The following is a 56329-nucleotide window of genomic DNA, read 5'->3' on the forward strand; positions in this document are numbered from 1 at the left end:
GGTGCCGGAGAAGGCGGAGAGGAAGTCCGCCACCCGCTGCACCGGGGTGACCTGCTCGTCCACCGCCTGGTTCGGGGTGACGTTGGGGCGCTGGCGCAGGTGCCGGTCCGCCTCGCGCAGCCGGCGCCCCATCACCGTGAGCACGTCCATGGCGCTGCCCGGGTGGCGCTGGAAGAGCAGCTGGAGGTCCTGGCGGTCCACGCGCAGGGCGCGGGTCTCCTTCACCGCGAGCGCGTCCGCGCTGCGCGGGTCCCCGTCCAGGAGGCTGAGCTCGCCGAAGAAGTCCCCCCGGCACGCCGTCTCGAACACGATACGCTGGCCGGTGGTGTCCTCCACCGAGATCTCCACCTCCCCCTCCGCCACGATGTAGATGGCGCCGCCCGGGTCTCCCCGGCTGAACACCCGGGCGCCGGCCGCCACCCGCACCTCGTCCAGCTGGGCGGCGAGCACGGCGCGCTCGGCCTCGTCGAGCTCGGCGAAGAGGGGCACCTCGGTGAGCAGGGTGGCGTCCGCGGGCATGGGGGGCTCCGACTGCAGGGCTGGAGAAAAGGGGGATGCGCGGCAGACGATTCGGACAAAAGGAAAGGGCGCGCCGTTCCCTCGCGCGCAACCCTCGCCCGACTCCCGCTGGGAAGGCAACCCCGGCGCCTGCTCGGCAAGCGGCTTGCTACGCACGGCGCTCGCCAGGATGGCGGGAGGTCGTCGTGTCGCTGAGCAGCACCGAGTCGCAGGTCCTCATTTCCCAGGCCGTGTCCCTCTTTCCCCGAGACACCGTGCTCACCGCCCTGCGCGTGATGCAGCGCTACGGGCTCACCCGCCTGCCCGTGGTGGACGAGCAGCACGGGGAGCTGCTGGGGCACGTGAGCGAGGAAGAACTTTACCGCGTGTGGGCAGGGGCCCCACTCGCCCGGATGAGCGAGCTTCTCAACGTGCGCGCGAGCGCCTTCGAGCCGGACGCCTTCCGCCCGCCGCGCGGGCGCACCTGGCTGCACTAGCCCCTAGTTCAGGGCGTCGGCGGCCGGCTCCAGCGCCTCCGCACCGGCCTCCTGGCCGGGCCCTGCTGCGGGCCTGCGGGGCAGGGTCACCGTGAAGGTGGCGCCCTCGCCCGGGGTGCTCCGGACCGCCACCTGGCCGGCGTGCGCCTCGATGATCTCGCGCACGATGTAGAGCCCCAGCCCGAGGCCCCCGAAGTGGCGCGCGGACACCGCGCGCTCGAAGCGCTCGAAGATGCGCGCCTGCGCCGCCGCGTCGATGCCGATGCCCCGGTCCTCCACGGCGAGCTGCACCGCGCCCGCCTCCTCGCGCACCCGCACGCGCACCGGCTTGCCCGCCCCGTACTTGAGCGCGTTGGAGAGCAGGTTCGTCAGCACCTGTTCGAGCCGCAGCCGGTCCCACGACCCCACCAGCGCCCCGGGCGCCTCCACGCTCACCCGGCCACCCTGGCGCTCCGCCTCCTCGGCGAAGCGCGCCGCCACCTCGCGCGCGAGCGCCGCCAGGTCCACCCACTCGAGATTCAGGTCCAGCCGCCCCAGCCGGATGCGCGAGAGGTCCAGCAGCTGGTCGGTGAGGGCCGCGAGCCGCCGGCTCTGGCGCTGCAGCGCCTCCACCTTCGCCCCCAGGCGCTCGGGGGCGGCCGCCCCCTGCCGCAGCGACTGCAGGTGCAGCTGCAGGCTGGTGAGGGGCGTCTTCAGCTCGTGGCTCGCGATGGAGAGGAACTCGTCGCGCGCGCGGATGGCCTCCTGCGCCTCGCGGTAGAGCCGCGCGTTGTCCAGCGCGAGCGCGCAGCGCCAGGCCAGGTCCTCCGCGAGCCGCAGCTGCGCCTGCCCGTACTGCAGCTCCGCGCGCGTGGCGGCGAACACCAGCACCCCGAAGGTGTGCTCGTGCGCGCGCAGGGGCACCACCATCGCGCAGCGCGCCCCCAGCCCTCGCAGCACCTCGAGCTGGGCCGCATCCGCCGCGAGCTCCCGCAGCAGCAGGTCGCAGTCCGCCTCGATCCGCGCGCGCCCTCCCTCCATCACGCGGCTCACCCCGTCGCCCGGCCGCAGCGCGTGGGCGCCGAGCAGCGGCTCGCACGCGCCGCCCTGCGCGCGCACGAGCGCCACCCGCTCCAGCGTCCCCGGCTCGCGCGCGAGCTCCACCGCGCACCAGTCCGCGAGCTGCGGCACCGCGAGCTGCGCCACGGGCGTGAAGAGGTCCGGGAGCTCCAGGCTCTGAGAGAGCACGGCGCTCGCGTCCGAGAGCAGCCGCAGCGCGGCGAGCGCCTCCTGCAGCTCGGCCGCCGCGCGCTGCTCTCGCGCCAGCAGCCGCCGCGCGCGCCGCAGCGCCCGCGCGTGGAGCAGCGTGCACGCGGCCGCCGGAGCGCCGACCAGGAGTGCGGCGCTCGAGAGCAGCAGGCGGTGCGGGGACTTGAGGCCGGCCATCTGCCCTCGCTTCGTGGGCCCCGGAAGAGGTCCCGGTCCAGAGAGAGTGCAGACCTTGGACACCGCGCGCGCATTGGTCTGGCGAGCAGGGTCGCGCAGGACAGCGATGGCTGCCTGGGCGGCAGGGGATCGCGGTGGGCGCTGCGCGGGACGTGAAGAGCCGCCTCTCGCGCAGAGCTTCGACGCTCCATGCGAGGGCGGCTTCTGATTCACGGTGACGCGGGCGCGCTAGTAGCGCTTGAGCGGGTCGTCGTCCGGGGCGCGGAAGCCCGAGCGGGTGCGGTCCGCGTCCTCCACGTCGCCCTCGGTGCGCACGTCCACCTGCTCGCGCCGCACCGTCTCCGCCACGCGCCGCTCCTCCTCCACCGCGTCCTTGTGGACGACCACTTCGCCCTCGGAGACCACGCGCTTGCGCACGTCCACTTCCTCCTCGCGCAGCGGCACCACGATGGTCTCGTCCTTGAACGAGGCGCTCATCGCCGGGCGGCCCGGCTCCACGTTGCGCCGCTCCACGCGCACGCGCTCCTTGCGCACCGGGACGCTCACCTCCTGCTCCTCGCTCACCACCTCCTTCGTGATGCGCACCTGGCCCGCCTCGCGCTCGCGCTTCACCACGTCCAGCTCCTCGCGCGCCACGGGCACTGCGATTTCGCGGTCGTTGTCGAGCCGCTGCGTGCCCTGGCCGCTGAAGCCCTCGCGCGCGTAGGCCGCGTCGCTGCGGCCCAGGCCGTCGTTCAGCGTGGCGCCCTCGGTGGGACCCAGCGCCCGCGCGCCGGTGCGCGTCGCGTCGTTGGTGAAGGACTCACCCGTCATCGACTGGCTCGCGTTCATCGACGCAGAGCTGCCCAGGCCGGCCGTGCCGGTGGTCGAGGCGTACGAGGCATCGTCCGCGCTGCGCAGGCTGTCGCGTCCGTGCGAGAGGATGATCTCACCGTCGCGGATGTCCTGGATGTCGCCGAAGCGCGCGACGTAGTCCTTGGGGAAGAACAGCCCCTTCTCGATGTGGAAGGCGTCGTCGCCGACCGCGAACACCTTGCCCAGCTTCTCGCCGTCCGCGCTGCGCACCACCATGCCTTCTCGAATGCCAGAACGCTCGAACATGATCTCATCCCCTTTGGTCGTGTGAACCTTCGCCCGGGCCGGGAAGCGAGCGAGGAGGCCCACCCGCACCGCGCGGAGGCACCTCCTCGGCTCATTTCTCGTCCTCAGGGACAAAAGCTGGACACGCGCTGCGGGGTCGGCTCGCTCGCGCAAGTGTTCCCACCTGCCAGCCCGGAGCGGGCCAGCCGCGGCGGGGGCACGGTGGGAACGTCAGCAGGGCAGCCGGGCACCCTCACGCAGGCCCTCTTCCAGAAGGAGACGGAGGACGGGGGCGCAGGGCTTCGGGCGGAACTCTTTGACGGCGGCGCACGCGGTGGACGAGCAGGGCGATGACCGCGAGCATGAGCGGCGGGAAGAGCCAGCGTCCGTGGTCCTGCGCGTAGCCGGCGGCGCGGATGGCCGCCTGTAGCCGCGGCGAGGCGAAGAGCAGGCGGGGGGCGCTCACCTGGGGCAGGTAGAGCGCGGCGCCCAGGTCGCGCGCGAGCACCACCTCCGCCTGCCCGCGCACCTCGCTGCGGCTGGGCAGTGGGCGGAAGAAGTCCGGCGCGGAAGCGGCCGTGAGCCCGCGCAGGTCCACGAACGCGCTGCGGCCTCCCGTCACCCGCGCGAGCAGCGCCTCCGCGCTTCCCTCCCCTGCCGGCGCGAGCGCGCGCTCGGCAAAGGGAGGCACCGCGCGACCCTCCACCTCCAGCCCCCGCCCCTCGCCCACGAAGAGCCCCACCGTGTAGAGCTGCCCGGGCGCCGCGCGCTGCAGCAGCGCGCCGAAGGTGGGCGCGCCGTGCGCCTGCGCCGCCGGCAGCGCCTGCGCCTGGTGCGTCCACAGGAGCACCCGCCCTCCCGGAGCGAGCGCGCGCAGGGCGAGCGCGTGCCGGGCCGCGAGCGCATCGCGCGCGGCGAGGTAGGTGGTCCACTCGCGCCGCTCCCCCGAGGCGAGGTCGCGCGAGCACAGCTCCACCCGCGCGCGCAGCGCCTCCGGCACCCGCGCGAGCGCGGCGGCATGCAGCGCGGGCCGGGCGGCGCGCAGCGAGGGCTGCGCGGCGGCGATCCACCGCTCCACGCCTGCAATCGCCTCCAGCGCCTCGCGCTCGCTCGCCGCCGTGTCCGGAAAGCCCTTCGCGCGGCAGGCCACCAGGTCCTCCAGCGCCACGCGCCAGCGCACCGCCTCCGGAGGCCGCGGCGCGTAGCGCGCGAGCGCGGCGAAGAGGGCGTCGAACACCGGCCACCCCGCCAGGTACGCGCGCGCCACGCCCGGCTGTACGTCGAAGCTGGTGAGGTAGAGCGGGTGCGCCGTGCCCTGCGTCCCCTGCACGTACGCGAGCAGCGCGCGCATGCCCGGCGTCTGGTACGGCGCGAACCACGCGAGGTCCTGCGCGCGCGCGAGCCGCGCCTCCGCGCTGCCGCCCGGGTCGTAGAGCAGCTCCATCGCGAGCCACGCGTCCAGCGGGCTGCCCTCCAGCGCGAGCAGGTCGAAGCCCAGCGCCTCGTGCAGGTAGCGCACCAGCGGCAGCCGCGCGCGCGCCCCCTCCTCGCTCACCCGCAGCGGGTCCGCGAGCTGCACCAGCGTCCGCGCGCCCACCGCCTCGCGCAGGAAGGCGTAGTGCGCCTCCACATAGGGCTCGGTGAAGGGCAGCGGGTGCACCGCGGGCTGCGCGTGGGCGGCGGCGCCCAGCAGGAGCAGTGAGACGAGCACGGACCTCGTCGCGGCCGTGCGCAGCGCTCCGCGTCCTCGGGCGACCTTGCCGTCCACGGCCATTCCCTCACCCTGACCCTCTCCCAGAGGAAGAGGGGACTTAGCCCGCCGGCGGCGTGCGCCCGGCCGCCTCGCGCGGCAGCCGCACGGTGAAGGTGGTGCCCGCCTCCTGCGTGCTCGCCACGTCCACCTGGCCGCCGTGGGCGAGCACGAGCTCGCGCACGATGTAGAGCCCCAGCCCGATGCTGCGGTCGCTGAAGCCCACGTGGCCGCCGCCGCGCTGCAGCGGCTCGAAGAGGCGCGGCAGCAGCTCGGGCGAGATGGGCTCGCCCGCGTTCTGCACGCGCAGCCACATGCCCTCCGCCTCGCCGCGGCTCTCCACGCGCACGGGTGTGTCCGCGGGGCTGTACTTGAGCGCGTTGGTCACCAGGTTGGTGAGCACCTGCGCCACGCGGTCCGCATCCCAGCGCCCGTGGCCGCTGCCGCTGTGCACGAGCTCCAGGGTGCGCTCGGGGAAGGCGGCGCGCGCCTCCTCCACCACCTGCTCGGCGAGCTCGTGCAGGTCCAGCGCCTCGGGGCGGATGGGGATGCCACCGCCCATGCGCGCCTGGGTGTAGTCCAGCAGGTCGCGGATCATCCGGCTCGCGCGGTCCGCGCTGGACACGATGCGCGCCGCGCTGCGCGCCACCCATGGGTCGATGCTCTCGCGCCGCAGCATGAGGGAGGCCGAGGTGAGGATGGCGGCGAGCGGGTTTCTCAGGTCGTGGCTCACGATGCCCACCACCTGCTGCTCGAACTCCACGCGCGCCTGCGCCTCCTCCAGCAGCCGCTGCCGCTCGCGCTCCGCGCTCACCCGTGCCGAGTCGTCGCGGATGGCGCCCACCACCCGCACGGCCTTGCCATCCGCGTCGCGCACGATGAGCCCGTGGTCGATGACGTGGGCCCAGCTGCCGTCCGCGCGGCGGAAGCGGTACGCGTGCTCCCAGCGCTGCCGGGCGGGCGCTGCGAGGGCCACCTGCGAGTCCGCCAGCACCAGCGGGAGGTCCTCCGGGTGCACGCGCGAGCCCCACCACTCCGCGTCCGTGCCGTTCGCGGGGACCGGGTATCCGAACACGCGCTCGAGCGCGCCGGCCCACTGGGTGCGGTTCAGCTGCGGGTCGAAGTCCCAGATGGCATCGCTGGTGGCGAGGCTCGCCAGCTGGTAGCGCTCCTCGCTCTCGCGCAGCGCCTGCTCGGCGCTGCGGCGCTGGCGCGCCCCTTCCGCCTCGCGCAGGGCGCGCTCGATGCTGGGCACCAGGCGCTCCAGGTTGTCCTTGAGCACGTATTCCGTGGCGCCGCGCTTGAGCAGCTCGATGGCCCGCTCCTCGCCCAGCGCACCCGAGACGAAGAGGAAGGGCACGTCCGGCAGGCGCTCGCGCGCAAGCGAGAGTGCCTCGGTGCCGTCGAAGCCGGGCACGTTGTAGTCCGAGAGCACCAGGTCGTAGCCGCCCTGCACCAGCGCCTCGAGGAAGCCCGCGCGCCCGTCCACGCGGTGCACCTGCGCCGCGCGCCCCGCCGCCTCGAGCGCACCCACCATCAGCTGCGCGTCCAGGGGGCTGTCCTCGAGCAGCAGTACCCGCAGCGGCGCCGCGGCCGGCTCGAGCGCGGGCGGTGGGGTGGCGAGCAGCGCGGTCATCGTACGCCACCCCGGGGCAGCGAGCCGGGAGGCGGCTGGTTCACCACGGCCCAGAACAGCCCCAGCTCCTTGAGCGCGGCGACGAAGTCCCCGAAGGCCACCGGCTTCACCACGTAGGCATTCACCCCGAGGCCGTAGCTGCGCGCGAGGTCCTGCTCCTCGCGGCTCGAGGTGAGCATCACCACCGGCACCGTCTTGAGCCCGGGGTGGCGCTTGATGTGCGCGAGCACCTCGAGGCCGTCCACCTTGGGCAGCTTCAGGTCCAGGAGCACCACGGCGGGGTTGCCCTCGGGGCGCTCGGCGTGGGTGCCCTCGCGCTGCAGGTAGTCCAGCGCCTGCTGCCCGTCGCGCACCACGTCCACCTCGTTGGCGAGGTTCGTCTCCTCGAGCGCGGCGAGCGTGAGGGCCACGTCGTTGGCGCTGTCTTCGACGAGGAGGATTCGCTTGAGGTCGTTCACGGGTGGGTTCCTCGGGAGGCGCCGGGCGCGGGGGTGTGGGGGAGGGTGAAGTGGAAGGTGGCGCCCTGGTCCGGGGCGCCCTCGGCCCAGGCGCGCCCGCCGTGGCGGCTGACCACGCGCTTCACGTTCGCGAGCCCGATGCCGGTGCCCTCGAACTGGTCGGCGGTGTGCAGGCGCTGGAAGACGCCGAAGAGCTTGTCCACGTACTGCATCTCGAAGCCCACGCCGTTGTCCTTCACCCAGACGTGGGTCTCGAGATTTCCGGCGCCCAGCGGCTCGGCGCCCACCTCGATGACGGCGCGCTCGCGGGGGCGCGTGTACTTGAGCGCGTTGGCGAGCAGGTTGCGCAGCACCTGGCGCAGCATGGCGGGGTCCGCGTGCACCTCGGGCAGCGCGCCCACGCGCCACTCCACCTGGCGGCCGCGCGCATCCGGAGCGAGCTCGCGCACGACCTCGTCCACCAGCGCGCGCAGCTCCACGCGGGCCGGGCGCAAGGCCGCGCGCCCCATGCGGCTGAAGGCGAGCAGGTCGTCCACCAGGGTGCCGCCCTGCTGGGCCGCGTCGAAGATGGTCTTGAGGTAGCCGCGGCTGGTCTCGTCCAGCTGCGACCCGGCGCGCTTCTGCAGCAGCTGGGCGAAGCCGGTCACGTGGCGAAGGGGCGCGCGCAGGTCGTGGCTGACGGAGTAGCTGAAGCTCTCCAGCTCGCGGTTCACCTCCTGCAGCTGGTGGGTGCGCTCGGCCACGCGCTGCTCGAGCCCCGCGTTGAGCCGACGCACCTCCGCCTGGGCGGCCTCCAGCTCGCGCAGGGTGCGCACCTGCTCCTCGATGTCCGTGCTGGTGCCGAGCCAGCGGGTGATGTGGCCCTCGGCGTCGCGCGCGGGCAGCGCGCGCCCGAGCAGCCAGCGCCACTGGCCGTCCGAGCGCAGGCGGCGGTACTCCACCTCGAAGGGCTCGCCCGTCTCCACGCTGCGCCGCCAGCGCTCGAGCGCGCGGGGCCGGTCCTCCGGGTGCATGCTCTGCTGCCAGGTGGCGGTGTCCGCGCGGTCGGGCGGGGCGCCCGTGTACTCGCGGAAGCGCTGGTTGAAGTAGTCGTGCTCGCCCCCGGCGTCTGCGCTCCAGGCGAGCTGGGGCATGGCCTCGGCGAGGACGCGGAAGCGCCCCTCGCTCTGCTGCAGCGCGGCGGCGAGCGCCTCCACGCGCTCGCGCGCCTGCACCTGGGCGGTCACGTCCATGCTGTAGGAGACCACGCCGTCGATGCGCCCCGCGGCGTCGCGCAGCGGCTGGTAGCTGATGTCGAAGATGCCCTCCTCGAGCGCGCCCTCCTCCGTGCGCCGCCAGCGCGCGCGCATCTCGCGCGCCTCCACTGTCTCGCCGGTGCGGTACACGCGCTCCAGCAGCTCGTAGAAGCCCTGCCCCTCGAGCTCGGGGAGCAGCTCGCGGATGGGCACGCCGGACGGCAGCGCGCGCCCGCGCAGGCGCTCGGCGGCGGGGTTGGACATCTCGTGCAGGAGGGTGGGCCCGCGCAGCACGGTGGCCGAGACGGGCATCTGCATCAGCAGGGACTGGAGGTTCTGCCGCTCGGCGCTCACCGCCTGCAGCAGGCGCGCGTTCTCGGCGGCCGCCTGGGCGCGCTCCTCGTCGATGCGCTTGCGCCTGCTGATGTCCAGCACGGTGCCGGTGAAGCGCGCGAGCGTGCCGCCCTCGAAGCGGGCGCGCCCCGTGGCGCGCACCCAGCGCAGCTGGCCGTCCTGCAGCCCCACGGTGCGGTACTCCACGTCGAAGTGGCCGGGGCCGCCGGGCCGCAGCGCCTCCTGGATGGCCGCGTGGGTGGCCGCGCGGTCCTCGGGGTGCAGGCCGGAGAGGAAGACGTCGTAGTCCACGTGCGCGTCCGGCGGCAGGCCGAACAGCTGCTTGCAGCGCGCGTCCCAGCGCAGCTCGTGCAGCGTGTCCATGTCCATGTCCCAGGTGCCCAGGGCGGTGGACTCGAGCGCGAGCTGCAGCCGCTCCTCGCTCGCGCGCAGCGCCTGCGCCTGCTGGCGCAGGTCCTCGGCGAGCGACTCGGTCTGGCGGCGCGCGCGCACCTGGTCGGTCACGTCCACGGCGAAGGCGATGAGCCCCTCCACCTCGCCCGAGGGGCCGCGCATCGCCTGGTAGATGAAGTTGAAGTACACCTGCTCGGGCGGCGCGCCCGGGCCGCCGCGCGCCAGCTGCACGGGGAAGTCGCTCGCGCGGAAGGGCTCGCCGGTGCGCAGCACGCCCTCGAGCGCCTGCAGCACGGCGCGCTGCCCCGCGAGCTCGGGCAGGGCCTGCAGCAGGGGGCGGCCCACCAGCCCCGTGCGCCCCACCACCTGCTCGTAGACGGGGTTGGCGAACTCGAAGACGAGCTCGGGCCCGCGCAGGATGGCGATGGCGGCGGGCGCCTGCAGCAGCAGGTTGCCGAGCAGCGCGCGGTGGCGGCTCTCCGTCGCCTCGCGCTCGCTCGCGCGCAGCGCCTCGCGAGCCACGTGGAGCTCGAGGAAGACGGAGACCTTGGCCTGCAGCACCGCGGGCACCAGCGGCTTGCGCAGGAAGTCCACCGCGCCGTGCGCGTAGCCGCGCAGGAGCTCCTCCTCGCCCACGTCCCCCGCGGTGAGCAGCAGCACGGGGGTGCGCTGGTTCAGGCCCTGCTCGCGCAGGCGCACCGTGACCTCCAGGCCGCTCAGGTCCGGCAGCCGCAGGTCCAGCAGGATGGCGGCGAAGTCCTCCTCGGCCGCGCGCTGCAGGGCCTCGCGGCCGGTGGCGGCGCGCACCGTGCGCGCGCCCAGCGGCTCGAGCAGCGCCTCGAGCGCGAGCAGGTTCGCGGGGCGGTCGTCCACCAGCAGCACGCTGGCGCGCGAGGGGCGAGCGCCCGGACGGGCCGGGGCGGTGGACTGGGACGCTGCGTGGGAGGACACGCTCCTGTCTTAGACCGCCGGGGGCATCGCGCCCGCAGAGACCCGTCCGACGGGGGTGACCGCCTGCCGGGAAGAAAACAGTGCGGGCAGGCAGCCCGCATCCGGGTGCCTGCAAACTTCACCCGCAGTGAGGGAGCGGGGGCCCGCGCAGCGATCAGGCGCTGAAGTCCACGCGCTGCAGCTCGGGGTCCTCGCGCGCGGCGAGGTACACACTCCAGGCGGCGGCGAGGTCCGTGAAGGGCAGCCCCACGCTGCTGAAGACGGTGAGCTCGTCCGGGCGGGTGCGGCCCTGCTTCAGGCCGGCGAGCACCTCGCCGAGCTCCGCGTGGATACTTTCCTCGCCCAGCCCCACGTTGCCCACCGCGCCCATGGAGAGCGCGAGGCCGCGGTGGTCCACGACGACGCGCGCGCGCTCGAGCAGCGCGCGGCTGAGCTCCACCTTGCCGGGCTCGTCCGCGCCGAGGCTCGTCACGTGCGCGCCGGGCGGCAGCATGTGCGGCTCGAGGAAGGCCTGCCGGCTCCAGGTGGCGCACACGACGATGTCCGCGTCCGCCACCGCCTCCGCCACGCTGTCCGCCTGGCGCACCGGCAGCTGCAGCTGCTGGTACATGCGCTGGGCGAAGGCGAAGGCGCGCGGCATGTCCGTGTCGTAGACGCTCGCGCGCTCCAGCGTGCGCACCAGGCGCAGCGTCTTCAGCCCGATGGCCGCCTGCGCGCCCGCGCCGATGAAGGCCACGCGCCGGGCGTCGGGCCGCGCGAGCACGTCTGCCGCGAGCGCCGCGGTGGCGGCGGTGCGCACCGCCGTGAGGTGGCCCGAGTCCATCACCGCGAGCAGCTCGCCGCTGCCCAGGTCGTGCAGCTGCAGCGTGCCCTGGATGGCGGGCTGCTGCGCGGGGAACTTCGCGTGCACCTTCACCGAGTACGCCGGCACTCCGGGCAGGCAGCCGGGGAAGAGGACCGTCGCACTGCCCCCGGCGTGCACCGGGGTGCCCGCGCGCTGCGGCACCACGCTGCGCCCCAGCGCGTCCGCGCGGAAGGCCTCGCGCAGGTCGTTGAGCATCAGGAGCCCATCGAGGTAGCGGGCCACGTCGGAGCGGCGGAGGAGGAGCGTGCTCATGGAGGAAGGGTGCTCACTTCGGGGGCGCGGTGAAAGCGAAGGCCCCCATGGCCCCGGCGAGCAGACGGGTCAGCTGGTCCAGGCGCTCGAGCGAGACGAACTCGTCCGGGGCGTGGCCGGTGTAGAGGTCGCCGGGGAAGTCCGGGCCGAAGTCCACCGCGCGCGGGAAGAGGCGGGCGTAGGTGCCGCCGCGCACGCTGCGCGGCGCGGCCTGCGGGTCGCTCATCTGCTGGCGGTAGATGCCGAGCAGCGTGGTGACGAGCGGGCCGGAGGGGTCCGCCACGTGCGGGTCTCCCACGTAGCGGCCCTTGCCCTCGTGCACGCGCCCGCCGGTGGCCTCGGCCACGCGCCGGGCGGCGGCGTCCAGCGAGGCGTTGAAGGCGGCCGCGTCCTTGCCCTGCGGCCGGCGCATGTTGATGCCCAGCGTCACCTTGCCCTTCTCCAGGCGCAGCAGGTCCGCCGTCACCAGCAGCCGGCCCATGAGCGGGTCCTCGTAGGCGAGCCCCAGCTTCTGGCCCCACACGTCGCCGTCGAAGTGGCTCGCGAGCAGCCCGAGCATGGCCTTCGCGCCCCCGTCCTCGAGCGGCAGGCGCGAGGCGACCGCGGCGAGGTCCCAGAGCGCGTTGCGCCCCTCCTCTGCGACGCTGGAGTGCACCGCCACGCCGCGCGCGACGAGGCGCACGCTGCCCCCTGCGCGCTTCACCTCCACCTTCATCAGCGGGCGCTCGGCGGCGAGCGCGGCCACGTTCGCCTGCACCTGCGCGAGCGCCTGCGCGGCGCTCATCCCCACCGGCAGCAGCGTCAGCTCCGCCTGGCCCGGCACCTGGGTGAGGAACTCGCCGCCGCTCAGGGCCGTGACGCGCAGGCGCGCGGCGGGCGCCGGCGTACCGGCGTCCGCGGCGCCTGCGGAGTCAGGGGCTGCGGCCGGAGCGGCGTCCGCCTCCAGCGCCCAGCCGACGAAGCCGGACTGCGCGGCGACGAGGGGGAAGTTCGCGTCCACCGAGATGACGTGGGGCGGGTGCGGCTCCTTCTCCGCGTAGGCCTGCATCCCCGTCCAGTCGCTCTCCTCGCCGTTGCCCACGATGACGAGCACGCGGCCCGCGGGCTTGAGGCCCAGCTCGTTGGAGAGCTGGATGAGGGTGAGCACCGCGGCGAGCGGCGCCTTGTCGTCCATGGCGCCGCGGCCGTAGAGCTTGCCGTCCTTCACCACCGGCTCGAAGGGCTTCGTCTTCCACTCGTGCGCCGGGGCGGGCACCACGTCGCCGTGGAAGACGAAGCCCACCTGCAGCGGTCCCTCGCCCCAGGCGAGCTCGAAGACGTCGTTCTGGCCCACGGTGCGGAAGGCGAGCCCGTTCCTCTTCGCCCAGCCCTGGAGGAAGGCGCCCATGCGGGCAATCTCCGGGCTCTTCGCCGCCGGCACCTCGCTGCTCACCGTGCGGAAGCGGATGAGCTGCGAGGTGAGCTGGACGACGCTGTCCTGCGCGCAGGCGGCCGCGTAGGCCGTGAGCTGCGCGGGGGCCGCGGGCTGGCCGGGCGTGAGGAAGCGCGCGGCGCGCGCGGGGCCGGCGCCGCGGCAGCGGGGGTCTTTCGCAGCGGGGGCCGCGGAGGCCTGGAGGGCACCGAGCAGCGACAGCAGCAGGGCGAGAGAGCGCATGGTCGCGCCAGTCATGCACAAAGCGGCGCCTAGTGCGAGGAGTCGTGCGCGTGGCGGTGGGCGCGGTGCGCGGCCTCGGTGCGGTCCACGCCGCTCTTGCGCAGCCGCTGGAACTCGCGCTCGAAGGCCGCGAGCTCCTCGTCGCTCGCGTGCTCCAGGTCCGCGAAGACGTTGCGCGCGCGGCGCTGGGCGCGGATGAGCTCGTCCAGCTTCAGGTGCAGCGCGCGCGCGTCCCGGTTCTGGGTGGCCTGGATGAGGAACACCATCAGGAAGGTGATGACGGTGGTGCCGGTGTTGATGACCAGCTGCCAGGTGTCGCTGAAGTGGAAGAGCGGCCCGGTGACCGCCCACACGAGCACCACCGCGAGCGCGAGGAGGAAGGCGCCCGGGCGCCCCATGCGCTCGGAGATGCCGAAGGCGAAGCGGTGGAAGCGCTCGGAGCTCATCGCCTCAAAGGTGCGCACGCGCGCGCCTGTTGGACAGGCGGCCAGCCCCGGGCGCCCGGCTGCCGGGCCGCCGGCCTAGAGCCGCAGGGTCTGCAGCGCCGCGTCCACCTGGGCGCTCACATCCTGCAGCAGCTGCACGGCGGCGCGCGTGGCCTCGAGGCTGGCCATGGTGACGGTGGTGCCGCTGGCGAGGTCGCCCACCGCGCCCGAGAGCATGCCGATGCCCGCGTCCTGCTCGCCCACGGCGCCGGCCACCTGGCGGATGCCGAGGCTCGCCTCCTGCAGGAGCGCCCCGAGCTCGCGCAGCCGCGCGCTGCTCTGGCCCACCTGCGCGAGGCTGCCCTTCATCTGCGCCTGGCCCTGCTCGGTGAGCTGCACGGCGGAGCGCACCGCGTCCGCGGTGGACAGGAGCACGCGGCGCACCTCGCTCGTCGCCTTCACCGAGCGCTCGGCGAGGCTGCGCATCTCCTGGGCGACGACGGCGAACCCGCGGCCCACCTCGCCTGCGCGCGCAGCCTCGATGGAGGCGGAGAGCGCGAGCACGTGGCTCTGCTCGGCCACGTCCTTCACCGCCTGGGTGATGGTGCCCACCTCCGCGGTGCGCTCGCCCAGCTCCACCACCTGGCGGGCGATGGCCTCGATGTGCGTGCCGATGTGCTGGATGCCGCCGAGGCTCTCGTCGAGCGCGCGGGTGCCGGCGAGCCCGACCTCCTCTGCGCGCACGGCGCTGCCCAGCAGCTGGGTCGCGCGCGCGGCCGCCATGCCGCTGCTCTCGCGCAGCACCTGGGCGCTCACCAGCGTCTCCTGCAGGCTGGTGGCCTGGATGGTCACCTGGCGCTCCTGCTCGCTGCTGGCGGCCGCCATGTGCTCCACCGCGATGCCCAGCTGGGCCACGGTGGTGCGCAGGGTGAGGTGCAGCTCGCGCAGGCGCCCGAGCATCTGACCCAGGCCCGCGGCGAGCTGGCCCAGCTCGTCCTCCGCCGTCTCGGGCAGCTGCACGCTGAGGTCGCCCTGGCCCACCTGCTGCGCGGCGCTCACGAGCGCGCGCAGGGGCACGGTGAAGGAGCGCGCGATGCGGAAGAGGACGAAGAGCCAGAAGGCGGCGAGCGCGAGCACGGCGAGCAGGGTGATGGCGAGCTCGTGGCGCAGGGCGCGCTCGGACTGCGCCTGCACCTCGTCGTACTGCAGGTACATCGCGTTGCTCGCGCTCTCGATCTGCTCCACCAGCCGCGCGTAGCGGCGGCTCTCCGCGTCCGAGAGCAGCGTGGCGGCGCCGGGGGTGGTCAGGTGCACGCGCAGCGCGTTGCGCAGCTGGCGCCAGGTGGTGCGCGCGTCCACGATGAGCGGGCGCGAGTCGCCCAGCGTGCCGTCCTCCAGCGCGCGCTCGAAGCGCAGGTCGATGGCATCGGCCTGCTCGGTGAGCTGGCGGCGCAGGAGCGCAGCGCGCTCGTGGCTGCCGGACTGCTGCAGCCGCGCGACGAGGGCGTAGCTGCCGTTGAGGTCCACCAGCAGCAGCGTGAGCCGCTCGCGCGCCTCGCGCTGGGCCTTGAGCAGCGCGTGGGTGGGCCCGCCGATGCGGTAGCGCTGCAGCACGTGCAGCTGCAGGAGCGAGCCGGCGAGGAGCGCCGCGGTCATCACGGCCACGGCGAGCAGCAGGCGCTGCCGGATGCTGAGGCGCCGGATGCTGATCCGGCTGGGGCGGGAGGGGCTCAAGCGGGGCGTCACTGGTTGGAGGCGCGGGGCACGAAGTGGCGGGCCACCTGCGCCTGGCCCGCGCCCGAGAGCGCGTAGTCGAAGAAGGTGCGCAGCTTGCCGGTGGGCGCCGCGCGGGTGACGAGCAGCAGCGGCCGGCCGAGCGGGTACGCGCCCGAGCGCACCGAGCCCGCGTCCGGCGCGACGCCGTCCACCGCGAGCGCGCGCGTGCCCTCGCCGGCGAAGGCGAGCGAGGCGGGGGTGACGGCGTGCGGGTGGCTCGCCACGTACTGCACGCACTCGCGCGCCGTGGTGAAGAGGCGCACCGGGCCCAGCGCCGCGCCCTCCATCACCTGCTCCTGGAAGAGCGAGAGCGTGCCGTGCGCCGCGCCGCCGGACTGCACCACCAGCTCCACCGGCGCGTCCTCGCCGCCCAGCTCGCTCCAGCGCGCCACCTGCCCCGTGAACAGCGCCTTGAGCTGCGCCTCGCTCAGTGCGCGCACCGGGTTCTGCGCGTGCACGAAGACCGCGAGCGCGTCGTAGCCGAGGATGGTCCAGTAGGGCAGCTGCGCCTTCTCGCTGCTGTGCAGCGAGCGCGACATGCCCGCCACGCTCGCGCGCCCCTCCATCACCGCCGCGAAGCCCTCGCTCGAGCCCGGCAGCTCCACGCTGCCGAAGCGCTCGCCGCTCAGGGCCTCGTAGCCCGCGACGAGCTGGGGCAGCACGCTGTCGCCCACCGTGGAGGAGCCGCTGTAGCGCAGCGGCTCGGCGTCCGAGCCCGCGCCGGAGCCCGCGCCCGCGCGGCCACAGCCGGCGAGCGGAAGGAGGGCGAGCAGCGGCAGCAGCAGGAGCGAGCGCAGAGACAAGACGCGTTCAACTTTCCACACTTCCCCCCGGCGCGCGAGTCGGCCTCCCCGCCCCTCCGCGCGCAGGCCGGGCGGCCAGGCGCGCGGAGCCCCACCCACGCCTACATCACTGCACCCCGGCGAGCCCGCGCAGCACCTGGGCCCGCACGAAGGTGGCCGGCACCGGGCCCTGGCGCATGAGCGCGAGGTGGAAGCGCTGCAGGTCGAAGGGGCGCCCCGCGAGCTCCGCCTGGCGCCGCGCCTCCGCGCGAAGCGAGCGGATGGCGTCGCGGCCGAGCCGGTAGGTGACGGCCTGGGTGGGCCACTTGGAGTAGCGGTAGATGGCCTCCTCCGCCCCCTTGCAGCTCGCGCGCTTCACGGCGCTGAGGCGGGGCGCCGTGCAGGAGCCGGGCAGGAAGTCCGGCACCTGGCTGAAGAGGTCCACCGCCTGCGCGTAGGTGAGGCGCCCGGTGTGCAGGCCCGTGTCCACGCGCACCCGCAGCTCGCGGTAGAGCTGGCCCGCGAGCATGTAGAGCCGCTCCTCGGGGGTGTAGAAGCCCGCGGGTGCGCCCGGCGCCGGCTCGGCCATCAGCGCCTCGGCGTACAGGCCCCAGCCCTCGGAGGCCATGGAGTCCGCCCACATGCTGCTCGAGTCCTCCACCGCGCCCGGCATCAGCCAGCGCAGCGGGCCGAAGGCGTCGCGCTCGCGGGTGAGGGTCTTGTAGTGCCAGTCGTGGCCGGGGAAGCCCTCGTGCGCGCTGAGGTCCGCCATGGCGTGCACGTTGTTCGCCTTGAGCCCCTCCACGTCGTTGCCGGTGGGGGTGACGTAGAAGCGGCCCACGCCGGTGCGCTTGAAGGGGGGCGCAGGGTAGTAGGAGGCGCCGGACACGGAGGCGCGCAGGGGCTCGGGCGTCTCCACCACCTCGAGCTGGTAGTCCTGCGGCACCTCGAAGAGGCCCGTCTTGCGCGCGTAGTCCACGAGCCGGAAGGCGGCGGCGCGGTAGCCCTCCACCATCTCGCGGTCGCTCTTCGGGTAGTCCTGGCCCAGCCGGTCGAAGACGGCGCGCACCGCGGCGAAGCCGTCCGCGGGCAGGCGCCACTGGTGGCTGCGGCCGATGTCGCGCGCGAGCTGCACCATCTCCTGCTGGCGCGCCTCGATGAGGCCCTGCGCGCCCTCGAAGAGCTGCGCGCTCGTCTCGCTCACGCCCAGGTCGTGCTTCAGCGCCCAGTCGTACTCGGGCTCGCCCAGGGCGTAGTGGTCCTGCGCGAAGGCGGGCTTCACGCCGGCCTCGCGCCTGTCCGGCGCGTCGAAGAAGGTCTTCGCCACGAAGGCGCGGAAGGTGCGGAAGGCCTCGCCCGCCTGCGCGCCGGCTTGTTGCACCTCCTGCACCAGCGCCTCCTTCTCCGGGCCGCTCGCGCGCGCCTCGGCGAGCGCGGGCACCGTCTTGCTCAGGTACTCGGCGCTGGCGAGCGGGGTGTCCAGCCCGTCGCGCACCAGCATGCGCTTGTCCGGGGTGTTGCCGCGGGTGACGCCCGTCTGCAGCTGGTCCTGCGCCACCTGCAGGTAGGCGGGCACGGCGCGCAGCCGGCGGGCGAGCGCGCGCCACTCGGCGGCGGTGCCCAGCGTGCCCTCGCCCGTGCGGGTCATGCCCTGCAGGCTCGCGTCCGTGCCGCGGAAGGGCTCGTCCACGTAGCTGTCCAGCGCGCGCTCCTGGTAGCGGCGCTCGGCGTACAGGTGGTGCAGGTAGCGCAGCTGCGCGAGCGCCACCTCGCGGTCGATGCGCAGGCTCGTGCTCTGCAGGGCGCGCGCGTCCGTGAAGGCGCGCTGCAGGCGCTCCACCCACTGCAGCTCCTCGGCGAGCGCGCCCGGCGAGAGGTCGCGCAGCCGGCCGTCCGCCTCGGCGAGCGCGGGGTCGAAGCCGCTGCCGCCCAGGTACGTGCTCTCGGTGGGGTTGCGCTGCAGGAACTCCACCACGTAGCGGTGCTCGAGCGCGCGGAAGTCCGCGTCCGCATCGCGCGCGGGTGCAGGCGCAGGCGGCGCGGCGGGCGCAGGTGCGGGAGGGGGAGCGGCGGCGGGCCGGTGGGAGCAGGCCAGGGCGAGCAGGAGCAGGGGCAGGAGGCGTCTCATGGCGGGGAGCCACCCTAGCGCGCGCGGGGCGCCCCGGCGCTCAGACGTTTCCGAGCGGCAGCGACAGCTCGAAGCGCGCGCCCTTGCCCGGCACGCTCTCCACCTGGAGGCTGCCGCCGTGGGCCGCCGCGATGCGGTGCGCGAGGTAGAGCCCGAGCCCCAGCCCGGTGGACTGCGGCCCCGCGGCGAAGCGCTCGAAGAGGTGCGGCAGCAGCTCGGGCGCGATGCCCGGCCCCTGGTCCTGCACGCACACCAGCGCCCAGGGGCCGCCCTCGCGCTGCTGGCTGAGCACCTGCACCTGCACGGGCACCTGGGCCGGCGAGTGCTTCAGCGCGTTGCCCACCAGGTTCTCGAGCGCCTGGCGCACGCGGCGCGGGTCCACCAGCGCCACCAGCTCCTCCTCGCCGCGCACCACCACGGGGTGCTCGGGCTCGGCGGCGAGGCTCGCCACCTCGCGCACCATCACCATCAGGTCCGTGGCGCGCCGCTCGAGCGTGAAGATGCCCTGCTCGAGCCGGCCCACGTCCAGCAGGTCCGCGATGAGGCGGCGCAGCCGCTCGAGCGCGAGCCGCGCCTGCGACGCGTCGCGCATGTTGGCGAGGTGCTGCTCGCGCCCGGCGCGGTGGTCCAGCAGGTCGATGCGCCCGCTGAGCGCACCGATGAGCGCGTTCATGTCGTGCGCGAGCGTGGTGATGAGCTCCTCGGCCGCGGTGCGCCGGCCGCGCTCGGCGGCCTCGCGCGTGAGCTGCTCCACCAGCTCCGCCTGGCGCGCCACCATGCCCACCCAGCGCGAGGCCGCCTGCACGAAGGCGAGGTCCTCGGGGCCGAAGGCCTCGGGCTTCGTGGTGGTGACGGAGAGCACGCCGCGCACGCGCCCCTCCACCTCGAGCGGCGCGGCCACGTGCGAGCGCACGCCCAGCTTCTCCTTGATGCCGGGCACCTCCTCCGGGTCGCGCTCCACGTGCCCGTCCAGCAGCGGCTTTCCCGAGCGGAAGACGCGCACCGCCTGCCCGCCGTTGCTCGAGGGCAGGCGGTGCAGCCCCAGCGCCACCTGCTTGCGCGCGAGCGGCGTGTCGCTGGTGCCCACCGCCTCGAGCGTGTCCTCCTCGGTCCGGTAGAGGAAGGCGTCCACCTTCTCCGCCCCCATCATCTGCGCCACGTGCTGCGCCGCATGGCTCAGGGCCCCCTGCAGGCTGGAGGCGGGGGTGGCGAGCAGGCTCTCGAGCGCGGTGAGCATCCGCAGCGCGTAGGGAGGGGAGGAGGGAGGCTCGGAGGCGGACGCCATGAGGTGCAAGCTCCTTCGCCCCGCGGCCTTTGAAAGCCCACGTCCGCCGACCAGGGATGCCTGCCCGCCTGCACGCCGGCCAGGTGCGCGAGGCATCCCGCGCGCAGATGCACCTTTGCCTCGACGGCGGGAGGAGCCAGCGATGAACGGTGCGCTGCAGCGCGCAGGACACGGAGCATTGGCGGGGGCGGTGGGGGCCGCGTGCATGACGGCGCTGCGGATGGGGGCGCACCGCGCCGGCCTCATCCAGAAGCAGGTGCCCCAGGTGGTGGAGGAGTGGATGGTGCACCGCAGCGGCCGCGCGCCGCGCGGAGGCCCCGCCGGGCACCAGGCCGCGAGCCAGCTGGTGCACCTGGGCTACGGGGCCGCGTGGGCCGCCGCCTTCGCGCTGGGGCAGCGCGGGGGCCGCAGCCGCGCGCCGCTGCTGCGCGGGGCGCTGTTCGGCGCCGCGCAGTGGGCCTTCGGGTTCTTCGTGCTGATGCCGGCACTGGGCGTCACCCGCCCGGCGTGGCGGCAGCGCCCGCGCGAGCTCGGGGTGAATCTCTCCGCGCACCTGCTCTACGGCGCGGTGACGGCGCTGGTGAGCGAGGAGATGCAGCAGCAGCGCCAGCGCACGCCGCGCTCGGAGCTCGCGCGCCGGCTCGCGACCGTGGGCTAGCGGCGCGCGGCCTGGGCGCGGGCGCTCTCCTGCGCGGGGGCGGCCTGCTCGCCCGCGCGCGCCTGCTGCAGGTGCGGGGCGAGCCGGCCGCTCGCCATCAGGCCCCACATCCGGAAGTCGGAGACGAGGCTCCAGAGCGGGTAGCGGAAGGTGGCCGGGCGGTTGTGCTCCACCCGGAAGTGGCTCACCCACGCGAAGCCGTACGCGGCCGCCAGCGCCGCGGGCACCAGCAGCGCGCGCCCCGTCAGCGCCGCGCCCACCCCGAGCCCCACGCCGAGCGTGGTGCCGGCAAAGTGCAGTGCGCGTGTGGCCGGGCGGCCGTGCTCGCGCAGGTAGAAGGGCCAGAAGTCGGAGTAGGTGCGGATGCGCTCGGACATGCCCCCAGTCTAGTGACTCGTGCGTGCGCGCGCTCGGGCTGCCACAATCGCGCCCCCGATGGAGCCCACCTCCCCGCCCGAGGACTGGAAGCCGCAGCCCGCCCGCAGCGGTGCGGACGTGCGCGCGCTCACGCTCAGCGCGGAGGAGGGCTTCCTCCTCTCGCGCCTCGACGGCGCCACCGCCGTGCGCCACCTGCCCGCCCTCACCGGGCTGAGCGGGGCGCAGGTGGGCACGCTGCTCGCGCGGCTCGTCGCCGCGGGCGCCGTGCAGCCTGTCGCCGTCCCCGCGGTGAGCCGCCCCACCCCGCTGCCCGCGGCGCCGCGCATCGCGCCGCTCGGCGGTGCGGCCTCCTCGGCCGTGCCCCGCATCGCGCCGGGCGTGACGGCAGTCCGCGCCGCTGCGGCGGTCCCCGCTCCTCCCGCGGGGGCTCACGCTGCAGCTGCGGAGCCGCCGAGCGCGCGGGACGCGGGCAGCAGCGAGGCCGGCGCGGAGGAGGCGAGCGCCGGGTCCGCGAGCGCGCACGATGCGAGCGCGCGCGATGCAGGCGCGGAGCACGCGAGTGCGCACGATGCAGGCGCGGAACACGCGAGTACCGAGGACGCCGGCACGGACGAGGCTGTCGCGGAGGAGGACGAGGTGCCGGACGCCTCGGGCACCCTGCGCCGGCTCTTCGAGGCCGAGCTGCACGCGCTCTCCGCGGACGAGCGCACGGCGCGGGCGCGCGGCGCGGTGGAGCCCGAGCTCAGCGCGCTGTGCTTCGACCCGCTGCCCGCGGTGGTGCGCGCGCTGCTGGAGAACCCGCGCGCAGGGCTCGTGCAGGCGCGCCTCATCGCGCGCCACCACGTCACCGCCGTGGGGCTCGAGGCCGTCGGGGGCCGCCCCGCCTTCGCCGCGGACACGGGCGTGCGGCGCTGGCTCGCGCGCAACCCGCATCTGCCGGTGGGGCTGCTGCGCCGCCTGTGGGGGATGCGGCGGCTGCTCGAGCAGTACAAGTTGATGGTGGATCGCGACATCCCCGAGCAGACGCGGCGCGGCGCGCGCGAGCTGCTGCGCACGCGCTTCGCCTCGGGGCCCGCCGAGGAGCGCGTGGAGCTCATCCTTCGCACCGAGGGGCGCGCGCTCGCGAGCCTCTCAGGCCTCCCGGTGGACGGGCGCACGGCGGCGCTGCTGTGCGGGCGCACGTACACCTCGGTGCTGCTGTTGCAGAACCTCGCGCGCTGGAGCGCCGCCCCGCCGCAGCTCATCGCGCACCTGCTGCGCCAGGAGCTGGTGCGCCGCCAGCCGCAGCTGCGCACCCAGCTGCAGCGCCACCCCAACGCCCCGGCCGAGGCGCGGCGCGGCTGAGATCCTTCAGACGCGTGGAGCAGCCGGGGCGCTGTGGCGTCGTCACCCCGCGCGCTCGGGCTTCGCGAGACACGCGAGAGTGGCGCGAGGGGCACGGCCTCGAGCAGGAGAGGCCGGGAGGGGACGGGGCTTCTCAAAGAGGGTGAAACCGTCCACGACGCGTGGACTGCTGTCTCGAAAGGGGACGCCCCTCCCGGGCGCGGACCGGCGCGCGATGCAAAAAGGTAAAATCCTATTTTACGTTTTTGCGCGACGCGGGCCGCCGCTCCCGAGGGGGGACACACTCAGAGTGAAGCGGAGCTCGGGGGCCAGAGACCTCCCACGTGGAATGGACGTTTCGCTCCACGCGAGGGCCCTCGGCAGGCAGCGCGGACGGTGCGCAGAAGGAAGCGTCATTCCAGGCGACGGCCGCGAGGAAGACGCGAGGACTGCCAGCGTGTCACCCCTGAGCGCCGCGGAGCCGGCGACGCCCCACCGCGAGCGGCCGCAGCGCACCGTCACCCTTCCCGTCCTGACGCACCACGAGCAAGCTTCTTCCGCGTGAAGCAGCACAAGCATCGGGGCATCGCCACCGGGTAGAGGCAATGGAGGAGGCGGGGATGAGCATCGCTTTCGAGGGGCGGCGGCACGAGGTGCTGCTGGGCAGCGATGTGGTGGATGACGGGATGTACCTCGAGCTGGCGGACGCGAGCGACCGTGTAGCCGGCGCGAGCCTGCTCGTATTCCGCTCGGACGCCGACGGCCGCATGACGTTCAGCGGGCGCTGCAAAGACCTTCCGCTCGAAGCCGTGGAGTGGTTCCTCGCGGAGGCGAAGAGGCGATTGGTGGAGGCCGAGGACGCGCCGTAGCGGCCCTGTGTCCGTGGGCGCGTCGCGAGCTATGGGCTCGGCGCAGCGCGCACGGGGGCACGGCGCGCTTCGACGGGCGGCGGCGGCTGCGCACCGAGCGCGCTCCACACCGCGGCGCCCACCTCGCGGAAGGCGGCCTCGGCCTCAGGGACCTGGTCGAAGTCGCGCGCGCAGGCGGCCACCACGACCGAGCGCCCGGGAGCGAGCGTGAAGAAGCCCACGTCGCAGGCGCGCTGGAACTGCGTACCCGTCTTGTGCGCCCAGGCCACCTGCGCAGGAAGCCCCGCCCGCACGCGCGCCGCGCCCGTGCGGCAGGCGCGCATCAGGGTCTGCATGCGCGCGCAGCTCCCGGCGCTCAGGCCCTCGCAGCGCGCGACCTGCGCGAGCAACCCGCCCACCTCGCGCAGCGGCGCCGTGTTCACACCCGTGGCGTAGAAGGCCTCGAAGGCGCGCGGGAGCACCGTGGCATCCTGCGGCGGCGGGGCGCCCACGAGCTGCGCGAAGGCGCGGGCGCGCGCGTCGAGCGACTCGTGGCGCCCGAGCTCGCGCAGCTGCGCGCCGCTCAGGTGCGCCCCGCGCGGGTCCAGCCGCGCGTAGAGCTGCTGGCGCTCGGTGAGCAGCGAGCGCAGCGGGCCGAAGTGCAGCCCGCGGCACGCCACCTCCGAGTCCAGCCGGTCCTCGCCCACGCGGGTGATGAGCCGGTCCGCGGCGGTGTTGTCGCTGCGCACCAGCATCAGCTCGAGCAGCTGGCCCACGCTGCGCTCGGTGCCCACGTCCGCGGGGCCCAGCAGCCCCACGCCGTCGCGCACGTCCTGCGCCTCCAGGCGCAGCGGCTCGTCGAGCGAGAGCGCTCCCGCGTCCACCTCGCGCAGCACCGCGAGCGCGACCACCAGCTTGAGCGTGGAGGAAAGATAGGCCGGGGCCTCGGCGTCGTAGCCGTAGGACTCGCCGGAGGCCACGTCCTGCACCCAGACCTGCAGCGCTCCGCGGTGCGCCAGGTCGATGCCGCGCACGCGCTCGGCGAGCGCGGCGGTCCACGGCGCCGCCGCGGATGGCGACGCCGCTGACGGCAGCGCCCCCGCCGGCTGCGCGCCTGCGCGGGCGCCGAAGCTCAGCGCGAGCAGCAGGAGCGCAGCAGTGGGGGCGCGTACGGACGCCGGGCTCACGCGACGGCGGGTCAGACTACCCCCCACCGCCCGCCGAGGCGCCGGAGCCGCCCGTGGCGGGGGCCGGCGTGGTCTGCGCGCCCGAGGAGGCGGAGGACGTGTCCGAGCTGCTCGTGTCGGAGGCGCTCATGCCGCTCGCGCTGGAGCTCGTGTCGGAGGGCGTCGTCGCCGCCGCAGCGCCCGAGCCACCCGTGCCCGAGCTGTCCTTCGGCGGGCAGGGCGTCGCCGTGCCCGAGCCACCCGTCGCGCTGTCGCTGGTGCCCATGGAGCCCGTCGTCGAGCCCATCGAGCCCGTGGAGCCCGAGGTGCTCATCGACCCGGTCGCCCCGGTGGCGCTCCCCGCGGCCGAGCCGCCGGTGCCAGCGGTGCTGTCGGTCTGGCCGGGGCTGCGCATCGTGCCCGTGCCGCCGGTCGCGCTCGAGCCCGCGTTGCCGGAGCCGCCGGTCGAGGTCTCACCCGTGGTCATCGTGCCCGTGCCACCGGTCGCGCTCCCCGCGCCCGAGGTGCCCGGGTGGTTCGGGTCGACGTTGTTGTCCGGCGGCGCGCTGGTGGTGGGGTCCGCGGTGGTGCCCGGCGCGTTGGCGCCGCCCGACGGATTCTCCGAGCCACCGGTGCCCGGCGCGGGCGTGCCCGTGCTGGACGGAGGCGTCTGCTGCTGGCCGGTGCTGCTACCGGTGCTCCCCGTGGACGTCCCCTCGCTGGCGGACTTGTGAGCGCAGGCTGATCCCAACAGCAAGATGCCGGCGCACAGGCCGATGAGTCGCTTCATGGCGGTCTCCTTTGTTCGAGCAAGCTCGACTCGTAGAAAGGTGGGACCTGTCCGCCGCCGTGCAATTCAGGGGGGTATCGGCCCCCTGGCCGCAGTGCCCTCGTGCGGCCGTGCGCGCGCGCGCCCGCCTGTGCTAATCAGAGCCCCTCCCTGCACGCCCTTTCCGCAGGGGGACGGGCCCCGGAGAGGGCCCCCGGACGGCGCGGATGCCGCAGTGCGGCGCGAACCCCTCCCCGGACCCGATACGTGGGGCCGGGCGCTGACGTTGAAGGAGTGTCGAGCCTAGGGATGCGCCAGCACCTATGGCATGCGCGAGGTCCAGGAAGGTACGAAGGTGCGGTCGTGCACGATGCGCTGAGCGTGGACTTTCTGGACGCGGCCGCGGTGCACGGTGAGGAGCGCGCGGAGTTGGACGAGGCGGAGGCCACACGGCGGGCGCTGGAGGGGGAGCGCGAGGCGTGGGATTTCCTCATCGCGCGCCACCAACACCGGGTGGTGGTGTCCCTGCTCGCGCGGGGGGTTCGTATGGACCGGGCGAAGGAGCTGGCGCAGGAGACCTGGGCGAGGCTGGTGCAGCAGCAGCGTCGCGGGCAGCTCACGGACCTGAAGCTGCCGAGCCTGGCCCTCACGCAAGCCGCCTACCTGGCACTCGACGATGCACGGCGCACGCGCCGTGAGCACCTGGCAGGGGACGTGGACTCCCTGCCCGAACGTGAACAACCGGTGGACCCCGCCGTCTCGGCAGAGCGGCGGCTGCTCACCGAGGAGCAGCTGGCGCGCGCGCACGCTGCCCTGAAGCAATGCTCCCCCGGCGCCCAGCGGGTGTTCCGCCTGGTGTACGAGGGCCCAGACCTACCGCACGCGGAGGTGGCCGAGCGCGTCGGCCTCTCCACCCAGCGCGTGCGCCAGATTCTGTGCGAGGTGCGCAAGAAGCTGCGCTCCGCACTCGAGGACGAGAACGATGAAGAGCTGTGATCGCCATTTCACCCGCGACGACGCCGAGGCGTACGTGCTGGGTGCGCTCGAGCCGGCCCGGGCGGCCGCGCTCGAGGAGCACGTGGCCGCGTGCGACGCCTGCGCCCGCCTGCTGCAGGTGGAGGCCCTGCTGGAGGAGGACCTGCGGCAGGTCGCCGCCTCGAGCCCCGGCATGGGCGGCAAGCTGCTGAGGCTGCCCGCTGCGCGGCTCGCGCGCCGCGTGCTCGCCCCGGTGGGCGCGCTGGCCGCGGCCGCCGCGCTCGCCTTCCTCGCGGTGCGCCACGAGGCCCCCGCGCCGCTGCCCACGCCCGAGGTGGCGCGGCGCGCGCCCATCACCGAGCTGCCGCAGGTGGAGCCGCGCGGCCTGCCCGGGCTCGCGAGCAACGTCCCCGCGCGCGTCGTCTCCTGCCCGGACCTCGCCACGCGCGCCTCCTGCCTCGCGAGCGCGAGCGCCCAGGGCCTGCTGGTGCAGGACCCCACCTCCGCGGGTGCCGCCGTGCCCCGCTACGAAGCCCGCGTGGCGGTGCCCCAGGGCGCGCTCACGTCGATGCGTCCCTTCCCCCTGTGAGCCCCGGGATGCGCCCAGGCCAGCCCCTCCACCGCGCCGCCGCCGCCGCAGCAGGGTCCCTGCTCCTCGCGCTCGCGCTGGGGGTGTGCGGCGTGGCCCGGGCGCAGGGCGGTGGGCCCGTGCCCGCAGACCCGCGCGCGCAGCAGAAGCCGCTCTACCAGCCGGCGGCCGCGCAGGCGCCGGCGCAGCAGCAGCAGCAGCAGCAGCCTCCGGAGACGGTGGAGGAGGTGCCCACGCCCTCGAGCAAGGTGGCGGTGATGCCGCCGGGCTGGTTCCTCGCGGGGCTCGCGCCGCACCACTACGAGGTCACGCTGGATGCGCAGTCCGCGTGCGAGGGCTCGCGCGCGGCGCACGTGCGCAGCAAGGTGGACCAGCCCGCGGGCTACGGCACCTTCATGCAGATCTTCCGCGCGGACGACTACCGCGGCAAGCGCGTGCGCTACAGCGCCGTGGTGCGCACGAAGAACGTGCAGGGCTGGGCGGGGCTGTTCATGCGCGTGGACGGGCGGGACGCGGCGCACCCGCTCGCCTTCGACAACATGCAGACGCGCGCGCTCGTCGGCGACACGCCCTGCCAGCGCCACGAGGTGGTGCTGGACGTGCCGCGCCAGGCGAACTTCATCGCGCTGGGGCTGATGCTCTCGGGCACCGGGGACGCGTGGGTGGGCGGCGTGCGCTTCGACGTGGTGGACTCGAGCGTGGCCAGCACGGACCTGCTGGGCGGGGTGCTGGGCTCGGGCGCCTTCGTGGTGGACGGTCCCGCGAACCTCGGCTTCCAGCCGGACGTGACCGAGGACCAGGCCACGGGGCGCGTGGGCGGCGTGTGGTTCAACCGCGTGCGCGTGGAGAACGGGCAGCGCGGCGCGCGGCTGAAGGACGGCGTGTGGCACGGCGTGTTCACCGACATGAAGGTGAACGGGCGCACCGTGGAGGGCACCTTCGACAAGCGCGAGGGCCGCTTCACGGTGAGCCGCGAGGGCCAGGTGACGCGCGTGCTGGGCACCTGGGGCAAGTACCCGGTGGACATCCGCATGGGCCCGGATCGGCTGGACATGCGCTGGGGCGAGCGCGAGCGCACCCTCACCCGCACGAAGACCGAGACGGTGGACCCCAACTGCGTGCGCTACGTGCGCAGCGACGGCGGGCTCTCGCGCATCGACCAGCTGGACGTGTGCGGCGAGGCGCTGGTGCCGGTGCCGCCCGTGGCCCAGCTCGTCATCGCGCTGCTGGCCAACGGCTTCGAGCGCCCCGCGCGCGTGGACTCCATCTTCGCGCCCAACGTCGGCGAGCCGCACCAGGAGCGCCGCTAGGCGCGCGCTGGGGGGGCGCCCCGTGGGGCGCTCTGTCAATGGGGCACTCTGCCCCCTCCCCTTTCGCCTGAGATTCCGGCCACTTGCGCCCCTCGGGGGCCTGGCACGGCGGGTGCTCATGTCCCCGGCAGCCGGTGCCCGCATCCCCGCGGGCCCGCCCTCCCTGGAGAAGCCCCATGAAGCGCACCCCCGTTCTCGCCGCCGTCGCCGCCTCCCTCCTCTCCCTGACCGCGCTCGCCGCGGAGCCGGCCGCCACCACCCCGGCCGCCAAGCCCGCCGCGACCAAGACGCACAAGAAGAGCGCGAAGCACGCCGCCAAGCCGGCCCCCTCGGCCGACAAGGCCGCGGCGCCCGCGAAGTAGTCGGGTGACGCGGGTGGGGGTGTCCCTCCCCCCCCGCCCCGCTGCCTCGCTGAAGAGCGCAGCGGGAGCAGTCCTCGCTGTCAGGGCGGCGCGCGCCCTCCCGCCTCCCCCTCCCCGGGAGGGCCGCGCACCCCGCTTCTCCTTTGTGGGTCCCCGTCTCTCTCTTGCCCCGGGGGCCCTCGCGAGCGGGAGGGAGCTGCGCCCTTCTCCCTCCCGCTTGCACCTTCGCCCGCGCGCGCCCACTCTGGACGCCTCCCCGCTGCGCCGCGTCCCAAGGAGCCCCGAGCGTTGAAGCTGGCCCGCCGCATCGTGCTCGCCCTGGTGCTGCTCGCGGTGCTCGTCATCGCGGCGCTCGAGGCGGTGGAGGTGCAGCGCGAGCTCACGCTCGCGCGCCAGGACATGCAGCACCAGCACTGGCTCGTGGGGCGCACCCTGGGCGCCTCCTTCGTGCAGGCCTGGCAGCGCGACGGCGAGCAGGAGGCGCGCGCGCTGCTCGCGCAGGCGAACGGCGCCCAGCGCGACCTGCGGCTGCGCTGGGTGTGGCTGGAGGGCCCGGCGGACCTGCTGGACACGCCGCGCCTGCCGCCGCCCGCCGCCCCCTTCGACAGCAGCATCGGCTGGAACCAGGTGGACGAGCGCCACAGCCCGCCGCGGCTCGTCACCTACGTGCCGGTGCGCGTGGGCGGGCCGCTGGGCCGGCTCGGCGCGCTGGAGCTGAGCGAGAGCCTCGTGCGCGAGCGCGCGCACCTGTGGCGCACGCTGTGGGGCACGGCGCTCGCCACCGGGTGCATCGCCATCGTGTTCTGGCTCGCCTCCATGGCGCTGGGCCGCAGGCTCGTGGGCGAGCCGGTGGAGCGGCTGGTGGACATGGCGCACCGGATTGCCCAGGGAGACCTCTCCGCGCGCGTGCCCGCGGGCGAGAGCGACGAGCTGGACGCGCTCGCGCGCGCGATGAACGGCATGGGCGAGAGCCTGCGGGAGGCGCGCGAGCGGCTGGCGAACGAGACGGCGGCGCGCCTCACCACGCTCGAGCACCTGCGGCACGCGGACCGGCTCACCACCGTGGGCAAGCTCGCGAGCGGCGTGGCGCACGAGCTGGGCACGCCGCTCAACGTCGTGCAGGGCCGCGCGCGCATGCTGATGAGCGGCGAGGTGCAGGGCGAGGAGGCGCAGGGCAGCGCGCGCATCATCTCCGAGCAGGCGAGCAGCATGACGCGCATCATCCGCCAGCTGCTGGACTTCGCGCGCCGCCGCGCCCCGGAGCGCGTGGCGCACGACGCGCACGCGCTGGTGGGCCGCACGCTCGAGCTGCTGCGGCCGCTCGCCCAGAAGCGCAGCGTGCGCCTGGAGGTGGACTGCCCGCCGGGGCTCACCCTGGAGGTGGACGCGCCGCAGCTGCAGCAGGTGCTCACCAACCTGGTGATGAACGGCGTGCAGGCGATGCACCGGCCGGGCTGCGTGCGCGTGCGGGTGCGCGAGCAGCACCGCCCCCTGCCCGAGACCCCCGACGGCCCGGCGCTCGACTGGGTGTGCCTGAGCGTGGAGGACGAGGGGCCGGGCATCCCCGCCGACGTGCTGCCCCACATCTTCGAGCCCTTCTTCACCACCAAGGACGTGGGCGAGGGCACGGGCCTGGGGCTCAGCGTGAGCTACGGCCTGGTGCAGGACCACGGGGGCTTCATCGAGGTGGAGAGCGCCGTGAACGACGGCGGCACCCGCTTCCACGTCTACCTGCCGCGCGGGGGCGCGGTCGGAAATGCAGCTGCCCGCGAGGCGGGTTCAGGGGCCTAGGGGTTCACGATGGCTGGACGCATCCTGGTGGTGGAGGACGACGCGGAGATGCGCGCGCTGCTGGAGGCAGGGCTGCGCCGGCGCGGCTTCGAGCCCTCGCTGCACGCCAGCGCCGCGGACGCGCTCGCGCACCTGGAGCACGAGGACGTGGACGTGGTGCTCACCGACCTGCGCATGCCGGACATGGGCGGCCTGGAGCTGTGCGAGCGCATCGTGCTCAACCGCCCGGACATCCCCGTGGTGGTGGTGACGGCGTTCGGCAGCATGGAGACGGCCGTGGCGGCCATCCGCGTGGGCGCCTACGACTTCGTCACCAAGCCCTTCGAGCTGGACGGGCTCGCGCTGGTGCTCACCCGCGCGGTGCAGCACCGCTCGCTTCGCGCCGAGGTGAAGCGGCTGCGGCGCCAGGTGGGCACGCTGGACGGGGGCGGCGCCGCGGGCACGCTGGTGGGCGACAGCCCCGCGCTGCGCAAGGCGTACGAGCTCATCGACCGGGTGGCGGACGCGGAGGCCACCGTGCTCATCAGCGGCGAGAGCGGCACCGGCAAGGAGGTGGCGGCGCGCGCGCTGCACGAGCGCAGCGGGCGCCGGCGCGAGGGGCCCTTCATCGCGCTCAACTGCGCCGCCATGCCCGAGGCCCTGCTGGAGAGCGAGCTGTTCGGCCACACCAAGGGCGCCTTCACCGACGCGAAGAGCGCGCACACCGGCCTCTTCGTGCAGGCGAGCGGCGGGACGCTGTTCCTGGATGAAATCGGCGAGCTGCCGCTGGGCCTGCAGCCGAAGCTGCTGCGTGCGCTGCAGGAGCGGCGCGTGCGCCCGGTGGGCGGCAGCAGCGAGGTGGCCTTCGACGCGCGCGTGGTGGCGGCGACCAACCGCGACCTCGAGCTGATGGTGGAGGAGGGGCGCTTTCGCGAGGACCTCTACTTCCGCATCAACGTCATCGGCATCACGCTGCCCCCCTTGCGCGCGCGGGGCAACGACGTGCTGCTGCTCGCCCAGCGCTTCATCGAGCACTTCGCCCAGCGCAGCGGCAAGAGCGTGACGGGCCTGTCCCCCGAGGCCGCCCAGCGCCTGCTCGCCTACGCCTGGCCCGGCAACGTGCGCGAGCTGCAGAACTGCATCGAGCGCGCGGTGGCCCTCACCCGCTACGAGCAGCTCGCCGTGGAGGACCTGCCCGAGCGCATCCAGAGCTACCGCCCCAGCCAGGTGCTGCCCGAGGGCGCGAGCCCCCAGGAGCTCATCCCGCTCGCCGAGCTGGAGCGCCGCTACGTGCTGCGCGTGCTGGACGCCGTGGGCGGCAGCCGCATCCTCGCCGCGCGCACCCTCGGCATCGACCGCAAGACGCTCTACCGCAAGCTCGAGGCCTGGGGCATCAATGAGAAGGCCTGAAGAGAAGGCGTGAGCGCGGGGCAAAGCGCCGACGGGGCAAGGTGCCCCGTCGTGTGGGCCGGGGATTTCACAGGGAGAAAACCTGCGTCCCTCACCCTGACCCTCTCCCAGGGGGAGAGGGGAGCGTGGCACGGGGGATGCTCCCGCAAGGGGCATGTCCGCGCTCAGCGCCGCCCCCCTGCCGGCCTCGTCGCCCCCGCGACCGCGCCTCCTGCGGCTCGCGCTGGCGCTGATTCCGCTCGGGCTGCTCGGGCTCGCCGCGCGGGCGCTGCACCGGGAGCTCGCCCAGCTGCCGGTGGACGCGGTGCGCGAGGCGATGGGGCGCATCGGCCCGCCGGCGCTCGGGCTCGCCCTGGGCCTCACCGCGCTCAACTACCTGCTGCTCACCGGCTACGACGTGCTGGCGCTCGCGAACCTCGGGCGCCGGCTGCGCTACCGCCGGGTGGCGCTCGCCTCCTTCCTCGCCTACGCCTTCGGCCACAGCGTGGGAATGGCCTGGCTGAGCGGCGGCTCGCTGCGCTACCGCTTCTACTCGGCGTGGGGGCTCAAGAGCCGGCAGGTGGCGGGCATCGTCGCCTTCTGCAGCCTCACCTTCTGGGTGGGCGTGCTCGCCACCGGCGCCTGGGCGCTGCTCTCCGGCGCCGCGCCCGCCCTGCCCTTCGCCGCCCTCACCCCTGCGCTGCTGCGCGCAGTGGGGGTGGGGCTCGCCGCGCTGCTCCTCGCCTACCTCGCGGCGAGCGCGCTGCTGCCGCGGCCGCTCGAGCTTCGCGGGCACGCGCTCTTGCTGCCCTCGCTGCCGCTCGCGCTCGCGCAGGTGGCGGTGGCGAGCGCGGACTGGGTGCTCGCGGCCGCGGTGCTGCGCGCGCTGCTGCCGCCCGAGGCGGGGCTCTCGCTCGCGGCGCTGCTCTCGCTCTTCATCGTCGCGCAGCTCGCGGGGCTCCTGAGCCAGGTGCCCGGGGGCCTGGGCGTCTTCGAGAGCGTGGTGCTCGCCGCGCTCGCGCCGCGGCTCGGGGCGCCCGCGGTGCTGGGCACGCTGGTGGTGTACCGGCTCGTCTACTACGTGCTGCCCTTCGCGGCGGCGAGCGCGCTGCTCGCGGGGCACGAGGCGCTGGAGGGGCGCACGCTGCTCTCGCGCACGCTCGCCCGGGTGCACGCGGCCGTCGCCCCGCTGGTGCCCACGCTCGCGGCGCTCGCGGCCTTCCTCGGCGGCGCGGTGCTGCTCTTCAGCGGCGCGACGCCCGCGGTGCACGCGCGCCTGCAGGTCCTCGAGCAGCGCGTGCCGCTCGCGGTGCTCGAGGCGAGCCACGTGCTGGGCAGCCTCGTGGGGCTCGCGCTGCTCCTGCTCGCGCGCGCGCTGTACCGGCGGCTCGACGGCGCGTGGGCGCTCGCGCTCGGGCTGCTGGTGGCCGGCGGCGTGCTCAGCCTCGCCAAGGGCTTCGACTACGAGGAGGCGAGCCTGCTCTTCGCGCTCGCGCTCGCGCTCGCCCCCTTCCACCGCAGCTTCCACCGCCAGACCAGCCTCTGGGCGGAGCGGCTGCGGCCGGGCTGGGCGCTCGCCGTGGCGCTGGTGGTGGGCGCGAGCGTGGGCCTGAGCCTCTTCTGCTTCCGGCACGTGGAGTACGGGCACGAGCTGTGGTGGCACTTCGCGCTGCTCTCGGACGCGCCGCGCTCCCTGCGCGCGAGCGTGGGCGTGCTCGGCGCGGGCTTCCTCTTCGGGATGTGGCAGCTCTTGCAGCCGGCGCCCGCGCGCGTGCAACTGCCGGACGCGGCGGCGCTCGCGCGCGCGCGGCCCCTGGTGGCGCGCGCGGGTGAGGCGGCGGCGCACCTCGCGCTGGTGGGGGACAAGGCGCTGCTCTTCGGCGAGCGCGACGAGGCGCTGCTCATGTACGGCGTGGAGGGGCGCAGCTGGGTGGCGATGGGAGACCCGGTGGGCCCGGACGCCGCGGCCACGCAGCTCGCGTGGCGCTTTCGCGAGGAGGTGGACCGCCACCACGGCTGGTGCTGCTTCTACCAGGTGGGCCCGCGCGCGCTGCCGCGCTACCTGGACCTGGGCCTCTCGCTGCTCAAGCTGGGCGAGGAGGCGGTGGTGCCGCTCGCGGACTTCTCTCTCGAGGGCCCCTCGCGCCGCGCGCTGCGCACCGCGCACCGCAAGATGGAGCGCGAGGGGCTCCGCTTCGAGCTCGTCCCGCGCGAGGGCGTGCCCGCGCTGCTGCCTGCGCTGCAGCGCGTGAGCGACGCGTGGCTGTGCGGGCAGCGTACGCGCGAGAAGGGCTTCAGCCTCGGCTACTTCTGCCCGCGCTACCTCGCGGAGGGGCCCGTGGCCGTGGCGCGCAAGGACGGCGAGCTCGTCGCCTTCGCCAACGTGTGGGCCCCGGCGGAGCGCGGCGAGCTGAGCGTGGACCTGATGCGCCACCTGCCCCACGCGCCGCGCGGCTGCATGGAGTTCCTCTTCGTGGAGCTGATGCTGTGGGGGCGCGCGCAGGGCTACGCGCGCTTCAACCTGGGCATGGCGCCCTTCAGCGGCCTCGAGGGCCACGCGCTCGCGCCCCTGTGGCACCGGCTGGGCAACCTGCTCTTCCAGCACGGCGAGCACTTCTACAACTTCCAGGGCCTGCGCCAGTACAAGGAGAAGTTCGACCCCGTGTGGACGCCACGCTACCTCGCCTACCCGGGGGCGCTCGCGCTCCCGCGGGTGCTCACCCACGTCGCGGCGCTGGTGAGCCGCGGCCTCAGCGGCGTGGTGGCGCGATGAAGCGCGCACTCCTCACGGCCACGCTGCTGCTCGCGCTCCCGGCCCTCGCCGGCCCCGCGCCCAAGCCCCTGCCCCCGAGCTTCAAGGCCGGCCGCCTCGGGCGCGTGCAGGTGTACCGGCCCGAGGGGGCCCCCACCTCCGCCGCGGTGCTGCTGGTGGACCACGCGGGGGACAAGGGGGGCGAGGGCGCGGCCCTGGGCGAGGCGCTCGCGCGCGGCGGCACGCTGGTGCTCGAGGCGGACGCGCGCGCCTACGTGGCCTCGGTGAAGAAGGACGGGCACTGCGTATACCCGGCCGGGGACGTGGAGGTACTCGCGCAGGCGGCGCAGAAGCAGCTGGAGCTGCCCGAGTACCTGCACCCGGTGGTGGTGGGCATGGGGCAGGAGGGCGCGGGGCTCGCGTACGCCTCGCTCGCGCAGGCGCCGCCGGGCGCGTTCCGCGGCGCGCTCAGCGTGGGCTTCCTCCCGCGCCTCGCGCTCGCGCGCGGCCTGTGCGTGGGCTCGGGCCTGGTGCGCGAGCGCACCGCGGACGGCACGCACGAGCTGCTGCGCCCCGCGCACCGCCTGCCCGCCCCCTGGCGCGTGCTGCCGCGCGCCGCGCCGGACGCGCCGCTGGAGGACTTCGTGAGCGCGGTGCCCGGGGCGCGCCTGCTCGCGCCCGTCAGCGGGCCCCTGCCCGAGGCGGCGAGCGCGGCGCTGGCGGCGCTGCTGCACGACACCGAGGCCGCGGCCGCGGCTCCGCCCCCGGTGGTGACGCCGCCTGCGCCCGGTGCGCCGGCGCAGGCGGGGGCGCCGCTCGCTCCGGTGGACGGGCTGCCGCTGGTGCTCGCGCCTGCGGCGCACCCCACGGGGGACGCGCTGGTGCTGCTGGTGAGCGGAGACGGAGGCTGGGCGGGCATCGACCGCGAGCTCGCGCAGGCCTTCAACGCGCAGGGCTTCAACGTGCTGGGCTGGGACTCGCTGCGCTACTTCTGGCGCAAGCGCAGCCCCGAGGAGGCGGCGGACGCGATGGGGCGCGCGCTCGCGCACTACGCGCAGGCGTGGGGCGCGAAGCGGCTCGTGCTGGTGGGCTACTCGCGCGGCGCGGACGTGCTGCCGGGCATCACCGCGCGCCTGCCGCCGGCGATGCGCGCGCGCGTAGCGCTGCTCGCCCTGCTCGGCCCCGGGCAGGAGGCGGAGTACGAGGTGCACGTGATGGACCTGCTCGGCGCGAGCGGCCGCGACGTGCACCCCATCCTCCCCGAGCTCGCGCGCCTCCCCGCGACCACCCCGGTGCTCTGCGTGTACGGCGACGAGGAGAAGGCGGACAGCCTCTGCCCTCTGCTGCAGGGGCGCGCCGGCGCGAGCGTGACGGAGCTGCCCGGCGGCCACCACTTCGAGGGCGACTACGCCACCGTCGCGCGCCACGTGCTGGGCGCGGCGCGCGGAGGTGTCCATGACCTGTAGGCGCGGACATCACTGGCGCGCGTGGCCGGGCGCTCCCTCCGCGTGGAGCGTCCCGCCGCCACCTCCCACGCCGGAGCCGCCCGAGCTGGCGCGCCTGGTGCAAAGCCTCTCCTCGTCCGGGCGCAGGGCCCTCCCGGATGCAGCGCTCTCCGGCCCCAGAGGACCGCAGGACATGGCGCCGGTGAACAGGGCAGCGGCAGCGACAGTGATGGGGACGGGGCATCAGGGCACTGCGCGCGAGCACCCGGTGCGGGTGCTGGTGGCGGAGGACCAGCGCGAGATGCGCGTGCTGATGTGCGAGGTGCTGCGGCGCGAGGGCTACGAGGTGGTGGAGGCCGCGAGCGGCACCGAGCTCATCGACCGGCTGGTGCAGGGGATGCTCGCGGAAGGCGATGCGCGCGGGCCGGACCTCATCGTCACCGACGTGCGCATGCCGGGCTGCAGCGGGCTCGAGGTGCTCGCGCGCCTGCGCCGCAACGACTGGAGCACCCCCGTCATCCTCATCACCGCCTTCGGCGACCTCGCGACCCACGCCGAGGCCGAGCGCCTCGGCGCCGCGTGCGTGCTCGACAAGCCCTTCGAGCTGGACGAGCTGGTGCTCGCCGCCATCTCGCTCGCGCACCCGCGCTGAGTCCTCGCCCGCCGCCCTGCCCTCCAGCCAGCCCGCCCGCTTCGCGGGGATGCACGGCTGTTCGCACCTGGGTCCAACGCCCATGTTCCCCAGCGACGGATTCGCGGAGGGGGAACATGAGCGGACGGAGTGCATGGTGGCTCGGGGCCGTGCTGTGGCTTGCGGCGTGCGGGAGCGGCACGGACGAACCGGAGCCCACGCCGCCGCTGGTCCAGCAGCCGGGGCTCCCGGACGCAGGCACTCCGGATGCGGGACGCCCCGACGGCGGCGGCACTCCTGACGCAGGCCCCGGCACCGGTGGTGGCGGAGGCAGCAAGCCGGACGCTGGCACCGGCGGCGGTGGCGGCGGCACGGTCGATGGCGGCACCGGCGGTGGTGGCGCGCCGGACGCGGGCAGCGGCGGCGGTGGCGGCACTCCCGACGCGGGCAGCGGTGGTGGCGGCGGGACCGCTGCGCCCGGCACCCTCGGCTGGCACCACGCATACGGCAGCGGGCGCCTGGGTGTGCTGGACCTCGCGACGGACCGGCAGGGCGGCTCGGTGGTGCTCGCGTGGGGTGAGAACGGCAGCGTGGGAGGCCCGGTGTGGCAGGGCATCGCGCCGCTCGTGCTCGCGCGCTACGACGCGAGCGGGGCCCTGCTCTGGAGCCGCGCGCTCACGGGGTACGGCATCGACGACGTGCGGGCCGCAGCGGTGGCAGTCACGCGCGAGGGCAACATCCTCACCGCGGGCTACTACCACGGCGCGCCGGACCTCGGCGGCGGCCCACTGCCCAGCGCCGACTCGAGGCGCGGTCTCTTCATCGCCAAGTTCGGGCCGGACGGGCACCACGTGTGGAGCCGCGGCTTCCTCGCGCACGACGAGTTCGCGGACGGCCCGCGCCCCGGCAGCCTCACCCCGATGGACGTGGCGACCGATGGCACGGGCAGCCTCATCGTGACCGGCGCCCTCACCGGCCTCGTGGACCTGGGCGGCGGCGAGCTGCGCGGCGGCTACGACTCCACCGAGAGCGTGGAGGGACTCTTCCTCGCGAAGTTCAACTGGGACGGCACCCACGCCTGGTCCACCACGCTGCCGCCGGGGGACACCGCCACGGACACGCTGGGGCTCGCGGTGGCCGCAGACTCGCAGGGCCGCGTGCTGCTGGGCGGGCGGCTCGGCGGCGGCGGTAACGTGCTGGGCGCCGCGGGTCCCGAGACGCCCTTCGTCGCGCGCTACAGCGCCGGGGGCACGCTGCAGTGGTACCGGCGCATCGACGGCGTGTTCGGCCAGGTGAACACGGTGGCCGCGGGGCGCGAGGACCGCGTGCTGTTCGGCGGCTACTTCTTCGGCCGCTTCCGCTTCGCCGGCCGCGAGGTGTCCAACGTGAACCCCGAGGAGGGCTATATGGGCCAGGCGGACGTCATGGTGGGCGCCTTCAGCGCGCAGGGACGCGAGCTGTGGGTGAACGACTTCTCCGACATGAACTCGGGCCACATCTTCCGACTCGCGGCGGACGGCGCGGGCAACGCGACGGTGCTGGGAGACCTTGACCGCTACCCGCAGTCCGCCACGAGCAGCTTCCTCGCGAGCTACTCGAGCTCCGGGCAGCTGCGCTGGTCGCGCTACTTCCGCGACTCCGAGCTGCGCCCGCTCGTGCTGGACACCCAGCCCGGAGGCTCGGTGGTGGTGGGTGCGGCGCTGGACAGCCCGATGCAACTGGATGGCAAGAGCCTCGAGCCCTCGCCGCTGCTCCTGCTGCAGCTGCACTGAGGAGGCACTCCACGCGCGGGCCGCTTGCTCATCGAGCGGGCGCCGCCTGCGCCGCGGGCCGCTACGGACTGCGAGCCCCAACTTCACTGCGGGCTGCCAGGTCGGGAGGGGACATGAGGGGACAGGGAGCCTGGGCATTGGCGGCGCTGCTCGCCTTGAGCGCCTGCAGTGGGGACGACGCACCGCCCTCCCCACCCGTCGAGCAGCCCGGGCCGCCCGACGCGGGCGCGCCGGATGCGGGACGGCCCGACGGCAGCGTCCCGGACGCGGGGCGGCCCGATGCCGGACAGCCGGATGCAGGGCGGCCCGACGCGGGACTCCCCGATGCCGGTGACATCGACGCCGGCAGCCCGGACGCAGGCGCGCCGGATGCGGGCGCTCCGGATGCAGGCGCCACCGAGCGCGGAGCTACGCTCGAGCACCTCCCCTTCGAGGGCCCGGTGCAGGCGATGGCGGTTGAGGCCGATGCACTCGGCAACACCTACGTGCTCGTGCGCTACCCGCCCGGCCCCGCACGCTTCCAGGGCACGGCGCTACCGGACGACGGGAGTGGGCAGTCGCAGCACGCGCTGCTGAAGCTGGATGCGCAGCGCCAGGTGCTGTGGACGGAGGGTCTGCCTTCGGGAGGCTGCATCGCGGGCTGCGAGGAGGGCTTCGAGCCGCGCACCTACCGCATCGCCGCCTGGCCCGACGGTCACGTGGCCCTCGCGGCGAGCTTCCAGGGGCGCCTGGTTACGCCGGCAGGCACCTTCGAGGGCCGCACGGGCGGACACGAGGAGATGCCGTTCGAGACCGTCGTGGTCGCGCGCCTCACGCCCGCGGGTGCCTGGCTGTGGGCGCGCGAGCTGCGCGCAGAGCAGACGGTGGAGGCGGTGGATCTCGCGGTGGCCGGCCCCTTCATCGCGCTCTCGGGGACCTTCGCGGGCGCGAGCGCGCAGCTGGGCGCGGCGGACGACTTCGGGCCCTACGAGGTGCGCGGCTACGTGGCGCGCTTCGGCGCGGACGGGGCGCTTCAGACCGCGCACACCTACCGCGGGACGCGCGACGCCTTCGGGCGCAGCGTGGCGGTGGCGGAGGACGGACGCGTGTGGGCGGTGGGCTACCTCGGCAACGAGAACCGCTACGACCCCGAGCTGGTGCACCTGGGCGCAGACGGGCGCGTGGCGTGGGAGCGGCGCTCGGTGGGGGCGCAGATGACACTCGAGGGCCTCACGCGGGCCGGGGACGGCACGCTGGTGGCAGAGGGCTCCATGCAGGGGCGGGGGACGCTGCAGTGGGCGGGGCGCTCGATGCGCGTCGAGGAGAACATGGACGGGAGCCTGCTGCTCGCCTTCGGTCCGGGCGGCGAGGAGCGCTGGGCGCGGCTCACGCCGGGCGTGGACGTCTGCAAGGTGCTCGATGCCCGGGGCTCGGAGCTGCTCACCTTCGCAGGGCGCACCTTCCATCCCGTGGACCTCGGCGGAGGCCCGCGCGGCGGTGAACGGGTGGCCAACCTGGTGGTCGCGCGCTACCGCGTGGAGGACGGCGCCTACGTGTGGAGCGAGGCGCAGGAGCGAGGCGACGCGGAGGCACAGAACTCCTGCACCACCGGGCTCACACTGCTGCCCCCGGGCGGCGAGGCGCTGCTCTCTGCGCAACTCGACGGGCTCTTCCACCTGACGCCGCATCCCTAAGGCTCGCCCGCACGCCTGTCGCGTTCCGCACGGTCTCGACACGGCGCGCAGGGGGAGTCGTTGCGCCCGCGCCGCCGGGTCCCCACCTGCGCACTCGGGGCTGCCGGGACGGGGACGGGGATGACCATCGGGACGAGGAGTGAGGGCGTGCGGCCGCAGCAGGGTCACGCGAGGACATGGTTTTGGGTGGGGCTCGCAGGTCTGGCGCTCGCGTGCGGCGGGGGGACGTACGAGCCCGCGCCCGTGGAGGAGTCGCCGCCCGCCAGGCCTCCGGACCTCACGTCGAACGCGTGCATCCCCCGCACCTGCGCCGAGCTGCAGCGCAGCTGTGGCGACGCGCAGGACGGCTGTGGAGGCACGCTGAGCTGCGGCTCCTGCGCCGAGGGCCAGGAGTGCCAGGACCGCGGCGCGGTCGCGGCCTGTGGCGCGCCGGAGCCCGAGAGCTTCACCGCGCGCTGGGTGCAGCACACCCCGCGACCCGGCACCGATTGGGCTTGCAGCGTGACGGCAGACGGCGCGGGCCTCACCTGGGTGGTCGTGGTGGACGGTGACTTCCACCCTGCGCTGCACAAGCTCGACGCGCAGGGGCAGCTGCTGGGCACCTTCCCGCTGCCCGCTCGCGGCGTGGGGATCTACCAGTGCCTGCTCGCCCCCACGCGCGAAGGCGGCGTGTACGTGAGCGTCGACGGCGTCCTCAGCCGCGTCGCCTCCGAAGGCGCGGTGCAGTGGCAGGTGGACACCGGTGACGTGGACGGGCTCGTCGTGGATTCGGAGGACGCGGCCATCATCAACACCCAGGTCCCGTGGTGCTACTTCGAGCGCTGCAGCAACGGCTACCTCACCCGCTACTCGGCCAGCGGCGAGCGCCTCTGGAAGCGGGACGCCTCGACCAGCCTCGCGGGCGGCGACATGTTCTCCGGGCTCGCGGTGGATGCACAGGACCGCATCTACACGGGGACGGATGACGGGAAGCTCCTCGTCCTGTCGCGAAGTGGCGAAGTCCTGAGCGAGCGGCGCGCGTGGGTCCAAGCCGGGCAGCTCGCCCTCACCCCCGAGGGGGGCTACATCGCCACCTCCGGTTTCTACGAGCGCATCACCCTCGGCGGCCAGGTCTTCGAGGCAGGCGGGGCGCGCTACGCAGGCATCATCGTCTCGGTGGGACCGGATGATGCCCTGCGCTGGGCCCACGTCGTCCCCGAGGGGGACTATCGCGTGGCGGTGAGCGCTGCCGGACAGGTGGGCGTGCTGCGGCTCACCCACGCGGAGGGCTGCGAGCTGCTCGTCCTGGAGGAGCTCTCGCCTTCCGGTGCGCTGCAGCGCCGCCGCGAGCTGGGGCGCCCCTCGTGCCGCACGGACCGGGGGAGCACGCCGTTCGCACTCGCGCCCGTGGGCGAGGACTGGCTCATCGCGAGCAGCTTCGAGGGCACCTTCGATGCCGGCAGCGGCCCGATGACGAGCGACGACTGGGATGCGTGGGTGATGCGCCTCGGGCGCTGAGGCGCGGCGAGCGCCGCGCCCGGCCACCACACCCGGCGCGTCACCTTCCGCAAGCACCGGCGCTGAAGGCGTCTGCCCCCGCCGCCCTGTCGCGTTCCGCACGGCCTGCATAGCCCCCGGGGAGCAGCGGCATTGCGCGGGTCCGGCCGCGCCTCCATCTCCGCCCCAGGGGCCATCCACCCGGGGACGGAGATGCACGCGACGAGGGGCGTGAGGCACGGAGCCGTGCTGGCAGCGGTGCTGCTGAGCGCCTGTGGCGGCTCGAGCAAGGCGCCGGATGCGGGGCCCTCCGACGCCGGCGTGTGCGAGCAGTTCGCGCACGCGTACCTGATCGCGGCGATCGAGGCGCGCCGCTGTGACCCGGACGAGCCGGACCCGTGCAGGGGCCGCGCGCCCGAGTCGCTCGAGACACAGTGCATCGGGGGTTTCCCCGAGGACCAGGCCGCGCAGCTGCTGGGCTACGTGGAGCAGTACAAGCAAATGGGCTGCACGCTGGGGCCACCCGTCCCCTGCCCCCTGCGCACCACCTTCCGCTGCGAGCAGGACGGGAGCGGCTTCGTCTGCGTGGGCGTGGCTCCCTGAGCGCTCGCATTCAGCGTGGCTGCACGACTTCAGTCCGAGCGAGTGCGGCCCCGCCCTTCGTGAGCGAGCGATGGGTCGCGGGGTCTCGTCGTTGCGCAGCCCCGCCCATGTCCTACCGCATCGAGATCAGCCCCGACGCCGAGCGCTCCCTCCTGGCCCTGCCGTCCTCCCGCAGGCTCGGGGTGCGCCGGCGCCTGCTCCAGCACCTGGAAGAGGTGGCCGGGCTCGCCGCCCTGCGCCGCTACGGCGACGAGGGCGAGCCGGAGCTGTTCCCACTGCGCCTCGGCGCATACGAGGCGCGCTACGCGGTGGACCACGCGGCGCGGGCGGTGACGCTGCGCGAGCTCGTGCGCGAGTCCACCCTCCACATCCGGTCGATCGGCTAGGGCGCGCCCAGCGGAAGCCCCGTGTTCTGCGTGGGACCACCTGCCGCCTGGAAGGCAGGCAGGCGCCGTGAAGAGCCGCGCGCCGCTTCGTCCACCTCCGAGGACCTGCGCGCTCCTCCTGTGGCGCAGGTTGCGCGGAGGGGGACAGGCATGGGGCGCAGGATGCTGTGGCGGGCAGTGGGGGGCGTGGTGGCGGTGGGGATGCTCACGCACTGTGGAGGACCGCAGGACACGGGTGACGCCGAACCGGACGTGACACCGCAGGCGCAGGAGCTGAGCGCGAGCGCGACGTTCGGAGCGACCGCCGATGCGCGCGTGGAGGCCGGGGCTCCGACGACGAACTTCGGCACCTCCTCCACGCTCATGGCAGACCTCTCGCCGCAGTCCGAGAGCCTGCTGCGCTTCAGCGTGACGAACGTGAGCGGCCGGGTGACGCGCGCCACGCTGCGCCTCTACGCGACGGACGGCTCGGCGGATGGGCCGCGCCTCTTCCTCACGGCAGGTGGCTGGAGCGAGTCCACGGTGACGTGGAACACGCGGCCCGCGCCCAGCGGCGCCGCGCTCGGCGACAAGGGCGCGGTGAGCAGCGGCAGCTGGATGGAGTACGACGTGACGTCCGCGGTGAAGGGCAACGGGGAGCTCAACTTCCTCCTCGTCGCCACCTCGAGCGACGGCACCGACGTGGCCTCGCGCCAGGCGGGTACCTCGAGTCAGCGCCCGCAGCTCGTGGTGGTGAGCGAGACCGAGACGGGCACGGTGAAGGGCGCGTGGCGGATGCCGGACGCAGCGGGCTGGAGGGCCGGGATGGTGTCGCTCGACCCGGCCTCCCAGGACCTCTTCGTCACGACCTCGAACGGGAGGAGCGACAGCACGACCTGGCTCTCGCGCGTGTCGAGCTCCGGCGCGGTGCGCTGGAGCTACGCGCTCACGCCCGGTCCGCTCACGCACCCGGGCCCCGTGGATGCCGAGTACCAGCAGTGCGGGATGAAGGCCACGGCGGACCTGAAGGGGGGCGCCTACCTCGCCATCGCGCCGCGCTACGCGCCCTGCACCTACCGCGGCCGCTCCTTCTCGGATGGGAGCAGCTGGCTCGCGCACGTGGACGGCGCGGGGAACGTGCTCGCGCTGCGCAGGTTGGATGCGCCCGGTCACACCGAAGCGACCGCGCTGGCGGTGGACCCGTCGGGCAACCTCGTCGTGGGCGGCTCCTTCGTCGGCACCACGGACCTCGGCGCCGGCCCCCTCACCACGCCGGACACACCCGAGACCCCTGGCAGCGCGGGCTACGTCGTGGAGTACGGCCCGGACCTGCAGCTGCGCTGGGCGCGCAAGTTCGACTCCGTCGGCGGCCATGACGGGGTGGATGCGCTCGCGGTGGGCCCCAGCGGCGAGGTGCTGCTCGGCACGACGGTGGCGGGTGATGCCACCTTCGCCGGTCAGCCCATCCCGGGCGGCATGGCCGGGGACCGCCTCGTCGCGATCCTGGTGAACCCGGACAGCACCCCGCGCTGGATGCAGGTTCTCAGCCATGGGTACTGCCAGTCCGGTCACACGAGCGGGCTGGGCACGGCCGTGTTCGTGACGGTGGAGGACTCGCAGGTCTTCCAGGTGTGGATCCTGGAGCGTGACGGCACGCTGCGGTGGACCCGGTACTACTCCGGCGACCTGCGCACGAGTGCGATCGGCGCGGATGGCGCCCTGCGCCTGTACTTCGATCGCTCGGAGAACAGGGACTTCGGCGACGGCGTGATGCGGGGCGACGGCCAGCACGACCACGTCGTGAAGCTCGGGCTGGACGGGAACGTGCGCTGGGTGCGCGAGCTGCCGGCAGCGGAGTTCGAGTGGCCCCGCACGACGAGGAGCCTCGCGGCGAGTGACACCGGGCAGAGCTTCGTGCTCGCGACCTATACGGATCCGCAGCGCTTCGGAGACGTCACGGTCCCATCGCCCGCGGGCACGGGCGTGTACCTCGTGCGGCTCGCACCCTGAGACCTCCGCCGGGCGTTCGGCGGGCCACGGATTTCCACGCGCGCGCTGATGGAAACCCGTGGCCTGCCCTCCGAGTCGACAGATCAGGGGCCTGGAAACACGTGTGGCCTCGGTGGTGGACCGCTTGCATCGGAGCGCTCGCCCACGAACCAGGGAGGGTCCCGAGATGTCTCGGACGAAGAGCAGGTGGGGCGGCGCGGTGCGCGCAGCGGCGTTGGTGGGGCTGGGGGTCGGGGACGCGATTCCGTGCCAGGCCGAGCCGGATGGCACCTTCGCCTGCCAGCATTGAGCACGAGGTGGAACGCCCGATGTCCACGAAGCCGCGCGGTGCTCAGAGTCGAGTGATGAGGGGACTGGCCGCCGCGGCGGCGCTGGCGATGGCCGCTGGCTGTGGCTCGGAGGTCGCCAGCGAGGAGCGCTGCGATGCGCTCCAGGCCGAGTACGTCGCCGCCGTCGCCGAGGCGCGCCACTGCGACCCACAGGCTGCGAATCCCTGCGGAGGAACGGTGCCTGCAAACCTGGACGCCCAGTGCCCCGCTGCCGTGAGACCGGAGCAGGTCGGGACGCTGAACGCGCTCATCACCCGGTACCAGCGCGAGGGCTGCAAGCTCGGTGAGCTCGCACCCTGCCTGCCCCAGACGCGCGCGAGCTGCGAGCAGGACGCGGCGGGCGAGTTCACCTGCGTCCTCCGCAGCCCCTGAGCGCGCATGGACGCCTCTGGGCCGCGCACTGCACCTCCGGAATTCACCACTGCTTCTGAAATCCAGTCCTCGGCGCTTGTCGGCAGCAGCCCTCCTCCGCACTGTCCTCACCGCGCAGCCGCGGGCCTGGCGCGCTTTGCACTCGAAGCGGAGCCCTCACGTGAAAGCCCTCTCGCTCACTGCACTCGTCCTCCTGCTCGCGGGCTGCGCACCCTTGGAATCGGCCGAACAGACCGCTCCGCTCGATGAGGTGGACGCCCCGGCGCCCGCCGACCCGGCCCAGGACGCCTGGACCCAGTGCTTCGATCAGCGCAACGCCGTGCTGCGCACGCTCTCGGAGATGGCATCCGCGCGCGCAGGCGGCTGCGAGACGGACGCCGACTGCACGCTGGTGTGGATGTCGCTGCCCTGCCAGTCCGCCTGCGAGGCCCCTATGGCGAGCGCGAAGGTCGAGGAGCTGAAGGCAGCGCTCGCGGCCTACGCCGCCGAGGTGTGCCCCACGCTGCCGACGACCTGCAGCGTGGGCCCCTCCTGCGCCCACTACACCCCCGTGTGCCGTTCGGGCACCTGCCGGACAGCCTTCTAGCGGCAGCTCGCGGCGCCACTCGGGTTCGTCCACCTGCGCGTTCCCGAGCGCTCTTCGTACACGGGTGGCAGTCATCGGGAGGGGACATCGATGGGGCGGTGGCGTGGGGCAGGAGCAGTGCGCGCGTGGGTGCTCGTGGCGGTGGGGCTCGTCGGCTGCACGGTGGAGCCGCCGCCGCGCGCGGACACCTCGGAGCTCCCGCCGAGGCCGCCGCTGAGCCAGCCCTCGCCGGATGCCGGCACGGTGGCGGTGGTGCAGCCGGATGGCGGGGCGTGCATCCCGCAGACGGCAGGCGTCTGCTACCGCGCGTCGTGCGGGGAGTACGACGACGGCTGCGGTGGCAAGGCGCGGTGTGGAACCTGCGCCGACACCGAGGTGTGCCGCTTCGCCGACGGCCACACCCCCGGCGTCTGCGAGACGCCCGTGGAGCTCGCATCCTGCACCGCCGTCTCGGGCCGTGAGGCATTCGAGCCCTTCTCCGGAGGAGTCAAAGGCCTGCACGAGTGCGTCGCGGATGGCTGGTGCACGGACAACGGGCACCTGGGCATCCGGCCTGCGCTCTGGGGCTTCTCCACGAAGGACGTGTGGGCCGTGGGCGGCCAGGAGCGCGCCGTCGCACTGCACTGGGACGGCGCGGGCTGGACGCGCATTCCGACGCCCGCTGCGCCCGGGCTGCGCAGCGTGTGGGGCGCCTCGCCGAGCGATGTCTGGGCCGTGGGCCTGCAGGGCACCGTGCTGCGCTGGGACGGGAGCGCCTGGCGCGCGCTCGCCTCCGGCACCACCGAGCGGCTCGAGGACGTGCACGGCACGGCGGCGGACGACGTCTGGCTCGTGGGGCCCGAGGTGGCGCTGCACTGGGACGGCACGCAGCTGAGCCGCACGCCGGGCTGGATCCGCGCGAGCGTGAGCGACCCGGAGCAGGCCTCACAGAGCAGCGCGAGTGTGTGGGCGGTGGACCGCGACACGGTGTTCGCGGGCCACTCCGGCGGCTGCCAGCGCTGGAGCGGCGCGCGCTGGGAGACGACGCCCTGCGCGGTGCCCGGCGTCACGGACATCTGGGCGAGCGGGCCCAGCGACGTGTGGGTGGTGGGCACGCGCCTCTTCTCCATGTCCACGACCACCTACCGCGCCCACTGGGACGGCCGTCAGTGGAAGACGGAGAGCGTGAACGACTGGGAGAACCCGCGCTACGAGCGCTGGAGCAGCGTGTGGGGCTCCGGGCCCAAGGACGTCTGGGTGAGCGGCACCTGGCACTTCGACGGCACGCGCTGGCACCGGCTCTGCTCAGTCGATCCGCAGGACTCGCTGTGGGGCATGCCCGGTGGGCCGCTGCTGGGCGGCTCGGGAGCGGGGCTCGCGCGCTTCGATGGGAGCAGCTGGCAGTACACGGCCACGCTGCGCATGCAGTCGCCCAGCTTCGTGCTCGCGCCCACGGGCACACGGCTCGCGCTGGACAACCTCGGGGCCGTGCTCGAGCGGGATGGCGGCACGTGGCGCTCGCACTACCTGCCGCCGGGGCCCGCCGTCGAGTACGGGCAATCGCCTCGCTCGGGCGTGGCGTCCGATGACCTCTGGAACCCCGCGTGGGGGCTGCACCACTGGGATGGGAAGGCGTGGAGCAACGCGCTGCCCGGCAAGGACGTACGGGCCGTCTGGGCCGTGAGCCGCACCGACGCCTGGGCGGTGGGCGTGGACGGCGGGCACCCGCGGCTGTGGCGCTGGGACGGCAGCACCTGGCTCGCGCAGCAGGACGTGGCGCTGGGCAGCGACTACCTCACCCGTCTGTGGGGCGGCGGGCCCTCGGACATCTGGGCGGCCGGCTTCACGGGAGACGCGAACGGCTACCCCACGGGCCCCTCGGTCGTCTGGCACTGGGATGGTGAGCGGTGGGCGCGCGTGGGCACCGTGCCCGGCGTGGTGCCGGTCGGGCTCTTCGGAACGGGCGGCAGGCTGTGGGCGCTGAGCCAGCAGGCCGGCGCCGGCACCCCGGCGGCGCTCTACGAGTGGCAGGGGGGTGCGTTCGTCGAGCAGCAGCGGTGGGAGGACGCGCGCGGCGGCGAGACGCAGCTCGCGGGGACGAGCGCTACGGACGTCTGGGCCAACGTGGGGCTCATGCCGCTGGGCGAGGGGACGCGGCTGCGGCACTTCGACGGAAGCACCTGGAGCGAGCGCCCGCCCCTGCCCGGGTGGATCATCTCGCTGGGCAGCGTGCCCGGCGTCGCCACCTATGCGCTGGACTACGACGGCATCCTCTACGAGCGCGGCGCACCTTGAACCAGATGCCATCGAGTTGCATCTGACAAAGACGCCACCTGCCTGCCTGCCCCCTGTCCCTGCGTGCACGAAAGTCTGCGAGACGGCGCCCCATGCGGGCGCCTTCCTCGATATGCGGGGCGACGCCTCCGGAGGTCCCACCGGGCGAGGTGGGGAGCCGCGGAGCGCAGGAGGAGCCGCAGAGGCGTGAGGACCGCGCAGGAAGAGAGAAAGGGACTGCAGCCGCTCGCGTGCTCGGGGCTGCTGCTGCGCTGCTATCGCAGTGCGCTCGAGCGCCTCGGGCGGCTGCCACAGACGCTCGCCGCGCTGCCCCAGGAGAGCGCCGCGCTCTTCCGCGAGCCGCCCGCGCCGCAGCAGTGGGTGCCGGGCCGCTGGCTCGTGGAGCTCTCCGAGGCGCTGCGCCAAGGCGTGGGGCGCGAGGGCTGCCGGCGCGTGGGCTTCGAGGTGGCGCGCGAGGTGTCCAGCGGCGCGATGCGCCCGCTGGTCAGCACGCTGGTCGCGCTGCACCGCGCGCGGCTGCAGGGCGTGTACGAGCGGCTGGGACTGGTGGCGAACCTGCTCCTGCGCGGGCCGGTGCTGCTCTACACGCCGGAGACCGAGCGCACCGGGAGCCTCGGCATCGTGCACGCGGAGCCCGTGCCGGACGCGCTCTACGCGCTGTGGGAGGGCTGCCTCGTGTACGTGCACCACCTGTGCGGCGTGGAGGGCGGCGTGGGGCGCGCGCGCCTCGGGCCGGATGGCAGCAGCAGCCTGGTGAGTGTGAGCTGGTAGTCGACGCACGCACAGGAATTCCTTCCGTATCCGCCCTTTCCTTCTTACGGCCGCCGGCGCGGCCTGATCGGGGTGCACCCCCGCCGCGTCCCGCGCGAGCCCAGTGAGGACGGGGGCTTGCGCGGCGGGGCCAGCGCTGTCCGGCGAAGGACAGCGCTGGCGCGGAACTTGATCACTGGAGGACTCCGGACACTCCATGCGCTCCCGATCCCGATCACCCCAGACGCTTCCCACCGAGCTCGAGCCCCCGCAGTACGCGCGCCTCATCTGCCTGCGTCGTTCGGAGGACGGCGGCCGGGTGGAGAAGGTGGGCGTGGAGATGGGCGGGGTGCTCAAGCACTACGCGCCCGTGAGCGTGCTCTTCGCGCTGAAGGTGGGCGCGTGGCGGCTGCGCTTCGTGCCGCCGGTGGGCGCGGGCATCGACATCGAGGTGGGACGGGACGCGGACGGGCAGGAGCGCCTCCAGGCGCAGCGGGGCAACGCGCTGCGCGAGGACGACGGCCTCTCGGACGTGCCGGCCTGCGACCACCGCAACCTGTCCGGGATCTTCGATGCCCTTCGGTGAAGCGACGCTGCACGAGGACGGAGGCCAGTGGGTGGTGCGGCTCGAGGGCCACGAGGGCCGCTGCCAGCTCTACAACTGCGCGAGCCGCGAGCAGGCCGAGCGCCTGTGCACCCTCTTCCGCCAGCCGCTGAAGGACTCGCGCTCGACGAGCGGCGGAACACAGGGCGGCGAGAAGCCCCGCCGCGGCACCTGGTTCCTCTCGCGCCTGCGCGCGCCCACGCTGCGCTAGGCGACAGCGCAAGGGCGCGGCCCGCCCGCTGCTGCTCAGCGCTCAACGCTGCAAAGTGCACTGCGACGAGTGGGCATTCCCGCGCACCGCGGGGATTGGGTACACCGCCCCTCCCCATGCACGCCCTCCCCCTGCGCACCTTCCACGTCTTCGTGTCCTCGACGGCGAACGCCCAGCGCGCGCAGGTGCCCGCGGAGGCCTTCGCGCGCATCGAGTCGGAGCTGCAGCGGCGCGCGCTCGCGCTCCTGCCTACCGAGGAGGGCGAGGGCTTCGTCTCCGCGGGCGACTACGTGGGCCTGTACGTGGTGAGCCGCCGCGAGCGCCAGGTGACGCTGCTCGAGGTGACGCGCCGGCTGCCGCTCAGCCGCGTGAGCTGAGGCGGCCGCACGTCGCTCCCCCCGCGGCAGCGGGGACGGTGATACAGCAGGGCGCATGTTGAGAACGGTCACTGCGACCCGCTACGTCACGCCGCTGCGCGAGGGCGGCAGCCTGCCGGCCATCCTCGAGGCGGACGACGCCGGGCTCTACGTCGTGAAGTTTCGCGGCGCGGGCCAGGGCGTGAAGGTACTCATCGCCGAGCTCATCTCCGGAGAGCTCGCGCGCGCGGCCGGCCTCAAGGTGCCGGAGCTGGTGCTGCTCGAGCTGGACCCGGTGCTGGGGCGCGCCGAGCCGGACTCGGAGATCCGCGACCTGCTCAAGGCGAGCGCGGGGCTGAACCTGGCGATGGACTACCTGCCCGCCTCCATCACCTTCGACCCGCTCGCCGGCCCCTTCCCGGACGCGGCCACCGCGAGCGCCGTCGTCGCCTTCGACGCCTTCGTCACCAACGTGGACCGCACGCCGAAGAACCCGAACATGCTGTGCTGGCACCGGGCGCTGTGGCTCATCGACCACGGCGCGAGCCTCTACTTCCACCACGCGTGGGACGGCTACCGCGAGCGCGCGCGCACGCCCTTCGGCCCCATCAAGGACCACGTGCTGCTGCCCTGGTCCGAGCCCGAGCGCATCCGCAGCGAGTGGGCGCGCATGGCCGCGCACTTCACCCCCGAGCGCGTGCGGGACATCGTGGCCGCCATCCCCGAGGGATGGCTGGGTGGCGACGTGCCCTTCCCGGACGTGGCCGCGCACCGCGCTGCCTACGTGGACTTCCTGCTCGAGCGCCTCTCGGCGGCGCCCGTCTTCATCGAGGAGGCCGCCCGTGCCCGCGCTCAGCTCGTTTGACTACGCGCTGGTGCGCGTGGTGCCGCGCGTGGAGCGCGAGGAGTTCATCAACGCCGGCGTCATCCTCTACTGCCTCACCCGGCGCTTCCTCGCCGCGCGCATCGCGCTGGACGCAGGCCGCCTCGCCGCGCTCTCGCCGAATGCGGACGTGGAGCTGGTGAGGAGCCACCTGGAGAGCATCCCGCGCGTCTGTGCGGGCGGGAAGGACGCGGGGCCCATCGGGCAGCTGCCGCAGAAGGAGCGCTTCCACTGGCTCGTCGCGCCGCGCAGCACCATCCTGCAGACCTCCGCCGTGCACTCGGGCCTGTGCGCGGACCCGGAGGTCGCGCTCGAGGGGCTGCTGCGGCGGATGGTCCTGGACCCCTGAGTCCTCGACCCCTGAAAAAGAGAATGGGGTGAAGGCGCCGGGGGGACCGGGCGCCCTCACCCCGCCCCTCCCCCGGGCAGAGGGAGGGGAAGCTCACGCGGCGGGACTAGGTGTGGTTCGCGCCGTCGTCGCTGCCGTGGCCGCCGTCGCTGCCGCCGTGGTCATCGCCCGCGCTGTCGTCGTCGTGGTCCTCGTGGCCGTCGCGGTCGTGGTCGTCGAAGGCGTCGATGGACTTCTGCAGGTTGTTCTCGATGGCCGAGCGGTTGCCGGCCACGCGCGGGTCGAGGCGGTTGCCGGAGCCGTCCTGGAACCACTTCGCCGCGTCCAGGTTGATGGTCACGCTCTCGTCGCGCGCGCCGCCCACCTCGAAGGTGACCTCGCGCTCCTGCTCCACGCTGACGCCGGAGACGAAGCTGAAGGCCTCGCCGTCGATGGTGCCGTCGATGATGGCCGAGGCCTGGCGCTGGGCCATGTCCGCGAGCGCCGCGTCGCTGCCGACCTGGCTGGCGGAGGGCACGCCGATCTTGTACTCAATCTCCTCGTACACCCCCGCCGGCACCTTCACCTCGGGCAGCGAGACGAGCTGCCCCTCGAGCGCCGCACCCGAGAGGTCGATGAGGAAGGGCCCCGTCTCGAACTCGCCCTCGTGCCCCGAGCCGTCGTCGTCGGAGCTGCCCGCGTCCGCGGTGCTCACGGCCGCGGCGGTCGCGGCATCCTGCAGCTCGAGCTTGCGCACCACGAGCCGCACGCGCTGCACCTCGATGCCGTTGCTGAGCACCACCTGCGGGCTCACGGTGCCCTGGGCCATCAGGCGGCTCGCGGCGGTGGTGGTGGAGCTGCCGACGCGGGCACTCACACCGACCGACACGGTGTCGGTGGAGCAGGCCCCCAGCAGGGGGGCGGCGAGCAGGAGCAGCAGGGGGGACTTGCGCATGGGTGTGTCTCCTCGATGTGTCCCGGGTGGGGGCGTCCCGGACCGGCGCCCCCGGGGAGTCAGCCCCGGGTTCGAAATGAAGAGAGTCGGGGGAATTAAATCGGCCACGGCCTCTCGGAAGCCGGAGTGCGCGTGGCCGTTTCGCGTCCTGCGCACTCCTTCCCTGCGAAGCAAGCGCGCCTACACGCGCCTGCACGGCGCAGCAGGAGGCATCCGCGATGAGGGAGGGAGTGTGCAGGGCGAGCCGAGCGGCGGCGGAGGGTGGGCGTGAGGGAGCTCGAGCTCGGAGCACTCATCACGCAGGCGGCCGAGGGCGACCAGGCTGCCTTCCGCGAGCTGTACCGGCGCTTCCGCCCCACGGTGCGGCGCGTGGCACAGAGCTTCACCGCGCTGGGCCCCGCGGAGGTGGAGGACGTGGTGCAGGACACCTTCGTGCGCGCCTACAAGGAGCTGCCGCGGCTGCGCCACCCGCAGGCCTTCAGCCGCTGGCTGGTGACCATCGCGCGCAACCACGCGCTGGCGCTCTCGCGCGGCGTGCGCTCGCGGGCGCAGGCGGCCGAGGCGCTCTCCCAGCAGCAGGAGGAGGTGGCGCCCGCGCTGCCGCCCTCGCTCGCGCTGGAGCGGCGCGCGGCCATCGTGCGCAGCCTCATCGCGCAGCTGCCCGAGGGGCCCGAGAAGCAGACCGCGGAGCTCTTCTATGTGGAGGGCGAGCTGAGCGCGCGGGAGATCGCCGAGCGGCTGGGGCTGGGCAAGAGCGCCATCACCATGCGCCTGGAGCGCTTCCGGGCGCGGGTGAAGCGCGAGCTGCTGGGGCGCCTGCTCGCCTCGGAGGTGGAGTGAGCCATGGCTGAGCACGAGCACCTGGATGCCGCGAGCTGGGCGGCGCTGCAGCGGCGCGAGCCCGCGGCGGTGGCCCACTTCGCGCGCCACCTCGCGCAGCCCTGCGAGGTGTGCGAGGCCTTCCTCGCCGGGAGCCCCGAGGGCGGCGACGCGCTGGAGGCGCTCGCGGACGAGTCGCTCGGCGCGCTGGCCCGGGAGGACGCGGGCGAGGAGCTGGGCTGGGCGCGGGTGCGCCGCGAGCTGGGCCCTGCCGTGCAGCAGCAGCCGCAGCGGCGCGCGCCGCGCCGCGCATGGGCCGCGCGCGCGGTGGGGCTCGCGGCGGTGGCGGCGCTCGCGCTGGTGGTGGTGCGGGTGGCGCCCTGGCGCGGCGAGCAGGAGCAGGGCTTTCGCATCAAGGGCCAGCGCCCGGTCTCGCTCGAGCTGAGCGCGACGGTGCAGCTGCCGGACGGGCGCGTGCTCCCGGTGGCCGAGGGCGAGCCGCTGCCCCCCGAGGGCGTGCTGCTGCTGCGCTACACGGCGGAGGAGCCCGCGCGCGCGCTGCTGGTGATGCAGGCGGCCGAGGGCGCACCGCGGGTGCTGGGGCGCTTCACGCTGCAGCCGGGCGCGCACGACCTGGACGAGGGCGGCGAGCTCGCGGGCGTGTCGCTCGAGGGAGAGTCCGGTCCGCTCACCGTCGCGCTCGTGGTGGCGCCCGCGGGCGAGAGCGTGTCGGAGGAGCCCGCACAGCTGCAGGCGGCGCTCGCGGGTGAACGCGAGGCCGGCGGCACCGTGGTGGCCCGGCTTCACGTGCGCGTAGAGCCGGGGCACACTCTGCCGTGAGCCTCCCCGTGCCGAACCTCCCCCTCTTCGTGCGTCCGCTGCTGCTCTCCTCCCTCCTGCTGCTGTGCGCCTGCGCCTCCAGCGCCGCGCGCGAGAAGGGAGGCCTGGTGCGCGCGCGCGTGGACGCGAGCGCGCTGCAGAAGGCGCAGCGCGGCGAGCGCTACGCGCTGGTCATCGGCATCGGCCACTTCGAGGACGGGGCTTGGGGCAACCTGCGCTACGCGGAGAAGGACGCGGAGGACCTCGCGCGCGTGCTGCGCGACCCGCAGCGCGGGGGCTTTCGCGAGGTGACGGTGCTCACCGGCGAGGCCGCCACGCGCGAGCGCGTGCGCAAGGCGCTCGGGGACCTGGAGGCGCGGCCGCTGCGCGAGCAGGACGTGGTGCTCATCTACGTGTCCAGCCACGGCACGCTCGCGCGCGACGTGCGTGGCGAGCTGCAGCGCTTCCTCGTCACCAGCGACGCCCAGCTCGCCCAGGTGGCGGACACGGCGCTGGAGACGCGCGAGCTGGAGGACGCGCTCGGCCGGCTCACCAGCCGCCGGCGCGTGCTGGTGCTCGCCACCTGCCACTCGGGCAGCGGCAAGAGCCTGCTGCCCGCGCAGGTGCGCGCGGAGCTGGAGCGGCTCAAGGGCCCCCTGCCCCCGCCTCCGCTCGAGGAGGGCAGCCGCGCCTCGCTCGTGCTCAGCGCGAGCGACTGGAGCGAGGCGGCGCGCGAGGACGACGCGCTGGCCAACGACGTGTACACGCACTTCCTCGTGGAGGCGCTGGACGGCAGCGGCGACCGCAACCTGGACGGCGCGGTGAGCGCCACCGAGGCGCACGACTACGCGCGCCGCCGCACCTACGCCTATACGCAGGGCCGCCAGCGCCCCAGCGCGCACATCCAGGAGGTGGGCGCAGACCCCGTGCTGCTCTCCGGCGAGCTCACCCGCCCCGGCCAGCCCGAGCTCTTCAGCTACGGCGGGCGGCTGGAGGGCTTCACCCTCAAGGTGGACGGCAAGGCGGCCGGCGAGCTGCCCGGCGGCGTGAGCGTGCCCGCGGGCAAGCGCGAGGTGGAGCTGCTCAAGGGAGGCCAGCGGCTGTGGAGCGGCAGCCTCGACCTGCAGCCCGGAGAGCGGCGCGAGCTGGAGGGGCTGCTCGTCGCCGAGGCGCGCGCGCGCACCACGCTGCTCGTGGGCGGCCAGGCCCTCACCTCGCTGGGCTCCACGCGGCAGGAGCTCTTGCCCGGCGCGCTGATGGCGGGCGCGGGCGTGTGGATGCCGGAGCGGCTGCTGGACGGGAGGCTGGACGTGTGGGCGGACGCGGCGGCGGGCGGGGCCTCGCACGCGCTGAGCGTGCCCACGGGCGGCAGCGTGCCGATGCGCCAGCGCACCATCTCCGTGGGCGCCGCGGTGGGGCACACCTGGTACCTCGGCCCGGTGGGGCTCTCCACGGGTCCGCGGCTCGCGGCGCTGTGGATGGAGCGCGGCTTCACCCTGCCCCTCTACACCGAGCAGGAGCACTATTTGACCCTCGCGCCCGGCTGGCTCGCGGCCGCCTCGCTCCCGGTGAGCCGGCACCTGGTGCTGATGCTGCAGGGCCAGGTGCAGTGGAGCTTCCTCCCGCTCGACGGGCAGACGCGCACGGTGCCCATGGCGAGCGCAGGGCTCTACGGAGGCTACCGGTTCTGATGCGCACCCTGACCGCGGTCTCGCTTCTCGTGCTGCTCGCCGCCTGCGGCGATGGCTTCCACAACCAGCCGCTGGGGCGCGCGGAGCTGCGCGGGCGCGTGGTGGGGGCGGACCCCGCGGTGGCCTCCGTGAGCGTGCTGCCCGGAGACGCGGCGAGCGCGGATGGCGGCGTGGGCGCCGCGCCGCTGGCCACCGTGGGCGTGGACGCGGAGGGACGCTTCGTGGTGCCGGACGTGCCGGCCACGCGCGTGACGCTCTACGTGGTGGGCTCTCCCTCGCAGGCGCTCTACCTCACGGTGGACCTGCAGCCCGCGCAGGTGACGGACGTAGGGGACGTGACGCTGCAGAGCGCCGCGAGCCTCACCGTGGTGGTGCGCGACGACGCGGGGCGCCTGCTGCCGGGCGCCGAGGTGGACGTGGACGGCACGCCCTTCGGCCGGCAGACCACCGACACCGCCGGCAGCGCCCTCTTCAGCCCGGTGGCCGCCGCCTGCTACCGCATCCGCGTGCGCGCCGAGGGCTTCCTGGACGCGGAGCTCAGCCGCTGCGTCTCCACCGGCGAGGCCGTGCAGGTGGACGTGACGCTGCAGCCCAAGCGCTGAACGCGGGTGCGGCCAGGCTGCCGCTGGCGCAGGCCTCTCACGAGCATTAGGGTGAGAGACATGGTCGTCGCGAGCACAGGGATGCCGCTGAGCCCGGAGCTGCAACGGGCGCTGGGCAATTACAAATCCCGGCTCCTGGAACGTTTCGGGAACAGGCTGGAGCGCGTCGCCCTGTTCGGCTCCCGCGCGCGAGGCGATGCGCACGAAGACTCGGACGTGGACGTGCTGGTGCTCATCCACGGCGCAAGTGGTCTCGAAGAGCGAGAGGCGGCGCAGCTCGCGGGTGACGTCGCGGTGCAGGACGGAGTGTGGCTCTCGCCTGCCGTGTACTCGGCCGAGCACTACGCGTACCTGAAGCGCATCGCGAGCCCCTTTGCCCAGTCTCTCGAGCGGGAGCAGCGACCGCTGTGACCCCCGAGCAACTGCGGCTGAACGTGGCGCTGGAGGTTGAGCGGGGCGACCAGGCGCTCAGTGCCGCCGAGGCCCTGGTCCAGGCGCAGCTTCCGTACGACGCGGCATCGCGCGCGTACTACGCTGCCTTCCACTTCGCCCGAGCACTGTGCCTCGCCGCCGGTGAGGCGCCGGTCAGCCATCGCGGCGTGGCGCACCTTCTCTCGTTGCTCTACGTGCGCACCGCGGTCCTGCCCCCCGACACGAGCCGGCTGTATGCAGGACTGCAGCGCTATCGCGAGTCCGCCGACTACGACGCGGCCTTCGTGCTGGATGCAGCGGGCACCGCGCAGGCGCTCGATGACGCGAAGGTGCTGGTGGAGCGCTGTCGCACGTGGCTGCGCTCGCAGGCTCTGGTCGACTGAGGTCAGGTTCGCGCGCGCGTCACGCGCGTATCACGAGCGCCCGGTACTCCGGCTGCACCTCGCAGCACGGAGAACCCGACGCATGAACCGCACCCTGAAGCTCCTCGCCCTCTCGCTCACCCTCGCCCTCACCGCCTGCGGTGGCGACGACACCACCGGCCCACGCGACACGGGCGACACCGGGGGCACGGGCGGCAGCAGCTCGCACCTCGGCGGCACCGCGACGG

53 protein-coding genes (2 of these 53 only partly in view) are annotated in these 56329 nt (G+C 74.5%); 36 read left to right on the forward strand and 17 right to left on the reverse strand.

What is annotated here, in order from left to right; all coding sequences use genetic code 11:
* A protein-coding gene (locus FGE12_RS26295) for a DUF1003 domain-containing protein (protein WP_153869370.1) crosses the window boundary here: on the reverse strand, positions 1–519 show its 5' portion. Its footprint begins 360 nt before the window's first position; 519 of the gene's 879 nt are visible here — the first part of the coding sequence; the start codon lies at positions 517–519; the stop codon falls past the left edge of the window.
* 185 nt (positions 520–704) lie between these two features.
* On the opposite strand from FGE12_RS26295, the gene FGE12_RS30520 reads away from it, so the two are divergent.
* The gene (locus FGE12_RS30520) at positions 705–995 is read left to right on the forward strand and encodes a CBS domain-containing protein (RefSeq protein WP_370459156.1); all 291 of its coding nucleotides are present in this window, start codon (positions 705–707) and stop codon (positions 993–995) included.
* A 3-nt stretch (positions 996–998) separates the two neighbouring features.
* On the opposite strand, the gene FGE12_RS26305 is transcribed toward FGE12_RS30520, so the two are convergent.
* From FGE12_RS26305 to FGE12_RS26365, 13 genes are all read right to left on the reverse strand, one after another.
* Positions 999–2420, reverse strand: a complete 1422-nt coding sequence (locus FGE12_RS26305; RefSeq protein ID WP_153869372.1) for a GAF domain-containing sensor histidine kinase — start codon at positions 2418–2420, stop codon at positions 999–1001.
* 228 nt (positions 2421–2648) lie between these two features.
* A complete protein-coding gene (locus FGE12_RS26310) occupies positions 2649–3521 on the reverse strand; it encodes a YsnF/AvaK domain-containing protein (protein WP_153869373.1) in 873 nt (290 codons plus the stop codon).
* A 232-nt stretch (positions 3522–3753) separates the two neighbouring features.
* Positions 3754–5274 carry an erythromycin esterase family protein gene (locus tag FGE12_RS26315; RefSeq protein WP_153869374.1) on the reverse strand — a complete coding sequence of 507 codons (1521 nt, stop codon included), beginning with the start codon at positions 5272–5274 and terminating at the stop codon, positions 3754–3756.
* 37 nt (positions 5275–5311) lie between these two features.
* On the reverse strand, positions 5312–6886 hold the full coding sequence (locus tag FGE12_RS26320; RefSeq protein WP_153869375.1) for an ATP-binding protein: 1575 nt from the start codon (positions 6884–6886) through the stop codon (positions 5312–5314).
* A complete protein-coding gene (locus FGE12_RS26325; RefSeq protein WP_194798299.1) occupies positions 6883–7344 on the reverse strand; it encodes a response regulator in 462 nt (153 codons plus the stop codon). Before FGE12_RS26325 ends, FGE12_RS26320 begins: the two co-directional genes overlap by 4 nt.
* Positions 7341–10277 carry a PAS domain-containing protein gene (locus tag FGE12_RS26330; RefSeq protein ID WP_153869376.1) on the reverse strand — a complete coding sequence of 979 codons (2937 nt, stop codon included), beginning with the start codon at positions 10275–10277 and terminating at the stop codon, positions 7341–7343. Before FGE12_RS26330 ends, FGE12_RS26325 begins: the two co-directional genes overlap by 4 nt.
* 154 nt (positions 10278–10431) lie before the next feature.
* Entirely contained in the window at positions 10432–11394 is a 963-nt protein-coding gene (locus FGE12_RS26335) for an ornithine cyclodeaminase family protein (RefSeq protein WP_153869377.1), read from the reverse strand.
* 13 nt (positions 11395–11407) lie between these two features.
* A complete protein-coding gene (locus FGE12_RS26340; RefSeq protein WP_153869378.1) occupies positions 11408–13048 on the reverse strand; it encodes a Sapep family Mn(2+)-dependent dipeptidase in 1641 nt (546 codons plus the stop codon).
* 29 nt (positions 13049–13077) lie between these two features.
* Positions 13078–13512 (reverse strand): low affinity iron permease family protein, encoded by a 435-nt coding sequence (locus FGE12_RS26345; protein ID WP_370459157.1) that lies wholly within the window; start codon positions 13510–13512, stop codon positions 13078–13080.
* 57 nt (positions 13513–13569) lie between these two features.
* Positions 13570–15207: a methyl-accepting chemotaxis protein gene (locus tag FGE12_RS26350; protein WP_153869379.1), complete on the reverse strand. Its 1638-nt coding sequence runs from the start codon at positions 15205–15207 to the stop codon at positions 13570–13572.
* Positions 15208–15215: 8 nt separating this feature from the next.
* Positions 15216–16052: a substrate-binding domain-containing protein gene (locus tag FGE12_RS26355; protein WP_194798300.1), complete on the reverse strand. Its 837-nt coding sequence runs from the start codon at positions 16050–16052 to the stop codon at positions 15216–15218.
* Between the two features lie 106 nt (positions 16053–16158).
* Complete coding sequence (locus tag FGE12_RS26360; RefSeq protein ID WP_153869381.1) at positions 16159–18159, reverse strand: DUF885 domain-containing protein; 2001 nt, start codon at positions 18157–18159, stop codon at positions 16159–16161.
* 40 nt (positions 18160–18199) lie between these two features.
* Positions 18200–19444, reverse strand: coding sequence for a GAF domain-containing sensor histidine kinase (locus FGE12_RS26365; RefSeq protein ID WP_153869382.1), 1245 nt, complete (start codon positions 19442–19444; stop codon positions 18200–18202).
* 142 nt (positions 19445–19586) lie between these two features.
* Between FGE12_RS26365 and FGE12_RS26370 the strand changes: the two genes are divergently transcribed.
* Positions 19587–20102, forward strand: a complete 516-nt coding sequence (locus tag FGE12_RS26370) for a DUF6789 family protein (protein ID WP_153869383.1) — start codon at positions 19587–19589, stop codon at positions 20100–20102.
* On the opposite strand, the gene FGE12_RS26375 is transcribed toward FGE12_RS26370, so the two are convergent.
* Complete coding sequence (locus FGE12_RS26375) at positions 20099–20479, reverse strand: DUF962 domain-containing protein (RefSeq protein ID WP_153869384.1); 381 nt, start codon at positions 20477–20479, stop codon at positions 20099–20101. The genes FGE12_RS26370 and FGE12_RS26375 overlap by 4 nt on opposite strands.
* A 58-nt stretch (positions 20480–20537) precedes the next feature.
* Here FGE12_RS26375 and FGE12_RS26380 point away from each other — a divergent pair, with 58 nt between their 5' ends.
* Positions 20538–21824 carry a hypothetical protein gene (locus FGE12_RS26380; protein WP_153869385.1) on the forward strand — a complete coding sequence of 429 codons (1287 nt, stop codon included), beginning with the start codon at positions 20538–20540 and terminating at the stop codon, positions 21822–21824.
* 599 nt (positions 21825–22423) lie between these two features.
* The gene (locus FGE12_RS26385; RefSeq protein ID WP_153869386.1) at positions 22424–22672 is read left to right on the forward strand and encodes a hypothetical protein; all 249 of its coding nucleotides are present in this window, start codon (positions 22424–22426) and stop codon (positions 22670–22672) included.
* A 29-nt stretch (positions 22673–22701) separates the two neighbouring features.
* On the opposite strand, the gene FGE12_RS26390 is transcribed toward FGE12_RS26385, so the two are convergent.
* Positions 22702–23838 carry a serine hydrolase gene (locus FGE12_RS26390; RefSeq protein WP_194798301.1) on the reverse strand — a complete coding sequence of 379 codons (1137 nt, stop codon included), beginning with the start codon at positions 23836–23838 and terminating at the stop codon, positions 22702–22704.
* Positions 23839–23891: 53 nt separating this feature from the next.
* On the opposite strand from FGE12_RS26390, the gene FGE12_RS26395 reads away from it, so the two are divergent.
* The 25 genes from FGE12_RS26395 (at position 23892) to FGE12_RS26515 (ending at position 50422) form a co-directional block, all read left to right on the forward strand.
* A complete protein-coding gene (locus tag FGE12_RS26395; protein WP_153869388.1) occupies positions 23892–24551 on the forward strand; it encodes a hypothetical protein in 660 nt (219 codons plus the stop codon).
* Between the two features lie 398 nt (positions 24552–24949).
* Positions 24950–25582: an RNA polymerase sigma factor gene (locus FGE12_RS26400; protein WP_370459158.1), complete on the forward strand. Its 633-nt coding sequence runs from the start codon at positions 24950–24952 to the stop codon at positions 25580–25582.
* The gene (locus tag FGE12_RS26405) at positions 25569–26150 is read left to right on the forward strand and encodes an anti-sigma factor (RefSeq protein WP_153869389.1); all 582 of its coding nucleotides are present in this window, start codon (positions 25569–25571) and stop codon (positions 26148–26150) included. The genes FGE12_RS26400 and FGE12_RS26405 overlap by 14 nt, the downstream gene beginning before the upstream one ends.
* 8 nt (positions 26151–26158) lie before the next feature.
* Complete coding sequence (locus FGE12_RS26410) at positions 26159–27460, forward strand: AraC family transcriptional regulator (protein ID WP_153869390.1); 1302 nt, start codon at positions 26159–26161, stop codon at positions 27458–27460.
* A gap of 176 nt (positions 27461–27636) precedes the next feature.
* Entirely contained in the window at positions 27637–27822 is a 186-nt protein-coding gene (locus FGE12_RS26415; protein ID WP_153869391.1) for a hypothetical protein, read from the forward strand.
* 288 nt (positions 27823–28110) lie between these two features.
* Positions 28111–29613 (forward strand): sensor histidine kinase, encoded by a 1503-nt coding sequence (locus FGE12_RS26420; protein WP_153869392.1) that lies wholly within the window; start codon positions 28111–28113, stop codon positions 29611–29613.
* 9 nt (positions 29614–29622) lie between these two features.
* Positions 29623–31002: a sigma-54 dependent transcriptional regulator gene (locus tag FGE12_RS26425; protein WP_153869393.1), complete on the forward strand. Its 1380-nt coding sequence runs from the start codon at positions 29623–29625 to the stop codon at positions 31000–31002.
* A 154-nt stretch (positions 31003–31156) separates the two neighbouring features.
* Positions 31157–33754 carry a bifunctional lysylphosphatidylglycerol flippase/synthetase MprF gene (gene mprF / locus FGE12_RS26430; RefSeq protein WP_153869394.1) on the forward strand — a complete coding sequence of 866 codons (2598 nt, stop codon included), beginning with the start codon at positions 31157–31159 and terminating at the stop codon, positions 33752–33754.
* Positions 33751–35199: an AcvB/VirJ family lysyl-phosphatidylglycerol hydrolase gene (locus FGE12_RS26435; RefSeq protein ID WP_153869395.1), complete on the forward strand. Its 1449-nt coding sequence runs from the start codon at positions 33751–33753 to the stop codon at positions 35197–35199. Before mprF ends, FGE12_RS26435 begins: the two co-directional genes overlap by 4 nt.
* Positions 35200–35407: 208 nt before the next feature.
* Complete coding sequence (locus FGE12_RS26440; RefSeq protein WP_228531121.1) at positions 35408–35830, forward strand: response regulator; 423 nt, start codon at positions 35408–35410, stop codon at positions 35828–35830.
* Positions 35831–35946: 116 nt separating this feature from the next.
* Positions 35947–37581 (forward strand): hypothetical protein, encoded by a 1635-nt coding sequence (locus FGE12_RS26445; protein ID WP_153869397.1) that lies wholly within the window; start codon positions 35947–35949, stop codon positions 37579–37581.
* 113 nt (positions 37582–37694) lie between these two features.
* Positions 37695–39254 (forward strand): hypothetical protein, encoded by a 1560-nt coding sequence (locus FGE12_RS26450; RefSeq protein WP_153869398.1) that lies wholly within the window; start codon positions 37695–37697, stop codon positions 39252–39254.
* A gap of 186 nt (positions 39255–39440) precedes the next feature.
* The gene (locus tag FGE12_RS26455) at positions 39441–40751 is read left to right on the forward strand and encodes a PQQ-binding-like beta-propeller repeat protein (RefSeq protein ID WP_153869399.1); all 1311 of its coding nucleotides are present in this window, start codon (positions 39441–39443) and stop codon (positions 40749–40751) included.
* 210 nt (positions 40752–40961) lie between these two features.
* Positions 40962–41333, forward strand: coding sequence for a hypothetical protein (locus tag FGE12_RS26460; RefSeq protein WP_153869400.1), 372 nt, complete (start codon positions 40962–40964; stop codon positions 41331–41333).
* A gap of 107 nt (positions 41334–41440) precedes the next feature.
* Complete coding sequence (locus FGE12_RS26465; RefSeq protein WP_153869401.1) at positions 41441–41719, forward strand: hypothetical protein; 279 nt, start codon at positions 41441–41443, stop codon at positions 41717–41719.
* 162 nt (positions 41720–41881) lie between these two features.
* The gene (locus FGE12_RS26470; protein ID WP_194798302.1) at positions 41882–43708 is read left to right on the forward strand and encodes a DNRLRE domain-containing protein; all 1827 of its coding nucleotides are present in this window, start codon (positions 41882–41884) and stop codon (positions 43706–43708) included.
* Between the two features lie 344 nt (positions 43709–44052).
* Positions 44053–44409: a hypothetical protein gene (locus FGE12_RS26475; protein ID WP_153869403.1), complete on the forward strand. Its 357-nt coding sequence runs from the start codon at positions 44053–44055 to the stop codon at positions 44407–44409.
* Between the two features lie 160 nt (positions 44410–44569).
* Positions 44570–44995, forward strand: coding sequence for a hypothetical protein (locus tag FGE12_RS26480; RefSeq protein WP_153869404.1), 426 nt, complete (start codon positions 44570–44572; stop codon positions 44993–44995).
* A 90-nt stretch (positions 44996–45085) separates the two neighbouring features.
* Positions 45086–47269, forward strand: coding sequence for a hypothetical protein (locus tag FGE12_RS26485; protein ID WP_153869405.1), 2184 nt, complete (start codon positions 45086–45088; stop codon positions 47267–47269).
* 186 nt (positions 47270–47455) lie between these two features.
* Complete coding sequence (locus FGE12_RS26490; RefSeq protein ID WP_153869406.1) at positions 47456–48040, forward strand: hypothetical protein; 585 nt, start codon at positions 47456–47458, stop codon at positions 48038–48040.
* A 196-nt stretch (positions 48041–48236) separates the two neighbouring features.
* On the forward strand, positions 48237–48605 hold the full coding sequence (locus FGE12_RS26495; RefSeq protein WP_153869407.1) for a hypothetical protein: 369 nt from the start codon (positions 48237–48239) through the stop codon (positions 48603–48605).
* The gene (locus FGE12_RS26500) at positions 48592–48834 is read left to right on the forward strand and encodes a hypothetical protein (RefSeq protein ID WP_153869408.1); all 243 of its coding nucleotides are present in this window, start codon (positions 48592–48594) and stop codon (positions 48832–48834) included. The genes FGE12_RS26495 and FGE12_RS26500 overlap by 14 nt, the downstream gene beginning before the upstream one ends.
* A gap of 116 nt (positions 48835–48950) precedes the next feature.
* Complete coding sequence (locus FGE12_RS26505; RefSeq protein ID WP_153869409.1) at positions 48951–49211, forward strand: hypothetical protein; 261 nt, start codon at positions 48951–48953, stop codon at positions 49209–49211.
* 55 nt (positions 49212–49266) lie between these two features.
* The gene (locus tag FGE12_RS26510; protein WP_153869410.1) at positions 49267–50055 is read left to right on the forward strand and encodes a HipA family kinase; all 789 of its coding nucleotides are present in this window, start codon (positions 49267–49269) and stop codon (positions 50053–50055) included.
* Positions 50033–50422 carry a DUF3037 domain-containing protein gene (locus FGE12_RS26515; RefSeq protein WP_194798303.1) on the forward strand — a complete coding sequence of 130 codons (390 nt, stop codon included), beginning with the start codon at positions 50033–50035 and terminating at the stop codon, positions 50420–50422. The genes FGE12_RS26510 and FGE12_RS26515 overlap by 23 nt, the downstream gene beginning before the upstream one ends.
* A gap of 106 nt (positions 50423–50528) precedes the next feature.
* Here FGE12_RS26515 and FGE12_RS26520 read toward each other — a convergent pair whose 3' ends face one another.
* Complete coding sequence (locus tag FGE12_RS26520; RefSeq protein ID WP_153869411.1) at positions 50529–51356, reverse strand: hypothetical protein; 828 nt, start codon at positions 51354–51356, stop codon at positions 50529–50531.
* A 267-nt stretch (positions 51357–51623) separates the two neighbouring features.
* On the opposite strand from FGE12_RS26520, the gene FGE12_RS26525 reads away from it, so the two are divergent.
* The 7 genes from FGE12_RS26525 to FGE12_RS26555 form a co-directional block, all read left to right on the forward strand.
* The gene (locus tag FGE12_RS26525; RefSeq protein ID WP_194798304.1) at positions 51624–52196 is read left to right on the forward strand and encodes a sigma-70 family RNA polymerase sigma factor; all 573 of its coding nucleotides are present in this window, start codon (positions 51624–51626) and stop codon (positions 52194–52196) included.
* A gap of 3 nt (positions 52197–52199) precedes the next feature.
* On the forward strand, positions 52200–53015 hold the full coding sequence (locus FGE12_RS26530; protein ID WP_153869412.1) for a hypothetical protein: 816 nt from the start codon (positions 52200–52202) through the stop codon (positions 53013–53015).
* An 8-nt stretch (positions 53016–53023) separates the two neighbouring features.
* Complete coding sequence (locus FGE12_RS26535) at positions 53024–54685, forward strand: caspase family protein (RefSeq protein ID WP_194798305.1); 1662 nt, start codon at positions 53024–53026, stop codon at positions 54683–54685.
* Positions 54685–55287: a carboxypeptidase-like regulatory domain-containing protein gene (locus FGE12_RS26540; RefSeq protein WP_153869413.1), complete on the forward strand. Its 603-nt coding sequence runs from the start codon at positions 54685–54687 to the stop codon at positions 55285–55287. The genes FGE12_RS26535 and FGE12_RS26540 overlap by 1 nt, the downstream gene beginning before the upstream one ends.
* A 60-nt stretch (positions 55288–55347) precedes the next feature.
* Complete coding sequence (locus tag FGE12_RS26545) at positions 55348–55698, forward strand: nucleotidyltransferase family protein (RefSeq protein WP_153869414.1); 351 nt, start codon at positions 55348–55350, stop codon at positions 55696–55698.
* Complete coding sequence (locus FGE12_RS26550) at positions 55695–56102, forward strand: HEPN domain-containing protein (RefSeq protein WP_153869415.1); 408 nt, start codon at positions 55695–55697, stop codon at positions 56100–56102. Before FGE12_RS26545 ends, FGE12_RS26550 begins: the two co-directional genes overlap by 4 nt.
* Before the next feature lie 82 nt (positions 56103–56184).
* Positions 56185–56329: the beginning of a hypothetical protein gene (locus FGE12_RS26555; protein ID WP_153869416.1), read on the forward strand. Its footprint extends 266 nt past the window's final position; only the first 145 of its 411 coding nucleotides appear in the window; its start codon is at positions 56185–56187; its stop codon lies off the right edge, out of view.

The sequence above is a fragment of the Aggregicoccus sp. 17bor-14 genome, assembly GCF_009659535.1.
Classification (GTDB): Bacteria; Myxococcota; Myxococcia; order Myxococcales; family Myxococcaceae; genus Aggregicoccus.

Excerpts from the sequence above, each read along its gene's own strand:
- FGE12_RS26305 (WP_153869372.1), bottom strand. The coding sequence starts at position 2,420 with ATGGCCGGCCTCAAGTCCCCGCACCGCCTGCTGCTCTCGAGCGCCGCA.
- FGE12_RS26310 (WP_153869373.1), bottom strand. The coding sequence starts at position 3,521 with ATGTTCGAGCGTTCTGGCATTCGAGAAGGCATGGTGGTGCGCAGCGCG.
- FGE12_RS26315 (WP_153869374.1), bottom strand. The coding sequence starts at position 5,274 with ATGGCCGTGGACGGCAAGGTCGCCCGAGGACGCGGAGCGCTGCGCACG.
- FGE12_RS26320 (WP_153869375.1), bottom strand. The coding sequence starts at position 6,886 with ATGACCGCGCTGCTCGCCACCCCACCGCCCGCGCTCGAGCCGGCCGCG.
- FGE12_RS26335 (WP_153869377.1), bottom strand. The coding sequence starts at position 11,394 with ATGAGCACGCTCCTCCTCCGCCGCTCCGACGTGGCCCGCTACCTCGAT.
- FGE12_RS26340 (WP_153869378.1), bottom strand. The coding sequence starts at position 13,048 with ATGCGCTCTCTCGCCCTGCTGCTGTCGCTGCTCGGTGCCCTCCAGGCC.
- FGE12_RS26360 (WP_153869381.1), bottom strand. The coding sequence starts at position 18,159 with ATGAGACGCCTCCTGCCCCTGCTCCTGCTCGCCCTGGCCTGCTCCCAC.
- FGE12_RS26365 (WP_153869382.1), bottom strand. The coding sequence starts at position 19,444 with ATGGCGTCCGCCTCCGAGCCTCCCTCCTCCCCTCCCTACGCGCTGCGG.
- FGE12_RS26370 (WP_153869383.1), top strand. The coding sequence starts at position 19,587 with ATGAACGGTGCGCTGCAGCGCGCAGGACACGGAGCATTGGCGGGGGCG.
- FGE12_RS26375 (WP_153869384.1), bottom strand. The coding sequence starts at position 20,479 with ATGTCCGAGCGCATCCGCACCTACTCCGACTTCTGGCCCTTCTACCTG.
- FGE12_RS26380 (WP_153869385.1), top strand. The coding sequence starts at position 20,538 with ATGGAGCCCACCTCCCCGCCCGAGGACTGGAAGCCGCAGCCCGCCCGC.
- FGE12_RS26385 (WP_153869386.1), top strand. The coding sequence starts at position 22,424 with ATGAGCATCGCTTTCGAGGGGCGGCGGCACGAGGTGCTGCTGGGCAGC.
- FGE12_RS26405 (WP_153869389.1), top strand. The coding sequence starts at position 25,569 with ATGAAGAGCTGTGATCGCCATTTCACCCGCGACGACGCCGAGGCGTAC.
- FGE12_RS26410 (WP_153869390.1), top strand. The coding sequence starts at position 26,159 with ATGCGCCCAGGCCAGCCCCTCCACCGCGCCGCCGCCGCCGCAGCAGGG.
- FGE12_RS26415 (WP_153869391.1), top strand. The coding sequence starts at position 27,637 with ATGAAGCGCACCCCCGTTCTCGCCGCCGTCGCCGCCTCCCTCCTCTCC.
- FGE12_RS26425 (WP_153869393.1), top strand. The coding sequence starts at position 29,623 with ATGGCTGGACGCATCCTGGTGGTGGAGGACGACGCGGAGATGCGCGCG.
- mprF (WP_153869394.1), top strand. The coding sequence starts at position 31,157 with ATGTCCGCGCTCAGCGCCGCCCCCCTGCCGGCCTCGTCGCCCCCGCGA.
- FGE12_RS26435 (WP_153869395.1), top strand. The coding sequence starts at position 33,751 with ATGAAGCGCGCACTCCTCACGGCCACGCTGCTGCTCGCGCTCCCGGCC.
- FGE12_RS26440 (WP_228531121.1), top strand. The coding sequence starts at position 35,408 with ATGGGGACGGGGCATCAGGGCACTGCGCGCGAGCACCCGGTGCGGGTG.
- FGE12_RS26445 (WP_153869397.1), top strand. The coding sequence starts at position 35,947 with ATGAGCGGACGGAGTGCATGGTGGCTCGGGGCCGTGCTGTGGCTTGCG.
- FGE12_RS26450 (WP_153869398.1), top strand. The coding sequence starts at position 37,695 with ATGAGGGGACAGGGAGCCTGGGCATTGGCGGCGCTGCTCGCCTTGAGC.
- FGE12_RS26465 (WP_153869401.1), top strand. The coding sequence starts at position 41,441 with ATGTCCTACCGCATCGAGATCAGCCCCGACGCCGAGCGCTCCCTCCTG.
- FGE12_RS26470 (WP_194798302.1), top strand. The coding sequence starts at position 41,882 with ATGCTGTGGCGGGCAGTGGGGGGCGTGGTGGCGGTGGGGATGCTCACG.
- FGE12_RS26475 (WP_153869403.1), top strand. The coding sequence starts at position 44,053 with ATGAGGGGACTGGCCGCCGCGGCGGCGCTGGCGATGGCCGCTGGCTGT.
- FGE12_RS26485 (WP_153869405.1), top strand. The coding sequence starts at position 45,086 with ATGGGGCGGTGGCGTGGGGCAGGAGCAGTGCGCGCGTGGGTGCTCGTG.
- FGE12_RS26495 (WP_153869407.1), top strand. The coding sequence starts at position 48,237 with ATGCGCTCCCGATCCCGATCACCCCAGACGCTTCCCACCGAGCTCGAG.
- FGE12_RS26500 (WP_153869408.1), top strand. The coding sequence starts at position 48,592 with ATGCCCTTCGGTGAAGCGACGCTGCACGAGGACGGAGGCCAGTGGGTG.
- FGE12_RS26505 (WP_153869409.1), top strand. The coding sequence starts at position 48,951 with ATGCACGCCCTCCCCCTGCGCACCTTCCACGTCTTCGTGTCCTCGACG.
- FGE12_RS26510 (WP_153869410.1), top strand. The coding sequence starts at position 49,267 with ATGTTGAGAACGGTCACTGCGACCCGCTACGTCACGCCGCTGCGCGAG.
- FGE12_RS26520 (WP_153869411.1), bottom strand. The coding sequence starts at position 51,356 with ATGCGCAAGTCCCCCCTGCTGCTCCTGCTCGCCGCCCCCCTGCTGGGG.
- FGE12_RS26530 (WP_153869412.1), top strand. The coding sequence starts at position 52,200 with ATGGCTGAGCACGAGCACCTGGATGCCGCGAGCTGGGCGGCGCTGCAG.
- FGE12_RS26540 (WP_153869413.1), top strand. The coding sequence starts at position 54,685 with ATGCGCACCCTGACCGCGGTCTCGCTTCTCGTGCTGCTCGCCGCCTGC.
- FGE12_RS26545 (WP_153869414.1), top strand. The coding sequence starts at position 55,348 with ATGGTCGTCGCGAGCACAGGGATGCCGCTGAGCCCGGAGCTGCAACGG.